We start from the raw sequence: 56,947 nt of genomic DNA on the forward strand, positions 1-56,947 counted from the left end.
GGCGTTCCTGCTGGGTGGGCGGAGCGCTTCGGCCATTGGCCGTCGGCGGCAGGCAACGCCGAGATGCCGCAGGCGCCGCTCTTGCGCGAACTCGCTCGCCTTCGCGGTGGCGGGGTGACTGCAACGCGCACCGTCTTGCCCGACGGCTCTTCGTCGCCTGGCGAGCTTGTGGCTGGACAGCGGTCGTCGTTGGCCGCGACAGATGGCGGCGCAGCAGTGCCCGATGCGGTCAGGGCGCCTATCCGTGTTCTGCGCTCCCGTCGTGCAGACCAGCCGTTACCTCTGGTGACGCCAGGGTCGACAGCAACGATGCCCGTTCAGGCGATGCCCGTGCAATCGTCCGCCGCGGATCAGGCGCCGTTGTTTGACGACCGTTTCGGCCGCTGGGGATCGACGGACGGTGCGAGCGCGCCACTCTGGCGTCATCAGCAACTCACGCCGATGCCTTGGTCTGCGGATCCGATCGGGCGGCCCACTGGAGCCGAGATGCAGGGAGATCCGTTCGCGCTTCCGGAGTTCGGAGACTCAGGGCCCGCTGATGAAGAGTGGCCCGGATCTTGGGGGGCCCGCTTGCCGTGGAATCTATCGCGCTGATAGTCGTCACCGGTGCCTGTTTGCGGTGGTGAGCCCATCGTCGGTCCGGGTCACCGTCAACGTCAGCATTCAAATCCTGTTTCAGTGAACGCCATTTGCCAACGATATGGTTCCGATCATGCCCAGAATGTCCGATGCCGACCTCAAGACGATGCTCGCCGCCGAGAAGGCCGATGCGCTCGCTGCCGTCTCGGCGGCGCGGCTCGCCGAGGAGCGCGCCGATGCCATGGACTACTATCTCGGCAACATGAAGAAGGACATGCCGGCGCAGGAGGGGCGCTCGCGCGCCGTCTCGACCGACGTCGCCGATACGGTCGAGGGCCTGATGCCGCATCTGATGGACATCTTCGCGGGCTCCGACGAGGTCGTGCGGTTCGAGCCGGTCGGTCCCGAGGACGAGGCCGCAGCGTCGCAGGAAACCGACTACGTCAACCACGTCTTCATGCAGCAGAACCCGGGCTTCATGATCCTCTACTCGTTCATCAAGGATGCGCTTCTCTCCAAGGTCGGCATCGTCAAGGTGTGGTGGGAAGAGCGCGAGGAGGAAAGCCGGGAGACCTACTATGATCTCACCGAAGACCAGTTCGCGCTGCTGGCGCAGTCCGTCATGGAGTCGGACGGCGCGATGCGGATCGTCGCGCATACGATGCGTGGCCCGGAGCAGAGCGTCAATCTGCGCGGAGCCGACAACGATGCGGCAGCCCGCCACAGTAGCTGACGCGGGTGAGGGCGACGATCGTCTCGAACGCGCCGGATCAAGTCGGACGGCGGCCTCGAGGGCCGCGCTGAGCCGACAGCGAGCATGCTCATCCGATGAGGGCAGCGATGCCCGCAAACCGGACTGCGCAAGGCTCACCGGACTTCGGGACGAACAACTGTTTTAGTATCGTCAGGAAGTCGCAGGGCTTATCGCATCGCATTTGTTCGAACGCATCAGCCCAGCATGGCTATAGCGACGATAATCGGCGCGGATCCGACAATCCATCCCCACAGCATCCACTCGTGCCGGATCGCGAGTCTCAGATGTTCTCGACCGGGCTCGGTCAGCTTCGCGGGATCCATTGCCGTGAAGTAAAAGCCGGCCCACGTCCAAAACCAAGAGCCCGGCTTTTGGTAGCGCATGTCCGAGGCGCTCGGGGCAATATGGTTGTGGATGACGCGGATATCATTCAGCCATAGTCCCCCCAGCGGCAGGCCTGCGATCGCCCAAACACAGAGGATGCCGATTGCCGTGTAGGACATGTCTGCGGAGCTGATGAGGTGCCGATCAAACCTGATCGAGTTGTTGTCATAGATGATAGGTAGTCTAATGTCGGTCAATGAGAAAGGCAATCTTCGGCCGGACGGCATCTCCTTGGAGCTGCCGTACGGGCTTGGAGCGACATACTATTGGAATCCGGGGGCGCCGTCCGCGCCGAGGATCACGGTGACAGGAGGAGTAGGCAAGGGAGGAGGCGGGGTGCACCTCATCCACCTGAGACGAGGCATGTCCTCCGAAGACACTCTCAGGTACGGAGCGTCGGTCAACGTGCCATCGTTCAATCTCAACGCAACCATTCCGGACGCATCCGGCGTTCCGCTGCCCTGGAAGGCGAAAGTATCGTCGATCGGAGTAGGAGCTGGACTTCCCGGTGTCAGCGCGAACTTTACGGCGACACCGGAGCAGATCGCCGCTTTCATCAGGAAATACGTGCTGACCCCGATCATGGGGTTGACAGATCAGTCCGCGGCGCCTGGCCACATGCCCCAGAGTCTGCCGATCCGAATTCAGCGCGGCGCTGAGCGGCCCGTGCCTTATGCGGGACATTCGGCCGGCAGCGAGCCATTCGCGTCCGGGATCTCTCCTTGGTTCTCCGACTATGCTGACGTCCATGCGCCTCCAGCTCGCGCCGTTTCGGGAGGCCCTCCCGACCGTGTGCTCTTCGATGGTGCGTCGGTCATTCCCTACATCAAAGACGGGCGCGCGAGTCTCGGAGCTCCCGCGAATCTGGCTGCTTCCGTTGTGAGTGGCGGCTCGGGAGCCCCCGGGCAAGTGGAATCTGCCGACGGTCTTCTCGGCATGATCCAGGACTACCTCCGGGACCGTCCCGGTTCGAATTGATAGCAGCCGTACGCTGCTCTGATCTGTTGATCCGTCACGCAACGAATCCACCGTCATGACCATGGTGCTTCCGCCAGCGCCGCTGTGCTGGGTCACGGATGCAAAGGGGGCGAGACGAGCGGGATCAAGACGAGCGCGGAACATCGACGATCCAAACGAAAAGACATCGCTCTCCCCACTGCGCTCGCGACAGGAGCGCGCGACCAGCTTCGGACAGCTTGGCCGGGTCGATGTAGATCGCCGGTTTGGTCAGACCAAATCGGCGAAAGTCCGCAGAACTCGCATCCAGCGCTGGATGCCTGAGCGCAAGACGGAGCTGCGAACGCGCTCTGTGGGCAATCCCGACAATACCAGCCAACCAGCCGAGCCCGAGTAAATCGGGAAAAGGGCTCATCACGGCTCGATCCCTCGCAAATGCCGCAACCGCGAGCTGCACGCAGTACCACACGTTCGATTCTTACAAGATATGGAGAACGATTTGTCGGTCAACAAGAATGGACATTTGCGCGCAGACGGAATTTCTGTGTCGCCTTTGCAACCGGTGCCGCCGATCACGCACGACGTCACCATCGTCACCACGCGACGATACGCCCAGGCGCGGGTGATGGGCGTGCCGCCCGAGGAGTTCGGGATCGAGCGCGGTGCGCGTTCGATCCGCGACTGCAACTACTGTTTCCACGACATCGTCACCAAGACCGAGGCGCAGCTCATTGCCGAAGGATTTGACGCGGCGCAGATCAGGTCGCTCGGCGACTCTACCGGGACCACGCGCGTGGAAACCCTGGCCCGCGATACGGTCGACGAGCATTCGCAGACGTCATCGAGCGTGTCCAATGCGGGCACCCGGCTGGTCCGGATCACGGAGCATTACCTCCGGATGGACTATGAAGGCGAGGGCAGGCCGTGCCTGTACCAGATCGTTACCGGCGGTGACGAGTGCGAGATCCTGCGCAAGGATGGCCAGGACTGCATCACGCCGTTCGATGCGATCCCGTTCGCCGCAACCACGCCGGTGCCGATGACGCACCGCTTCTTCGGCCGCTCGATCGCCGACCTGGTGATGCCGCTGCAGCGGGAGAAGACGGCGCTGAAGCGGGGAGCGCTGGACAATCTCTATCTGCACAACAATCCCCGCGTCGAAGTCGCCGAGCAGAACGCCGGCCCAAACACGCTCGACGATCTCCTGGTCTCGCGCCCCGGCGGCGTGGTGCGCACCAAAACCGCCGGTGGTCTCAACTGGCAGGTCGTGCCCGACATCACCAGCTCGATCTACCCGATGCTGCAATACATCGATGCCGAGCTCGAGAGCCGTTCGGGACTGTCGAAGCAGGCGCAGGGCATCGACGCCAACGCGCTGCAGAACCAGTCTGCGACGGCCGTCGCGCAGGTCTTCTCGGCGTCGCAGATGCGCATCAAGCTGATCGCGCGGATCATGGCCGAGGGGGTTCGCGACATGTTCGGCCTGCTGCATGCCACCATCCGCAAGCACGGCCAGCAGCGCCAGACCGTGCGGCTGCGCAATGCCTGGGTCCTGGTCGATCCGCGCAGTTGGAAGACGCGCGACGACATGACGATCGAGGTCGGGCTCGGCTCCGGCGGCAAGGCGCAGCAGTTCGCGCAGACGATGGCGATCGCCAACGTGCAGAAGGAGCTGGCGATGGCCGGCAAGATCAACCTGGTCGGCGATCGCGAGCTCTACAACACGGCCGCCGAGCTGACGCGGATCATGGGCCACAAGAATCCCGGCCGCTTCTTCAACGATCCGGCCGCGGTCGACCCGCGGACCGGCCGCCTGCTGCATCCGCCGCCGGCGCCGCCGCAGCCACCGCCCGATCCGAAGCTCATCGCGGCGCAGGCGCGGGTGCAGACCGAACAGGCGATCGCGGCGCAGAAGGCCCAGCTGGCGCAGCAGCAGGCGCACAATGACCTGGTCCATCAGCAGGTGAAGATGCAGGCGGAGATCGAGCTGGCCAAGATCAAGGCCGGCCTGGATGCCAAGATCGCGCTGCTCGATGCGCATCTCAAGCCGGTCGAGGCGGCGCAAAAGCGCGAGCAGGCGCACACGGCTCATGAGATGAAGATCGCTGAAGCGGCGGTCGGCCTCGCAGCGGCCGCTGCGCACATCGATGGCGGATCTGACACCAAGACGGAGCGGCGCGATGACTGACGAGAGCCTTCTGCAACAGACGGCGGCACGGGGCGTGCGCGCGAGGGCCCTGCTCGACGATGAGCTGCTCTCCGGCGCCTTCGCTACGCTCGAGGCGAGCTACAGCGCGGCCTGGCGTCAGACGCTGATCGACGATGTCGCCGGCCGCGAGAAACTGTTTCTCGCCATCAACATCGTCAGCAAGGTGCGCGACCATCTCGGTGCGATCGTCGCCAACGGCAAGCTGGCCGAGGCGGAGCTGAAGGAGTTGGCGCAGACCGCGGAGCGGAGAAAGCGATTTGGCGTGCTGTAAGCGGGCCGCACAGAAGACCACGAAAGCTGTTGACTTGTTCTTTATTTGTTCCTTATGCTCTTAAACGACAACGGCTGGCAGTGGTCAGAATGCGAAGGTGCATCGGTCCGGCGTGCCGACCGTCTCTAACGCTTGTACGCAAGGTCGATCAGCTTCGACCGGACGATCGTCTGCCTCGACGGTTCGTTGAGCTTTCGCCATTGCCGGTCCGTGGTCAGCCAAGTCGCCCAGAACCTGCCTTGCTTTGAGCGGCAATGGCGGCAAGCGCGAGATGGCCATGAGCGTCCCGGCCCTTGAGAAAAGCCGCCACACGATTGAGATAGGGGCTGCATTGGCCGTCTGCTTGGAGTCCGCAGCGTGATGCTTGATCATCAATCGCTGGATTGATCTTTCACAAAATGACTGTTGTCGGAGTCCTCAATTGAGCGACAAGACCTCATCACATTCTCGCCCCATCGTTCTCAATCCCAATTTGGCCGGCGAGGCTGTCTCATGAGCGGCCTCATAAAGCGGTGGTATGCCGTCTTCATCGTCGATGCCATCATCAAGTTTCTGCTGCTGTACGGTAGCGCCGTCCTTGTGTCACTCGGCATGATCATCACGGGAGGGATCGAGGCCGTCATCTACTTCGCTATCGTCGCCGCCGCGATGGCGGTTTTGACCGTGACGTTTCTGATCATGGGGGCGAGGCTCGCGGCCTTGCTTCCCTGGCAATTCATCACGCAGCATCCGGTATTTCAGGTCTTTGTCGAAATCGTCTGCGCCAGCGCCATTTTCGGCATGGTCATGACGTTGCTGTTCTCCCTTGGAAGTGGCCTAGGAGGCGGCATTCGCATGGGTCTATTGCTGGCATCGACCACGTTCGTCTCGACTTTGATCACCGTGTCGTTCCACGGCATCGCCAAGCTCCTGCTCCGGCGAGCGACAGCAATCACTCGTTGACACGTCGGGCAAATCACCACGATAAACGTATCATCACAAGATTCGAAGATGCCCGCGGCCGACCGCTTGGCGCGGGCGTTTTCTTGGGCGCATGTTTGACTTGCGTCAGGATGTCTTTCGATCCGAAGCATGTCGTCGATTCGGGATTGTTCGTCTTGAGATTTGTTCGTCTTGGGACAATGTGTCTCGAGGCGACCTTGCTTAATGCAGCTCCGCCGACCTCGGTTCACCCGGGCGCCACGGCATCGACGTTCCGCATGAGCCGAACCGAGACTGACCTCTCGCGCCATCGGGCCGGCGGGACCTGAACGACTTAGTCCATCTTCAGATATTCGCAGCCGCAGGGCGGCGCGTCGCGCTTGTGTCGTCCGCTTGCGGGCGACGCGGCGGACGAACGCTCTGCGCTGGGCAACGATCATCAAGGGATCACCGATGACCACACCTACGTCTACTTTCGTCACCTACCAGGCGGTCGGCAACCGCGAAGATCTCAGCGACATGATCTACCGGATCGACCCGGTCGATACGCCGTTCATGAGCGGCGTCGACAAGGAGAAGGCGACCGCGGTCAACCATGAATGGCAGACCCAGGCGCTGGCGCCGGCCGACGGCAGCAATGCCCAGCTCGAAGGCGACGACCCCAACACCAGCGTCACGACGCCGACGGTCCGCCTCGGCAACCAGTGCCAGATCCCCTACAAGGTCGCGCGGGTCTCCGGCACCCAGCAGGCGGTCGATCATGCCGGCCGCGACAACGAGCTCGCCTATCAGGAGATGCTGAAGGGCCTCGAGCTCAAGCGCGACCTGGAGCTGAGTCAATGGAAATTTCTACGAAGCGTCAGACGGCCCGCTGTACGTGGCGTGCGCGAATGATCGGTTGTATCAACGGCTGGCGGCGGAGGTCTTCGGCCGTCCCGACCTCCTGAGTGACCCACGATTCGCAACGCGCAAGGCGAGATGGATCAACCGCGCTCAGCTCCGCCGCATCATTGCCGACATCTTCGCCTCCGACAGCATGGACGCCTGGATCGCGCGGATGAACGCGGCCTCCGTTCCGGTCGGACGCGTCCGTACAGTCGAGCAGGCTTTCAATGCGCCGGAGGTCCGGACCCGACAGCGCGTCTGTCGTCTCCCGCACGCAACGGCGGGCACGATCCCGAATATCGAGCCGCCCATTGCCATGCAGTTGACGCCGACCGTCGAGCCCTCAGCCGCTCCGCGCCTTGGCGAGCATACGGCCGCCATTCTGCGGGATCGGCTCGGATACTCTGAGCAGGATATCGAACGCTCGCGCCGGGCTGGCGCATTTGGACAGGGTGAGCCGGCCTCGCGAGTGTGAGCCTCCGCCAGAACCGTCGGCGAGGATTCGCGAGACCGGTCGTAGTCCCTCGTCAGATCAGCTGGCCTTGGCCATCTCATCGTCTTCCGGCGAGTTCAGATACATGCCGGACATGGTATCGACCCAGCAGAGATGGTCGTGGACCTTCCTGACCCCGGCGACGTTCTCGGCCGCAACAATGGCCGCCTGGCGGGAACGCTCCTCGGTGATGACGCCGCTCAGATGGACGATGCCATCCTTGGCGATGACCGACAGCCCGAACGGACACCAGTCGTTCTTCTCGAGGGTGTCGATCACGCGATTGCGAATGTGATCATCGTCGGCGGTCGGATCCGGCACCTGCCGTCCGAGGGTGGCGACGGCCTGCAGCAGGTTGGCCCGTGACACGATGCCGACCACCTGGTCGCCTTTGACCACCGGCAGCCGCTTCACGTGGTTCTTTTCCATCAGCTCCACGATCTCCGCCAATGCGGCATCTTCCGTGATCGTGAGAGGAGACCGCGTCATCACTTCAGACACCTTGCGGCCGTGCTCATGGACGAAGTCGGCGGCCGATTTCCCGGGGCCGAGAATGAAACGCAGCCAGCGGCCGCGCTTGCGTCCAGTGCCGATTTCGGTGCGGCGGATGAAGTCGCCTTCCGAGACCACGCCGACCAGCTTGCCGGCGGCATCGACCACGGGCAGGCCGCTGACGTGCTTCTGCAGCATGATGTTGGCCGCATCCACAATCGAGGTGTCCGGCGTGACGGTAATGACGGGACGGGTCATGATCTGATGGGCGCGCATGGCGAACTCCAATGTCAAAGGCTGACTGACGGTAATATGTCGCGCAGGTTGCGACTTGACGCAGGTCAATCGGCGAGGTGACCGCGTCATTGATGCAGCGCAAGGTTTTCCGCCCGGGGATCGGCTAAGGAGGGCCTCTTCCAGCGAGAGGAGAGGTGCCATGTCTGAGCTCTCCGGGGCCAAAGTCATCGCCGACGAGACGGCCGAACTGTCCGAACGTGTCGCCCTGTCCAACAAGCATGCGCTTGAGTTGCTGATCGGTTCGCAGCAGATCATGCTGGAGGAGGTTCTCTTTGCCAGCAATGAGGCTCTGGATCGCGCGCGGACCGAGACCCATCTGCTCGCCGAATTCGTGTCGAAGCTCGCCGGCGTGCATTCCGTGAAAGGGATCCAGGCCATGGTCGAGGAGTGTGGCCGGCATCAAATCGAGTTCATGAGGCGTGATTGCGATCGGCTGTTCAAGCATGGGCAGCGCCTCATCGATGCCGGCGTGAATCTCGTGGGGCAAAGGTGGCAGAACTGAGGAATGCCGGAGCGTCGCATCCGGTTGAGCTGCAGCATGAGGCGACAAGCGGCTTCGAGCAGCCCAACTCTGGTCGTTCCGGGGAGCCGATCGTGGTGGGACCAGATCATCATTTGGTAGCACCTGCGACAAAGCAGCTCGCGGAGGACGGGCATCCGGGCGCTGGAGAGTTTCAGCGCGAGGACCACGAGCTGGACAGAGCGTTCAGCGCCATGCTGGCGCGCATGACGGGAGGTATCTCGCCTGCGGCTCTTTCGATGGCGTATCTGGATTGGGCCTGTCACCTCGCGGCTGCGCCTCAGCGCCAGATCGAGATTGCGCGGGATGCCTGGCATGGCATGCGGCAGGTCGTCGAACGATCCGTTCATTTCGCCGATCCTCATCGCGCTTCCTGGGATCTGATCAAGCCGCAGGCCAACGATCACCGGTTTTCAAAGCCGCAATGGACGACGCAGCCCTTCAACCTGTTCGCCCAGGCGTTCCTGCTAGGGGAAGAGTGGTGGCACAAGGCGACGACGGGCGTTCGGGGTGTCGACCCAGCCAATGAGGCCGTGGTCGACTTCTCGCTTCGGCAGCTACTCGATATCTACGCACCGTCGAATTTCGCGGCAACCAACCCGGAAGTCCTGGAGAAGACGTTTCAGACCGGCGGCGAGAACCTCGTGTTCGGCTGGCAAAACTGGCTCACCGATCTCATGCAGGTGTTGCAGCCGACGAGTCCGACGAACAAATCGGAGTTCGTCGTCGGCGAGACGGTCGCGACCGCGCCGGGAAAAGTCGTCTATCGCAATCGGCTGATCGAGCTCATCCAGTACGCGCCGACGACCGAGACGGTTCGGCCGGAGCCGGTCCTGATCGTGCCGGCCTGGATCATGAAGTACTACATCCTGGACCTGTCGCCGCACAATTCGCTGGTCCGCTTCCTGACGGGCATGGGTTTCACCGTGTTCATGATCTCCTGGCGCAATCCCGAAGCGCAGGACCGGGACATTGCTTTCGACGACTACCGGTCGCTTGGTGTGATGGCTGCACTGGACGTGATCGGAACGATTGTTCCGGATCAGCCGATTCACGCCGCGGGCTATTGCCTCGGGGGAACGCTGCTCTCGATCACCGCTGCAGCCATGGCGCGCGATGGCGACGAGCGGCTCAAGACGATCACGCTGTTTGCGGCGCAGACCGATTTTACCGAGGCCGGGGAGCTCACGCTCTTCATCAACGAAAGCCAGGTTGCCTTCCTCGAAGACATGATGTGGGAGCGCGGCTATCTCGACACCACGCAGATGGCCGGCGCGTTTCAACTGCTTCGCTCCAACGATCTGATCTGGTCGAGGGTCTCTCGTGACTATCTGCTGGGGGAACGGGCGGCTCCCAGTGACCTGATGGCGTGGAATGCCGATGCGACTCGACTGCCGTACCGCATGCACTCCGAGTATCTGCGCAAGCTGTTTCTGAACAACGATCTCGCCGAGGGCCGTTACCGCGTCAACGGCAAGCCGATCGCGTTGTCGGATATTCACACGCCGATGTTCGTCGTCGGGACGCTCCGCGATCATGTGGCGCCGTGGAAGTCGACCTACAAGATTCACTATGAGGTCGATGCCGACGTGACCTTCGTGCTCGCCAGCGGCGGCCACAATGCCGGAATTGTCGCACCGCCGGGCGAACAGGGGCACTCGCATCAGGTCCGTACCAAGGCTGCCGACGCTCCATACCTCGGACCCGACGAGTGGCAGAGCATCTCGCCGCGTATCGAAGGGTCATGGTGGCCGGCCTGGGTCGACTGGCTTGGCCAGCGATCCGGCGCGGCGGGTGGGCCGCCTCGCCTCGGGACTGATGGGACGAACGATCTCGGACCCGCGCCGGGCGAGTACGTTCATACGTGAACTGAGCGCGGAGCTAAATCTGACAGAATTCGAGCGCAACTCGCGTCAGGTCTTGCCCGACAGGCGTGACAAGGCCAGAGCCAGGGTTGCCTCGGGTGTTCCAGACGCGTCGACCTGCCACCAGTCGAGCGCGCCGATATCATAGCTCTCCTGGTCCTTGGCGACAGCGACGGTGGCATCGGACGCATCGCCGACGCGACTTTGAATCCGGTCTTGCCGCACCTGCAAGTCGGCGATGAGAAACAGTCCGGCAAAGCGCAGGTTCAGCCGTTTCGCCAGCGCATGGATCTCATTCCGTTCGTCCGCGCGGGCGAAGACCGCGTCGACTACGACCGTAAAGCCGTGAGACAGCACGCGATGGGCGTGCGTTGCGAGTGCCTGGTAGACTGTCGCGCTGGACTGAGGCGTATAGGCGGCTGCCGGCAAGCGCTCGGTGTCCTTGATCCCAAACAGACGTTTGCGCAGCACGTCGCTGCGCAGCACGATCGCTCCAGGCGGAGGGGCCAAATGGGGAGCAAGCGCGCGGGACAGCGCGGACTTTCCAGTGCCTGAAAGGCCGCCGACGGCAATCATCATGGGAGCAACGGGGCGGATCAGCTCTTGTGCCAGTTGAAAGTAGCTCTTGGCGACCTCGAAGTTTGCCGAACGACCGGGGCTTGCGTGTTCGGATGCGTCGCGATCCAGCTTTGCCAGGAACACTTGCGCCCGGATCGCGGCCCTCATTGCCATGAACATCGGCAGGGCGGCCAGGCCATCGGTCTGGTCGGGCGAGGCGATCGCGAGATAGCGGTTCAACACATGGTTGGCCGCCGCCGTCTCCTCAACATGCAGAAGATCCATCAGGGGAAAGGCCAGGTCGTAGAGGACGTCAATCGTGGCGATCCGGTCGTCGAATTCGATGGCATCGAACAGGACGGGTTTGTCATCGATCAGGACGATATTGGCGAGGTGGAGATCGCCATGACAGCGCTTGACGTGTCCCGCGCGCGTGCGCTGCTCGAGCAAAGGCCGGAGACGTGCGAACGCGGCATGGCAAGCCGATCGAAGCTCGTCAATTCCGGCCGGATCGAAGCGCCCGCCGGCACGAAAGCTGGCCGCGAACGCGTCGATCCAATTCGGGAGGGACTCGATCCATTCGTTGGAGGAGGGGCAGACGGCGGCCTGATGAGATGCTGCGATGGCTTCTGCCAGCCGCTCGCCGAGATCGGGCGGCAGGTGATGGCGGCACCCGAGATGGTCGAGTGTCTGATCGTCATCGAAGCGACGCATCTCGACGGCATATTCGACCGGTGTGCCGGATCCGTCGATGGCGAACGATCCCTCCGGGGTCAACGTGATTGCGACGACGCCCCGATAGATGTCCGGCGCAAAGGGACGATTGACCTCCATTTCCTTGAGGCAGGCAGCCTTGCGTTGCGCGAGGGTGGAATAGTCAAGGAATGGCAGCCGTATGGCTCGCTTGACCTTGAGCGCTCGGTCCCCGGCCAGAAAGACGGAAGCCGCGTGTGTATCGATCCGGCGAACTTCCGGAAAGCGCCGGGTATCGCCCAAGAACGAGAAGACGGGGTCCTGGTCAGACGATGAGTTCATGACGCTGTTGCCGTCGTGCTGCGCTTCAGAAATCGGGGACCAGGACCGCGGCGCCGACGATGTGACCTTGCTTCAAGCGAGCCAGAACGGCGTTGGCATCAGAGAGCGGATAGGCGGTGGCATGAGTTCGAATTCGTGCATCCTTGGCGACGCGCAGGAAGTCAAGACCATCCTGTCGCGTGAGGTTGGCAACGGATATCACCTGACGTTCGCCCCACAGCAGGGAATAAGGGAAGCTTGGAATGTCGCTCATGTGGATGCCCGCGCAGACGACCCGGCCGCCCTTTCGGACCGCCCGGAGCGCGGCGGGAACAAGCTCGCCGGCAGGCGCGTAGATGATGGCCGCATCGAGTGCAACATCAGGACTCTGACCCGATCCTCCAGCCCAGACGGCACCAAGCTCGTAGGCGAGATCCTGCGCTGACTGATCATGCTCTCGGGTGAAAGCATAGACCTTGCGACCCTGCCAGCGTGCGACCTGGCCGACGATATGTCCGGCTGCGCCGAATCCGTAGAGTCCGAGCGTCTCCGCCTCGCCCGCCATGACCAGGGATCGCCAGCCGATCAGGCCGGCGCACAACAGCGGGGCGGCGGCGACCTCGTCATCGAAGCCTTCGAGCGCAAATGCGAAGTCTGCGTCTGCAACAGCGTGGGTCGCGTACCCGCCATTGCGCGTGTAACCGGTAAAGGCAGGCGCATCGCAGAGATTTTCCATTCCATGCTTGCAGAACGTGCAGCGACCGCAGGTGTGGCCGAGCCAGGGAATCCCGACACGTTGGCCCAGCTGGTGCGTGGTGACGCCAGGGCCAAGGCGGTCGATGTGGCCGACGATCTCGTGCCCGGGAATGATCGGATAAGAGATGTTCGGAAGTTCTCCGTCGTAGACATGCAGGTCGGTGCGGCAAACGCCGCAAGCGCTGACCTTGATGCGAATCTCGCCGTGCCCGGGCTCGGGGTCTGCCAGAACCTCGTGCCGGAGGGCTGTTCCAGGCGCTTGCAACAGCATCGCGTGCATCGACAGCCTCCCGGCTCATGTTGCGCGGAGGACATAGGGCATTCACGTCTTCCGCCGCTTGACCTCGGTCAAGGTCCCCATCGCGGCCAGGAGCTTATCACGCGTGCTGCAAGCTGCGGCAGCAGGATGCATCGTGACCCGGGTGCTGGGGTGATAAGTCGCGCTAGACCCACGTTGGATTGAAACTAAGATGCCGACGCGGCAAGCCGCCTGACCTTGGATCATCAAAATGTCGACCTACCGATTGCGGAACCTGCTGCTGCCCCGCTCCATCGCTTTGCTCGGAGGAAGTCCACGGCCGAATTCCGTAGGGAAAGCGATTCTCGACAACATCATCAAGGCCCGGTTCGAGGGCCAGATCGGTCTGGTCAATTCACGCTATCCGGCGATCTCGGACATTCCTGCCGTCAAAGCTCTCGACGATCTGTCGTTCGTTCCTGAACTCGTGGTGATCACGACGCCGCCTCCGTCGATTCCCGCTCTCGTTGATCGTGCAGGCGCCTTGGGGGCCGCCGGAGCCCTGATCATCACGGCGGGGCTGGGTCACGGGACAGGGTCGCTCGCCGACCAGGCAGAAAAAGCCGCACAACGGCATGGCATGCGGCTCATCGGCCCGAATTGCCTGGGCATCATGATGCCGACCATCAAGCTGAATGCGTCGTTCTCGGCGCATATGCCATGTGCGGGCAATCTTGCACTGATTTCGCAGTCCGGCGCGATTGCCGCCGGAATGGTCGACTGGGCAGCCCAGCGGGGTGTCGGATTTTCCGGCATCGTGTCGATCGGAGATCAACTGGATGTCGATCTCGCGGATCTGCTCGATCACTTTGCGCTCGATGGTGGAACCCGGGCCATCCTGCTCTACATCGAGGCGATAAAGGACGCCCGGAAATTCATGTCTGCCGCGAGAGCGGCGGCCAGGGTCAAGCCGGTCGTCGTCGTCAAGTCGGGCCGAGGCGCCCTCGCTGCGAAGGCCGCGGCAACGCATACAGGTGCTCTCGCGGGCGCAGACGCGGTCTACGAGGCCGCCTTCCGCCGGGCCGGAGTGTTGCGCGTTTCGGATCTGCGCGAGCTGTTCGATTGCGCGGAGACACTGGGACGGGTGGAGTCGCCGACGGGCAAGCGACTTGCCATTCTGACAAATGGCGGCGGCATCGGCGTGCTCGCAGTCGATCGGCTGGTCGAGCTCGGCGGCATCCCGTCAGCGCTGTCGCCGGCGGTCCATGACAAGCTGAATGCTGTCCTGCCCGCGACCTGGTCCGGATCCAATCCGGTGGACATCGTCGGGGATGCGGACGCCCAGCGGTATACGCGGGCGCTGGAGGCGCTGCTCGCCGACCAGGCCAATGATGCAATCCTCGTGATGAACGTCCAGACTGCAATCGCTTCGGCGAGCGAGATCGCAACGGCCGTGACGGAATTCGTCAGCAACTATCGAAAGCAGCACAGACGCTGGGCCAAGCCGGTGTTGGCCGCATGGGTCGGTGCGGAACAGACGGTCATCGAGACCTTGAGCGGTGGCGGCATTCCGAACTATCCGACCGAGGATGACGCCGTCCGAGGCTTCATGCACCTGGTGCGCCACCGGGAGGTGGTCGACTCTCTCGCGGCAGTCCCGCCGGCGATGCCGAGTTCGTTTGCCCCCGATGTCGAGACTGCCCGCCAAATTGTTGCGGCAGCGCTTGCCGACGACCGAACCTGGCTCGATCCCGTCGAGATCAGCCGTCTGCTGGAAGCATATGACATCGCGATGGTCCCGACATTCGCCGCGTCATCGGTCGATGAGGCGGTTGCCTATGCCAATCGGCTGTTTGCTCAAGGTGCGACAGTCGTGCTCAAGGTGCTCTCGCGCGACATCGTTCACAAATCCGACGTCGGCGGCGTGGTGCTCAACCTGACCACGGCCGAGGCGGTGCGGAACGCCGCGAACGAGATCATCGCGCGCGCCAAGGCGGTGCGTCCTGACGCCCGGATCTCCGGCGTGATCGTACAGGCGATGGTCCTTCGGGCCAAGGCGCGGGAGCTGATCATGGGTCTTGCCGATGATCCAACATTCGGCACCGTGATCGTCTTCGGCCGTGGCGGCACCGCGGTCGAGATCATCAACGACAAGGCGTTGGGCCTGCCACCGCTCGACCTTCATCTGGCGCGCAATCTCATCAATCGGACGCGGGTCTCGCGGCTGCTGCAGGCGTATCGGGACGTTCCCGCGGTGAAGCCAGATGCTGTCGCGTTGGTCCTGGTCAAGCTCGCGCAACTTGCAGCCGACATTCCCGAAATCCGGGAACTCGACATCAATCCGTTGCTCGCCGATGAGAGTGGTGTCCTGGCGGTCGACGCGCGCGTCGCGGTCGGGAAAGTGCCGCCGAGGTTCAAGGGCTCGGGTCACGCGAACTTTGCCGTGCGCCCCTATCCAACCCAATGGGAGCGGCATCTCCAGGTCAAGGATGGCTGGCGGATCTTTGCCCGTCCGATCCGCCCCGAAGACGAGCCCGTCATCCACGAGTTCCTCAAGCATGTGACGGCCGAGGACCTTCGCTTGCGCTTCTTCGCGCCGATGAAGGAGTTCACGCACGAGTTCATCGCTCGTCTGACGCAGCTCGACTACGCTCGTGCTATGGCATTTGTTGCTCTGGATGAATCAACCAATGAGTTGGTCGGCGTCGTGAGGATTCATTCCGATTCCGTCTATGAGAGCGGCGAGTACGCCATTCTGCTGCGGTCAGATCTGAAGGGGCGAGGCCTCGGCTGGGCGCTGATGCAGCTGATCATCGAATATGCCAAGGCGGAAGGCCTCAAAATGATCTCCGGAGATGTCCTGCAGGAGAACATCGTCATGCTGGAGATGTGCCGCAATCTCGGGTTCGAAGTGAAGACCGACCCGACCGAACGCGACCTGTGTAACGTCAAGCTGCGGCTGTAGGTGGGTGAGATGAGCGGCTGATCCTTCAACCGGAATGCGAGGCTTCGGCAGGCCCCGAAGCCTCACTCTCCGAATGCCCCTGCGTGCGGAGCGTCTTGATGATCATCGTTGCAATCGGAACGATGAGCAACGGAATCAGATTGTTGAGTGGATGGTTGATCAGGTTCGAGACTTGCGACTGAAACGATCGCGCTTCGAGCTGCAATGCGTCCATCGATGATGAATGGATCTCGTTCGCCAACTCGAGCTCGCGGCCGGAGGGCGCGCGGGACGCTATGATCAGAAGCAGCGCCGCGATCACGATGTTGCAACCGCCGAGTGCTGCGGCGGCGACCACGGCAGATGTGATCTGGACGAGCCCAAGATAGGCTGCCAGCTCGAACATCAAGAGACCGAAGACTGCGATCAGAGCGGCGAATGCGCGCAAGCCAAGCCCGACGAGCAGGTGGCGAAGCCTGATGTCGGCGATGACCCGGTCCGTGCGCCAGAGCAGGCGAAGATGTTTGACGACGTTCTCAGTGTCCATCTAGTGTCTCCTCAACAGGAGGCCGAGCGCCATCCCGAGCGCGAAAACTGAAGCCACCGTCGCAATCGGGCGGGTCTTGATCAGGTGCTCAGCTCTAGAGGCGGCATCCCTCGTGTCCAGACCATTGATCGCTGCTGCAAACGCGCCCGCTATCGACTGTGCATTCGTTCTGCCGCCAGATGCGTTCGCCTTCTCCACCAAATTGCTGAGTTCACGCGTCAAGTGCTGCAGCTCGTTCCGGAGTGCCGTCCCGTCGGTGACCATGGTTTGTCCTCCGCCGAATTCAATGTAGAACCTGGGGGTGCCAGAGGCTTGATCTCGCTCAACCCTGAGCGTCTCGCTGCTTGACGCAGATCAAGCGAGACGGTTCTGCGAGTTCTAGGAACGAGCGTGCGTCGGCTCGCCGACTGAGGGAGACGTTCAATTGCGTGCGCATCCGAGACTGACCGCTGCTTCGTCGCAGGAGGTGCTCGAACTCCGTCCCAGCGGATCGTGGGTGTCCCTCAATGTCACAGAACTCGAAAGCCTGACGGACTCAGTAGATAGCGGTATCGATGGAGCCAAGGCCGTCAAGCTCGATCTCGCGGCTGTCAGCGAGATCGATACCGTCGGCGCTTGGCTGCTCGAGAAACTCAGCCGCCGCGCCACCATTGGCGGAAAACAGGTCGAAGTCACCGGCGTTGCCGACAACTATGCCGGCCTCGTCGAAGAGGTGCGGCAGGTCAACCGGCGCGTGATCGAGCCGGTACCGAAGCAGAATCCGATTGTTGCCAAGCTGACCGATCTCGGCCGCTCCTCTCTGGGCGCATCCAAGGACGTGACGGTGTTCCTGGACATGCTGGCCGCGCTGTCCTTTGCCTTGCTTCGCACCTTGCGCCGGCCACGATCGCTGCGCGTCACCTCTCTCGTCTATCAGATGTATCGGATCGGCTGGCAGGCGATCCCCATTGTCATATTGATCACCTTCTTGATCGGCGCGATCATCGCTCAGCAGGGCATCTTCCACTTTCGACGCTTCGGTGCGGAATCCTATGTCGTCGACATGGTCGGCATCTTGGTCTTGCGGGAGCTCGGCGTTCTCATTGTCGCGATCATGGTCGCCGGCCGATCAGGAAGTGCGTACACGGCCGAACTCGGATCGATGAAGATGCGCGAGGAGATCGACGCCCTGGTCACGATGGGGCTCGATCCCGTCGAGGTGCTGATTCTGCCTCGCATCGTCGCATTGATCCTGACCTTGCCGATCTTGTCCTTCATCGGTTCGATGGCGGGTCTGTACGGCGGGGGCCTCGTGGCTCAGCTCTACGGTGGCATGGCGCCCGAGATATTCATCGCCAGGCTGCATGATGCGATCTCGGTCACGCATTTCGAGGTCGGGATCCTGAAGGCGCCGTTCATGGCCTTGGTGATTGGCATCATCGCATGCAGCGAAGGCCTTCGGGTCAAAGGCAGCGCCGAATCGCTGGGGCAGCAGACGACTACGTCCGTGGTGAAATCGATCTTTCTCGTCATCGTGCTGGATGGATTGTTCGCCGTCTTCTTTGCATCGATCGGGATGTAGCCGATGGATGATCTCGACGTGTCCAGCGCGATCCGCGTCACCGATCTCGTGGTTGGATTTGGCCGGCAGGTCGTTCTCAACGAACTGTCTTTGGACGTCCGCCGCGGCGAGATTCTTGGACTGGTGGGCGCCTCCGGCGGCGGAAAATCCGTCCTGATGAGGACGATCATCGGGCTCATTCCCCGCCGTAGCGGGACCATTGAGGTGATGGGTGTCCAGCTCGGCGGTGCAGAAGAGCGCACGACGCAGGGCGTCGCGACCCGCTGGGGAATCCTGTTCCAGCAGGGTGCTCTTTTCTCCTCGCTCACGGTCAAGCAGAACGTGCAGTTTCCGCTGCGGGAGAACCTGCAGATGTCGCAGGGCCTGATGGACGAGATCGCAATCGCAAAGCTAGAGATGGTCGGTCTTCGGGCCGAGGATGGCGATAAGTTTCCTTCCGAGCTTTCGGGCGGCATGACCAAGCGTGCCGCGCTGGCACGAGCGCTCGCGTTGGATCCCGCCATCGTTTTTCTCGATGAGCCGACCTCCGGTCTCGATCCGATCTCCGCCGGCGATTTCGACGCCCTGATCAAGACGCTTCAGCAGACGCTTGGCCTGACGGTGTTCATGGTCACTCATGACCTCGCCAGCCTCAACACCGTTTGCGATCGTGTCGCTGCGCTCGCGGACGGAAAGATCGTCGCCATCGGCCCGATGAGCGATCTTCTGAGATCCGAACATCCCTGGGTCAAAGCCTACTTCCATGGCAAGCGATCCCAGATGCTGCAACCGAAAGTGAGTTGAGAGATGGAAACCCGTGCGCCATTCGCCGTCATTGGAGGCTTCGTGCTGGCGGCCATCGTCGCGATCTTTGGTTTCGTATACTGGCTCAACAACACCGGTGGGCTCGGGCCGCGCACAATTTATCGCGTTCAGTTCGAAGGATCGGTGCCGGGCCTGCTGGTTGGTGCCGCAGTTCTGTTCAACGGAATCCGCGTTGGGGAGGTGACGGAGCTCGGACTGGCGCCTGACAACCCTCGTCGCGTGAATGCGACGATCTCGGTGGCGTCAGCGACCCCGGTGCGGGTGGATACGAAGGTGGGCCTTGAATTTCAGGGACTCACGGGCGTGCCTGTGATCGCCCTGGAAGGCGGGGCGTCTGGCGCCGCGGCGGCGGTGTCAACGTTGATCGCAGAGCAGGGGGCCGGTCAGAGCATGACGCAGGCTGCCCGCGACGCCTTGCGCCGTGTCGATGCCGTGCTGGCGGAGAATGCCGGACCGCTGAAGGACACAATCGCCAATCTCAAGACATTCTCTGACGGGCTCGCCAGAAACACCGGGAAGCTCGATGGCATCGTCTCCGGGCTCGAGAAAATGACCGGCGGCGGCACGCCGGTGCAGAAGATCACCTACGATCTGACAGCGCCGCGAGACGTCGGTCCCGTCGGCAGGACGATCAAGGGGCAGCTCGCGATCCCTGAGCCGACCGCGGTTGCGATGTTGCAGACGCAGCGCATGCTGTTCTCACCCATCCGGGAGGTCCCCGGCTTTGCCGAATTCCTCTGGGCCGACAGCATCCCAAAGCTCGTCCAGGCCCGGCTGATCGACACGTTTGAGAACTATGACGTGGCCCACGCGCCACTGCGCGCCTCGGACCTCGGCCAGCCGGACGTTCAGCTGGTGATCGATATCCGGCGCTTCCGCATCGATACCGAGGGCGGTGCCAAGGCGGACATCGGGCTGTCGGCGCGTCTGGTCGAAAAAAGCGGGAAGGTCGTCGCTTCGCGCTTGTTCGATGAGACGCAGCCGATTGCGCAGATCAATCCCACCGAGGCTGTCGCCGCCTTCGACGCAGCATTCGGCAGAGCCGCCAAGTCCATCCTTTCATGGACAGTTCAGGCGCTCTGATCCTGGGAGGTCCGAACGCTCATTCGAGGCTCTTGAGATACGACAAGAAATCGTTGATTTGCGGCGGTGTCAGTTCGAATTGCGGCATCGCCGGGTGGCCAGTGACGATGCCCTCCGCCAGCGCTTCCCCCAAGGTTTCCACGGGGTAACGGAGGTGCAATGTCCGGAATGGCGGAGCCGGCTTGAAGGGGCTGTCGCCGGTGCGGCCGATGGCATGGCACCGGGCGCAATGAACCTTCGCGAACGCCCGCCCGCGCTGCTCCGGCGTCGACGCTGCGTATGACGGCGATGCGAGCGACATCGCCACGAGAAGATGACACCAAACGAGGCGTTGCATTCAAAATGTCCGCTTAAGGAAGCCGTTATCGGTCACGATAGGGCCCGCATTGTCGGTTCGTTTGATTTGAATCAATCGGAACTTGGCGCATCCGCTAGAATGCAGCCATTCCTCTCGCGCCTGGCCCTGCGGAGCCCCTGTATGAAGACGTCTCTCGTTGCAGTCGATTTCCATGGCCAAGCCTGCGCGGATTGTGCCGTGCGCGGTTTCAGCGTCTGTGCGTCGCTCGACCAGTTCGAAATGCGTGAGTTCGAACAGCTCAGCCGCAGAGCGCACTTCTCGACCTGCGAGACGATCTTTTCACAGGAAGACATGTCGTCCTGTTTCTACAATGTGTTGGACGGGGTGATGAGGCTGTACAAGCTTCTGCCCGACGGCCGCAGACAGATCGTGGGCTTCGCGCTTCCTGGCGATTTCGTCGGCATGACGACCGAGCAAAGGCATGGATTTTCCGCCGATGCGATTGGTCCCGTCACCGTGTGCCAATTCGCCAGGGGGCCGTTCGGCCGATTTGCCGAAGACAAGCCGAACCTCCTGCGCCGGATGAACGAACTGGCCGTGCATGAGCTCAATCAAGCGCGCGACCACATGGTTCTTCTCGGGCGCCGGTCGGCCGAGGAAAAGGTCGCTACGTTCCTGGTCGGCTGGCGGGACCGGCTGGTCGAGCTGCGCGGCCCCTCCAACATCGTGCCGTTGCCGATGTCTCGTCAGGATATCGCGGATTATCTCGGCCTCACAATCGAGACAGTCAGTCGAACCTTTACCAAGCTGGAGCGGGAGGGGATCATCGCCATCCTTCCCGGCGGCGTATCGCTGCGCGATTCCGCACGCGCCGAGGCGCTGGCTGCCGCCTGACCATCCCCGCGGGATGTGGGGCGCGCCTCGGCATTGATCTGGATCAAAGACGGACGCGCGGGTGCTCGGGAAGAATGTCTCCAACTCAAAAATGGGGAGAGAGACATGCCGTTCGACGCCGTGATGGTCAGTGTTGCTGTGGTGGGTGTTTTCGTTGCCTTCGCTGCCGTTCTGCTGTGGGCTGATTCTCAGACAAAGCACCGTGCCTGAAGCCGCAGCTTCCCGAGCAGGCCTATAGATCCTCTCGGCCAAGCGGGCATAGCCGCGCTGCAATAAGGCGTTCAGACCCCCCGCCGGACCACGCGCCGTCGGGGGACGTCTCGTTTTGACTTCTGCCGAGACGCCCGGCGTTGCATTTTCCTGGACAATCTGCCGATCTACCGTATTCGGAAGGTGAGCGGAGATCGAGGGGCCGGCTATCGAAAGCCGATGGGATCGTCCTTGCCGGTGGACGTCGGCGCGACCGTCGTCCTCCGACATCGAGGGCGCACCACCAGCTTGCGACGCCACCCCTTGGCCGCCGGGGGATGCGGACGCCTGGGAGACGCGGTGTGACTGAGGAGAAGAGGGGCAGCGTTCGTTCGTCCAGCAGCGGCAAGCTGTCCGTATTGCGGCAGCATCCGATGTTCCGCGAACTCGAGGCCGATGCCCTCGATCAGCTCTGCCGCTACGCCAAGCCGACCTCCTTGAAGCGTGGCGCCACCATCTTCTCGAAGGGCGATCCCGGTTCGAGCCTCTATGCCGTGATCAGCGGGACCGTGAAAATCAGTGTTTCGTCGCCGGACGGCCGCAACGCAATCCTGAACCTGATCAGCGCAGGCGAGCTCTTCGGGGAGGTCGCCGTGCTCGACGGAAGGGAACGGACGGCGGACGCCACCGCCAATACGAACTGCGAGATCCTGGTGATCGATCGTCGCGAGTTTCTGCCGTTCGTGAAGAGCCAGCCCGTCCTGGCGATGAAGTTCATCGAGCTGCTTTGCGATCGGCTGCGCTGGACCAGCGATCAGGTCGAGCAGGTGATCCTCCAAGACCTTCCACGTCGTCTGGCCAGCGCTCTGCTCGGCCTGACGGAGAAGCGCAAGCTGGACCCCGCCAGCCGCACCATCGCCATCACGCAGCAGGAGATCAGCGAGATGGTCGGCATGACCCGCGAGAGCATCAACAAGCAGCTGCGTGCCTGGGCCGCGCGAGATTGGGTGCGGCTCGAGCATGGGGCGATCGTCCTGCTCAATCCAGAGCCGCTCCGCGGCTTGGCGGAAGCCGCCCAGCAAGAGGACGAGTAGGGCTGCTTCTGAACCGCGCCAAGTGTGTCGCTGTCTGGTGACGGAGCAGGGCAGGGCGCCCGCCGGCCCGATTCGGCCTACGCGATGTCCTGGATGCGTTTGATCATCTCTTGGTACTTCGGACCATACTTGTCCCAGACCGGCTTGACGGCCTTCTGGAACGGCGCTTTGTCGGCGATCTCAATGATCTCGGATCCTGCAGCCTTCGCCTTTTCCATCGCTTCCCGTTCATAGGCCTTCCAGAGGTCGCGCTCCTCGACCTGGGCTTCGCGCGCGAACTTCTTGATCAGCGCTTGATCATCGGTCGACAAGGTCGCCCAGGCTCGCTTCGAAAAGACGAGCAGCTCCGGGATCACGAGATGCTGCGTCAGGGAGTAGTATCGCGCCGCCGTGTATTGATTGCTGAAGACGTAGCTCGGTAAGTTGTTCTCCGCTCCGTCGATCACCCCCGTCTGCAGCGCGCTGAAGACCTGTTCATAACTCATCGCGACGCCGTTGCCGCCAAGCGCATTCATCATATCGATGAAGATCGGATTGCTGATCACGCGGATCTTGAGACCCTTGACGTCCTCGACCCTTCTGATCGCCTTTTTGGTGTTGTAGATGCTGCGTGCACCCGAATTCATCCAGCAAAGCGCGACCAAATTGGCATTGGGATCGGCGCTGACACGATCGAGAAGGTCCTGACCGATAGGACCGTCCATCATCTTTTCAGAATGCGCGATGCTCCTGAACAGGAACGGCATGTTGACGACGTTGACGTCGTCGACGATTGGTCCGAGCGAGCCGGCGCTGACACGCAGCATTTGAATAGCCCCGGTTCGGGTCTGTTCGATCGTGTCCTTCTCGCCGCCGAGCTGGGCGGACGGATACATCTGCATCGAAAGCCGCCCATTGGTCGAGGCTGTGAGCTTCCTGCCAAGATTCTCCGTCGCGACCACAGTGGGATAGCCCGGCGGCTGAACATCGGCCGCCTTGAACGCGGCCGTTGCTTGCGCGAGCGCGTTCGAGACGGTCGGCAGGGTCGCAAGGCCGGCAAAGCCCATGCTCAATTTGACGAAGTCGCGTCTCTTCATGGCGCCGCTCCCACGGACAATGGCATGTGCGGCGACCGCGGCCAAGGCGCGGCTGCCTGTTAGCTTGGTTGAGCGAAGTATTCCGGGTTCAGCGTCTGAGTTTCAGAGATGTCGCCGAGGAGCCGTTCGAGATGACTTGCCATCGCCGCCCGGGCACCCTCCGGGTCGCGCCGCTCGATCGCTTGCAAGATCTGCTCGTGCTCGGCAACCACTTCAGCCATCCGTCCGATCTGCGGGAGGGTTAGCCGCCGATAACGGTCGACGTGCACCTTGACCTGCTGGATCAGCTTCCAGATCCCGGGATAACCGGCAACCTCGGCAATTCCAGCGTGGAACGATTCGTCGGCCTGATGGAAGGCCTCGCGGTCTTTGGCAGCGCAGGAATCGCGCTGGCGCTCGAGGGTCGTATGGAGGTCGAGAAGCTTGGTCGACGTGGCATGCTCGGCCGCCATGCGGGCCGTGGTCTCTTCGAGCGATTTTCGGATGATGATCGTCTCGGGGAGCGCAGCGACCGGAATGCGCGAGACGAAAATACCGGACTGAGGGAAGATTTCGACCAGTCCTTCATCCGCGAGTTTCAGGATGGCCTCGCGGACCGGGGTTCGGCTGACGCCATAGGCGGACGCGATCCGGGCTTCTGAGACAGGCTCGCCGGGCAGGCGCACAAGCGACACGAGTTCGACCTTGAGATCGGCATAGATGCGCGATGCCACTGTCGCGCCGCGAGGCCGGCTGCTGCGGCGCACACGTACCGACACAGGGCGTGGCACAGGGGCCAATTTCCTTGGGCCTCGACTGGGCATCTGGCGTTTCCTAAGATTGATATATTAGTATATGAAGCCGGTTTGACAACCCAAAAGGCCCGTTGCTCGACGGGTCCTTGTGCTGCGTTGCAGAGGCCGGGGAGCCCGGGGTCTCGATCGTGCGGAAGACTTCGCCTTCTCTCGCGGTGACTGCGACCGAGGACATCGGTGGCGCAGCGAGTTCGCCTGCTCCCGCGCTATCCCTCGGCGCACGAATCTTGTTCATGCGAATGCCTCGCGAATGCTCTCGGCGAGAGACATGTTTGGTGTTACCAATCCCGCATGAACCAGCAGACCCGCCTCAATATCCGCCACTCCACCTGTCCGCACGATTGTCCCTCGGCCTGCGCGCTCGACGTCGAGGTGATCGACGAGAAGACGATCGGCCGCGTTCGCGGCTCGAAGCGACAGACCTATACGGCCGGCGTGGTGTGCGCGAAAGTCGCAAGATACGCCGAGCGCATTCATCATCCTGACCGCCTGATGCATCCGATGCGTCGCGTCGGCCCGAAAGGTTCGGGGCAATTTGCGCGCATCACCTGGGATGAGGCGCTCGACGAGATCGCCATGCGGTTTTCGGAGGCCGAGCGGGATTTTGGTGCTCAGTCGGTCTGGCCGTACTACTACGCCGGCACGATGGGCCTCGTCATGCGCGACGGCCTCAACCGTCTCACCCACGTCAAGAAGTACTCGCGGTTCTACTCGACCATCTGCGCCAATGTCGCCCGCGTCGGCTTCGCGATCGGGACCGGCAAGATTGCCGGTGTCGATCCGCGCGAGATGGCTTTGTCGGACCTGGTGGTGATCTGGGGCACCAATCCGGTGAACACCCAGGTCAACGTCATGACCCATGCCGCGCGCGCGCGGAAGGAGCGGGGCGCCAAGATCGCCGCGGTCGACATCTACGACAACGAAACGATGAAGCAGGCTGACATCAAGATCATCCTGCGTCCCGGCACCGACGGCGCATTTGCCTGCGGCGTGATGCATGTGTTGTTTCGCGACGGGCATGCCGACCGCGCCTACATGGCGAAGTACACGGATTGTCCGGATGAGCTCGAGGCGCATCTGAAGACACGAACGCCGGAATGGGCTTCGCAGGTCTCCGGCGTTCCCGTAGCCGAGATCGAGGCCTTTGCGAAGCTGGTGGGAGAGACCAAGCGAACCTTTTTCCGCCTTGGCTATGGCTTCACGCGCAGTCGAAACGGCGCGACGCAGATGCATGCAGCGTCCTGCATTCCCGCCGTGACCGGCGCCTGGCAGTATGAAGGCGGTGGCGCCTTCTTCAACAATGCCGCGCTGTGGCATTTCGACGAGTCGATCATCGAGGGACATGACGCGATCGATCATTCGACCCGCTATCTCGACCAGTCGCAGATCGGGCGCATCTTGACCGGTGATCGCGAGGCGCTGTGCGGCGGCCCCCCGGTCAAGGCGATGCTGATCCAGAACACCAATCCGATGACCGTTGCGCCTGAACAGGAACGGGTCCGGGAGGGCTTCGCGCGCGAGGACCTGTTCGTCGCGGTGCATGAGCAGTTCATGACAGAGACGGCGCTGATGGCGGATATCGTGCTGCCGGCGACGATGTTCATGGAGCACGACGACCTGTATTACGGCGGTGGTCACCAGCATATTTCCGTTGGCCCGAAGCTGATCGATCCCCCGGGCGAATGCCGTTCCAACCACGAGGTGCTGCAGGGCCTCTCGCGCCGGCTTGGTGCGGTTCACCCGGGTTTCGAGATGACGCCGCGCGAACTCATCGATGCGACGCTGAAGAAGAGCGGTCACGGCGATATTGCCGCGCTCGAAGCCGATGTCTGGCGCGATCTGCAGCCCGATTTCCGCACCTCGCATTATCTCGATGGCTTCGCGCATCAGGACGGCAAGTTCCACTTCAAGGCGGATTGGGCGCACCCGCCGTTCGGCCGGGTCATGGGCAACCCTGAGCGCATGCCTTCGCTGCCGGATCATTGGGCCGTGACGGAGGAGGTTGATCAGGAGCATCCGTTCCGCCTCGCCACCAGCCCGGCGCGATCGTTCCTCAATACGTCGTTCAACGAGACCCCTTCCTCCCAGGCGAGGGAAGGGGCGCCGTCGCTGATGATCCATCCTCTCGATGCCGCGCCACTCGGCATCGTCGATGGCGACCTGGTGACGCTCGGCAGTCCGCGCGGGCAGACGTCGCTGACGGCGCGGCTGTTCGATGGCGTCCGCCGCGGGGTGCTGATCGCCGAATCGATCCATCCCAACCGCGCTCATGCCGGCGGCCGCGGCATTAATACGCTCACGGGCGCCGATACCGTCGCACCGATCGGCGGCGCGGCCTTCCACGACAACAAGGTTTGGCTGCGGAAGTCGGTCGCGTAACAGTCAGAAAACACCAATAACTTCAAATTCTTGATGTCCCGGTACGCGCTGCTTTCGCGCGCCGGGAAGATTTCGTTTACCCACCGGCAGGCTCCCTTGCGGATTTTTCTTGAGCGCCGCTCAAATCCGAGGTATTCGTTTTGAGCGATGCTCAAAAAGGGAAGTTTTCAAATGTCGGTCCTCAGCCTCTCCAGTCCGCGATTTTTGTCGACCTCGTCGGAAGTCTTGATGAACGGTTTGGCGCGCGCAGCGTCTCACCTGATGGTGGCGCGCATTGAGCGTATCGCCAACGCCTGTGATGTCGCCGGCCTGCTGGCGGCAAGACGCACACGGTGGAAAGCCGGCAACCAGCTTTATCGCGCCGCCGGCCGCGAAGGGCGCTGGCTCCGCCGCAGCAGCCTGTTCGGTTGCTTTCACTACCTCCGCGAACTGAGTTGACGGCTCAAATCCCCGGCTCCTGCGCAACGAAGCGGTCACCATGTCCTCACGTCTCACCTCATGCGTGCAGCTGTCCTCGCTCCGGATAAGCTTTTTGCACATGTCCTTCGCAATATCGTTCGTGCTGGTCGGGGCTGGCAGCGTTTCGTTGCCGCTCGACTGGCCGCCACGCGGCGGCTTCGCGGCGGGGCTCGTGGCGCTGGTGTGGTCCTCCTTCACGCTGGCCGACACGATGGCTTTGTTGTCGCGGCGTCCGCGGCGGAGCGGCCGATACGGCAGACCGGGACGGAGCGGCGCGTAACGCCGCGCCCGTGTCGGACGAGTGTCCATTTCAGCAGCAAGTTTTCAACCTCGCGCTATCGGCGGCACATGCGCCGCAACACAGCAGGAAACGACCATGATCAAGCAGTTGATGTCGTCGCGCCGCTTTGCCCCGCTGTTCTGGGCGCAATTCGCGTCGGCGCTGAACGACAACGTCCTGAAGAACGCGCTGGTCATCATGTTGCTCTACGGCGCCGTTGCGTCGCATGGCGATGCGCTCGTGACGGTCGCCGGTGCAGTTTTCATCTTCCCGTTCTTCATCCTGTCCGGGCTCGGCGGCGAATTGGCCGATCGTTATGTGAAGGGCGTCGTCGCGCGCCGGCTGAAGTTTGCGGAGATCTTCGCCGCCGGTTTTGCAGCGCTGGGCTTCTTCCTGCATTCGGTGCCGCTGCTGTTCGTCGCGCTCGGCATGTTCGGCGTGATCGCGGCGCTGTTCGGCCCGGTGAAATACGCGATGCTGCCGGACCAGCTGACCGTCGGCGAACTCGCGACGGGCAACGCCCTGGTGGAAGGCGCCACCTTCATGGCCATCCTCATCGGCACGATCGCCGGCGGCCAGCTGGTCTCCGGCTCATCGCATATGGGATGGGTCGCGCTCGCAGTGATCGGGCTTGCCGTGATCTCCTGGGCCTCGGCCTCGCGCATTCCGCACACCGCGCCGTCAGCGCCAGATCTGCGCATCACGGCCAATCCCTGGACCTCGACCTCGCATCTTCTCAAGTCGCTGTATGCCGCCCCGCGGCTGTGGGACGGCATGGTGATCGTGTCTTGGTTCTGGCTGGTCGGTGCCGTCGTGCTGTCGCTGCTGCCGGCCCTGGTCAAGGATGTCGTCGGCGGGACCGAGGGCGTCGTCACGCTGTGCCTCGCCATCTTCGCGATCGGCATCGCCATCGGCTCGCTGTTCGCCGCCAGCCTCAGCCACGTTCGCCCCAACCTGGCTCTGGTGCCGATCGGCGCGATCGTCATGGGCGTGCTTGGTCTCGATCTGTCCTGGGCGATTGCGACCACTGATACCGCGAAGGATGTCGCGCCGCTCGGCTTCATCGGCTCTTGGGCGGGAGCGCGCATGCTGATCGACTTTGCCTTGTTCGCCTTCGGCGGCGGCCTGTTCGTGGTGCCGGCATTCGCAGCCGTCCAGGCCTGGACTGAGCCCAACGAACGCGCCCGTGTCATCGCTGCGGGCAATGTGCTGCAGGCCGCGTTCATGGTGGTCGGCTCGCTCGGCGTGGCCGGTCTTCAGGCCGCAGGCGTCTCGATCGCCTGGATCTTCTTCGGCCTCGCGCTGGCAAGCTTCGGCGCTGTCTGGTTCGTACTGACCAAGTGGGGCCGCGAAGGCGTGCGCGATTTCGGTGCGATGCTGTTCCGTGCGCTGTTCCGAACGGAGGTGCGCGGCCTGGAAAACCTGCCGCCGGTGGGCACCCGGATGCTGATCGCGCCGAACCATGTCAGCCTGATCGACGGTCCGTTGCTCCACGCCGTGCTGCCGATCGATGCGACCTTCGCCGTTGACACCGGCATCTCGAAGGCCTGGTGGGCGAAGATCTTCCTGAAGATGGTGAGCCACATCACGATCGATCCGACGAAGCCGCTCGGCGCGCGTGATCTGATCAAGCTGGTGGCGAGCCAGGAGCCGGTGGTGATCTTCCCCGAGGGCCGCATCACGGTCTCGGGCTCGCTGATGAAGGTCTATGACGGCACCGCGATGATCGCCGACAAGGCCGACGCCGTCGTCGTGCCCGTGCGCATCGAGGGCGCGCAGCGCTCGCATCTCAGCTACCTCAAGGACGGCCAGATCAAGCGCTCGTGGTTCCCGAAGGTGACGGTGACGATCCTGCCGCCGGTGAAGCTGAACGTCGACGCATCGCTGAAGGGCAAGACCCGCCGCAACGCCGCCGGCGCCGCGCTGCAGGACGTCATGATCGAGGCGATGGTCAAGAACGCGATGCTCGACCGCACGCTGTTCGAGGCGCTGGCCCATGCCCATCGCGACCACGACACCGGCAAGGTGATGATCGAGGATCCGCTCGGCACCAAGCTGACCTATCGCAAGCTGCTGCTGGGCGCGCAGGTGCTCAGCCGCAAGCTCGAACATGGCACCATGGTCGGCGAGAACATTGGTGTGTTGTTGCCGAACTCCGCCGGCGTCGCCGTCGTGTTCATGGCGCTGCAGTCGATCGGCCGGGTGCCGGCGATGCTGAACTTCTCGGCCGGCCCTGTGAACGTGCTTGCGGCAATGAAGGCCGCGCAGGTCACGACCGTGCTGACCTCGCGCGCCTTCATTGAAAAGGGCAAGCTCGACAAGCTGATCACCGCGATCGAGGGGCAAGCACGGCTCGTCTACCTCGAGGATGTGAAGACATCCGTCAGCGCCGTCGACAAGCTCAAGGGCATCCTCGACGGCACCAAGCCGCGCGTCGCCCGCAATGCCGATCATCCGGCCGTGATCCTCTTTACCTCGGGTTCGGAGGGCACGCCCAAGGGCGTGGTGCTGTCCCACCGCAACATCCTGGCCAATGCGGCCCAGGCGCTGGCGCGGGTCGATGCCAACGCTAACGATCTTGTGTTCAACGTCCTGCCGGTGTTCCACTCCTTCGGCCTCACCGGGGGCATGATGATGCCCATGTTGGCGGGCATCCCGATCTACATGTACCCGTCGCCATTGCATTACCGGATCGTGCCGGAATTGATCTACCAGACCGGCGCGACCATTCTGTTCGGTACCGATACGTTCCTCACCGGCTACGCACGGTCCGCCCATGCCTATGATTTCCGCACCCTGCGGCTCGTCATCGCCGGCGCCGAGCCGGTCAAGGACCGTACGCGGCAGATCTACATGGAGCGCTATGGCATCCGTGTTCTCGAAGGCTATGGCGTCACCGAGACGGCGCCGGTGCTGGCGATGAACACGCCGATGGCCAACCGCGTCGGAACCGTCGGCCGCCTGTCGCCGCTGATGGAGTACCGGCTCGACAAGGTGCCGGGCATCGAAGAGGGCGGCCGGCTGTCGGTCCGCGGTCCCAACGTCATGCTCGGCTACGTCCGTGCCGAAAATCCCGGCGTGCTCGAAGCGCTGCCCGAGGGCTGGCACGACACCGGCGATATCGTCACCATCGACGAGCAGGGCTTCATCACGATCAAGGGCCGCGCCAAGCGTTTCGCCAAGATCGCCGGCGAGATGGTCTCGCTCACGGTGGTCGAGCAGATCGCCGCGAATTTGTGGCCGCAGGCCGCCTCCGTCGCGGTGTCGATCCCCGACGAGCGCAAGGGCGAGCGCATCGTACTGATCACGACGCAAAAGGACGCCGAGCGCGCGGCGATGCAGCGCCAGGCCAAGGCGCAGGGCGCGCCCGAGCTTGCAGTTCCGGCGGTCGTCATGGTGGTCGACAAGATTCCGCTGCTCGGCTCGGGCAAGACCGACTATGTCGGCGCCAAGGCGCTGGCCGAAGAGACTGCCAAGGCCGCGGCTCCGGAACGCGAGCCCGAGGAACGAGAAGTGGCGTGATGGCATCGCCGCGCCGATTTCGCCAGGAGCATGGCCTCCGCGACGCGGGGGTCGTCCTGCTGCATGGCATCGCCGGCCGCTCATTGATGCTGCGCCCGCTAGAAAAGCGACTGCAGCGCGCGGGCTTCGCCACGCTGAACCTCGACTATGAGAGTCGCAAGAAGCCGCTGGAGGAACTGGCTGAGGACATCCATCCCGCCATCAGCGACTTTGCCCACAGCCTCGACGGACCGATCCATTTCGTGACCCATTCGATGGGCGGGCTGCTGGCGCGCGTCACCATCGCCCATCACCGTCCACGGCGGCTCGGCCGCGTCGTCATGCTGGGCACGCCCAATGGCGGCAGCGAACTCGCCGACCGGCTGCAGAATGTCGGGCTCTACCGCGCCTATTTCGGTCCTGCAGGCCTGCAGTTGGTGACGACAAAAAGCGCAGCGCTCGCATCGCTGCCGCCGGCGGACTACGAGATCGGCGTGATCGCCGGAAGCCGCTTCCTCGATCCGATCTCCGGACTGTTTCTGCTGCCATGGCCCAATGACGGCCGCGTCTCGGTCGAGAGCTGCAAGCTCGCCGAGATGACCGACTACACGGTGATCAAGGCGTCGCATATGGGCCTGCTGGTGCACCCCACCTCGGTCCGGCAGACGATCGCGTTCCTGCGCGACGGCCAGTTCGAACCGGTGCGCCCGCTGCTGCGCGACGCCATCGCCGAGATCGGCCGCCGCGCGGCCTCCTGACGCAAGTTTTCCTTGCTCCCCGCCGCTATCCCGCGACAATCTCGCATTCGACAGCAAGCGACAGGCAAGGCGATGACCGATAACAGCGTGATTCTCGACAAGCGCGGGCAGGCCCTCTGGATCACCATCAACCGTCCGGAGAAACGCAATGCCCTCAACGGTGACGTCATCGCCGGGATCTCGCGCGGCTATCGCCAGGCGCATGAGGACCCTGAGATACGCGTCATCGTGCTGACGGGGGCAGGGGACAAGGCCTTCTGTGCCGGCGCCGACCTGCAGAACTCGGGCGCGGCCTTCGCGATGGATTTCTCGCGCCCCAATGTCGACTATGCCGATCTGCTCAGGCTGTCGCAGAACGCCACGAAGCCGGCGATCGCGCGCGTCGGCGGCGTCTGCATGGCGGGCGGCATGGGCCTTCTGTGCATGACCGACATGGCGGTCGCTGCCGATCACGTCATCTTTGGCCTGCCGGAAGTGAAGGTGGGCGTATTCCCGATGCAGGTGCTGAGCCTGCTGCAGAGCATGGCGCCGCCGCGGCTCGTCAACGAATGGGCGCTGACGGGTGAGCCGTTCGACGCCAAGGCCGCTCAGTCCGCAGGTCTGCTCAATCACGTCGTCCCGGCCGCCGAGCTCGACGCCAAGGTCGATTGGCTGATCGGCCGCATCGTCGACAAATCGCCGACGGCGATCCGCCGCGGCAAATATGCGATGCGCGCGATCGCCTCGATGTCGTTTGACGAGTCCATCGCCTATCTCGAAAGCCAGATCGCGCTGCTCGCGATGACCGAGGACGCCAAGGAAGGGCTGAAGGCGTTTGCCGAGAAGCGCAAACCGGTCTGGCCGGGTAAGTAGTCTCGCCACTATCAATTCGGCGTCATTCCGGGGCGCGCGCAGCGCGAGCCCGGAATCCATACGCCCGATCGTGGTTATGGATTCCGGGCCCGCGCCTTTCAGGCGCGTCCCGGAATGACGCCGGTTGAGATGCCCGAGCGTTCCCAACATCTTTGCTGTCGTCAAACTGAACACATACATCCGCGATCTCGCGGCGCGTCGCGCCCGAGTTGTTGATCTGACATCCGCCCTCTGAAGAAGAGGGCGCAGGGAAGGCCGGGAGCTCGCCGCCCCCATGGCCCGCCTGCAGGAAGAAAAGCAGGCGGCAGTCACCACAGGTTTGGCCGCAACTTCCGGCCTTCCCTGCGCGATGGGCTTACGGCTTATACGTGATCTCCCTGGTGCGCCGGGCTTTCTGGCCACCATCCTCGCGCGAAGCCAAGCTTCGTCGTGAGTTGACATCAGCGTCGGGATGTCAGGACCACACGATTTCGCCGTCCGCCACGTCACCAGTCGTCTTGCGCAAACGCGCCTGATGCCGCGACGGCCATCGCATCAACGGTCCAACGCTCGTGACGATCGCGAGGCGCCCCTCTCGTGGGCCGTGACAGCGGAAAATGTGCGCCTGATTTGCCCGACGACGCAACGGCCCGGAGGGTGCGACATAGTAACCCGACGGGCAAAGTCTCACTGCGTGAGCATTTCCTGCTGCGGATTGCGTGGGGCGGGACTACCATGACGCCATGACCTCACATCTTGCATTCGACGGCGATGGCCTAGCCATTCGCCCTATGCGTGCCGACGAGATTGCTCTCGCGGTCGACTGGGCTGCGGCCGAAGGCTGGAATCCGGGTCTCTCCGACGCGGCCTGCTTCGCGGCGGTCGATCCGCAGGGCTTCCTCGTCGCCGAGCTCAGGGGCGAGCCGGTGGCGACCGTGTCCTGCGTGAACTATGACGATCGCTTTGCCTTTCTCGGCTTCTACATCGTCCGTTCGGACATGCGCGGGCGGGGATACGGTCTGCGGCTGTGGCAGGCGGCGATGGCGCATGCGGGAGCGCGGGTCGTTGGCCTCGACGGCGTGGTCGCTCAGCAGGACAATTATCGCAAGTCAGGCTTCGGCTACGCCTATGCCAACATCCGCTATGGCGGGCGGCCCTCCGCCAGACCGGCCACGGTCGAGCCAGATCTCGTCGCGCTGCCGGACGTGCCGATGTCGCAGATCGAAGCCTCGGACGCGACCGTGTTTCCGGCGCAGCGACGTGCGTTCCTGCAGACCTGGATCGGCACGTCCCAGCACGTCGGTCGGGCGTTGGTCAGGGGCGGTGAGCTGGTGGCCTGGGGCGTGATCCGCCCCTGTCGCACCGGCTACAAGATTGGTCCGCTGGTTGCGGATCGCCGTAGCGATGCCGAGACTGTTGTTGCGGCGCTGCTGGGCGCGACGGGTGATGGCGAGGTGTTCCTCGACGTGCCCGCAATCAATGCGGAGGCAGTGGCTCTCGCCGAAGGCCTCGGGCTCAAGCCGGTGTTCGAGACGGCGCGCATGTACACCGGGCCGGTCCGGCCGCTGCGGATCGAGCGGGTGTTCGGCGTGACGACGTTCGAGCTCGGCTAGCTCATTTGCCGAGTGGACGCGCGAAGCTCAGCTCGTGACCGTCGGGATCGGTGAGGTGGAAATAACGTTCGCCCCATTCGGCATCGCGCGGCGTGGTGGAGGGGTCGAAACCGGCCGCCAGCGCCTTTCCATAGACGGCGTCGACGTCGCCGACATGGAAGATGATGCGGCCCCACCAGCTCCACTGCTTGTCCTCCGGCATCGTGACCAGGTTGAGATAACCCGCGCCGACGCGGAAGGTCGTGAACGGCGACTCCGCGCCGCCATAGGGGATGTCGTCGAAGCCGAGCGCGCGATAGAAGGCGACCGCGCGGGCCATGTCGTGGGTGGCGATGGTGATCGCGCTGATGCTCTCGATGGTCATGGAGACTCTCCGGACCGGACTTGAAGCCGCGGAACAGAGAAACGCATCTGACTGGGGTCGCGCAAGGGCAGCATTGCGGCACGTGGCCTAACGCCACCGCCGCCGGGTCATGGTCGCTCCCAGCGCGAAGAAGATCGCGGCTCCGATCGCGACGGTCGCGGCCCGGGCGACGTCGCCGGGAACGAGGATGGCCTGCTGGGCCGCGCCTTGGCTGAACGACCCGCGGGTGCGGTGCAGACGCGTGACCGGGTGGTCGAGATTGTCGGTGCGGTCGGGCACCAGCGGCACATCGGTCTGCTGCCCGGCAATCGCCTTGGCGGCAAGATAGCGGTGGAGCAAAGCAGGCGCGACGGCATTGCCGAGGATCGTGAGCAGCGTGGGCCAGCCGATCCAATATTCGCGAAAGCCGCCATCGCCGACGCGATAGACGGCGTCCGCGATCACCTCGGGTTCGACCGGCCGTCCCATCGGCCGCGGCGTGTGCGCGAGATGCGCGCGGGCCCAGTCGAATTGCGGCGTGTTGACCGCCGGAAGATCGACGATGCTGAGCGAGATGCGGGAGCGCTCGTGCATCAGTTCGGCGCGCAGCGAATCGGTGAAGCCGCGGATCGCGTGTTTGGCGCCGCAATAGGCCGCCTGCAAAGGAATGCCGCGATAGGCGAGCGCAGAGCCGATCTGGATGATCCGGCCCTCGCCGCGCCGGCGCATCGAGCGCAGCGCCGCCATCGTCCCATGCACGAACCCGAGATAGGTCACCTCCGTGACGCGCCGAAATTCCTCAGGAGTGATGTCGGCGACGGTCGAGAACACCGTCTCCATCGCATCGTTGATCCAGATATCGACCGGTCCCAGCCGCTCCTCGAGCCGTTCGGCGGCATCGAGCAGGGCCTGCGCGTCTGCGACATCGACCGCTTCATATTCGGCATGAACGAAGCGCGCCTGCAATTCGCGCTGAACGCCGCGCAAGGCATCCTCGTCGCGCGCGATCAGGCCGACGCGGTCGCCCGCTTCGCCGAAGCGCTTGGCGATGGCGCGGCCGACCCCGGCGGAAGCGCCGGTGATGATGACGGTGCGGGCTCTGATCCGAGGCATGTCCGGTTCTCCGTGCACCCCGTCGTACAAACGTTCTGCGGCCGGCAATGTTTCGGCCGCGAATGTCCGCTCCCGATGAACTCTTGTTAAGCTCAGCGATGCAGGCCGTCGCGCGTGTCCTCGGGAACCGGGACGACGTCGAAATCGTCTGCCGGTGCGGCGAGTGCCCGCTTCGACTCCTGATACGCATTGCCGCGCCTTGCCCGGTGATCACGATCTGCGCCGCTGCAGCGATCGAATCCGATGATGCTGATGTTGTGCGAGGCGCGCTTGGCCTCGTCGCCCTGCACGGAGGATGGCCGAGATCGCCAAAAAGGCGGGCCTCAACCAGGAGAGCATCTACAAAGCGCTCGTTGAGACGGGCAATCCGGAGTTTGGCACTGTCATGCCCATCGTCGATGCCTTGGGCCTGCCCCTATCGGCACGCAAAGCACCGAGCGACCCCGCGCCGAAACCGGACCGCACGGCATTATCGGGAGGGCTCGCGCGCCGGTGATCGCCGACGCGCGGTAACGCAACGACCAGCTCAGCCGGCATTCGCCTTGAGGCCGGCGGCCTCGATGCCGGCGATGGCGCAGATCTCGTCATTGTCGGAGGTGTCGCCGGAGACGCCGACCGCGCCGAGCAAAGTGGTACCGTCCATGATCAGCACGCCGCCGGGCACCGGCACCATGCGGCCCTGCGCCAGCGTGTTGACGGCATCGATGAAATAGGGCTGCTCCTGGGCGCGCTGGAACAGCGCGCGTGAGCCGAGGCCGAGCGCGAGCGCGCCATAGGCCTTGCCATGCGCGACCTCGGCCCGCATCAGGCTGGTGCCGTCCTGAGCGACGGCGGCCTTCAGGCAGCCGCGCGCGTCGAGCACCATCACGGCGAGCGGCTTCAGTTTCTTCTCGACGCCCTTGGCGAGCGTGGCATCGAGGATCTTGCGGGCGGTGTCGAGCGAGAGGTCGGCCATGTCGAAGTCCTTTATCGGTTCAACGAATAATGAGGTGGCTCTTGCCGTCATTGCGAGCGTAGCGAAGCAATCCAGGGGCCACGCATGAAACCCTGGATTGCTTCGTCGCTTCGCTCTTCGCAATGACGAACATCGAGATCGCGCTCCGCGGCTGCCAACGCTTGAACTACGCGCGCAGCTGCGCCCGATCCAGGCTCATCGCCAGGAGCTGCGCGGCGTGGACGGCGCCGCGGGCGGCGCCGTCGTGGATCTGGTGGCGGCAGGAGGTGCCGTCGGCGACGATGAAGGTCGTGCTGTCAGCCTTGCGCACCGCCGGCAGCAGCGAGGCCTCCGCCATCTGCAGCGAGACCTCGTAGGTCTCGGCGCCATAGCCGAACGCGCCGGCCATGCCGCAGCAGGAGGACTCGATGGTCTCCACCGCGAGCTCGGGGATGAGCCGCAGCACCTGCTCGACCGGCTTGAACGCAGCAAAAGACTTTTGGTGGCAATGGCCGTGCAACAAGGCCTTGCCGGGCAGGGGACCAAGCGGCAGGGCGAGCCGGCCGCTCTCGGCCTCGCGCGCCAAGAATTCCTCGAGCAGCAGGGCGTGGGCGCTGATCGTCTTGGCCGTGGCGTCGTTGCGCAGCGACAGCAGTTCGTCCCGCAAGGTCAGCAGGCAGCTCGGCTCTAGCCCGATGATTGGCACGCCACGAGACGCAAACGGCGCGTAAGTGTCGACGAGCCGCTGCAGCTCGGACTTTGCTTCTTCAACGAGTCCCGCGGAGAGGAACGTCCGGCCGCAACACAGCGCACGACCGCCATCGGCCGGCTTTGGCACGTAGACGCGATAGCCGCCGGCGATCAGCACGCGCAGCGCGGCGTCGAGGTTCTCGCGCTCATAGACGCGGTTGAAGGTGTCGCCGAACAGCACGACCTCGTGGCCGTTCTCGGGACCGAATGCCTCGGCGTCGACGCGGAACGTGTCGCTGCGGAACGCCGGCAGCTGGCGCCTCGCACTGATGCCGGCGACGCGCTCCATCAGCGCGCGCAGCGGCGCGAATTGATTGCGCAGGTTCACCAGCGGCGCGAAGCGGGCGGCGAGATCGGCGTAGCGCGGCAGGTAGGCCACGAGCCGGTCGCGTAGCGTGAGGCCATGCGTGCTTGCGCGCGCCGCCAGCACCTCGATCTTCATCTTGGCCATGTCGACGCCGGTCGGACATTCGCGGCGGCAGGCTTTGCAGGAGACGCAGAGCTTCAAGGTCTCCATCATCTCGTCGGAGGACAGCGCGCCGGAGCCGAGCTGGCCGGAGATCGCAAGCCGCAAGGTATTGGCGCGGCCGCGCGTGACATCCTTCTCGTCGCGGGTGGCGCGATAGGACGGGCACATCACGCCGCCGTCGAGCTTGCGGCAGGCGCCATTGTTGTTGCACATCTCGACCGCGCCCTGGAAGCCGCCGGCGGCGCCGGGATAGGCCGACCAGTCGAGCACGGTCTTGATGTCATTGACGCGATAGTCCGGCGGATAGCGGAACAGCGTGCGGTCGTCCATCCTGGGCGGATCGACGATGCGGCCGGGGTTGAGCACGTTGCCGGGGTCGAAGCGCTGCTTGATCTCCTTGAAGTCGGCGACGATGCGAGGGCCGAACATCTGCTCGTGGAATTCCGAGCGCACGATGCCGTCGCCATGCTCGCCGGAATGCGAGCCCTTGTATTCGCGCACCATCGCGAACGCTTCCTCGGCGATGGCCCGCATCGCCTTGACGTCCTTCTCCAGCTTCAGGTTCAGCACGGGGCGAACGTGAAGGCAGCCCTCGGAGGCATGCGCATACATCGTGCCGCGGGTGCCGTGCCTGGCGAAGACGTCGTTGAGGCGCGCGGTGTAGTCGGCGAGATGCGGCAAGGGCACCGCGCAATCCTCGACGAACGACACCGGCTTGCCGGCTTCCTTCATCGACATCATCACGTTGAGGCCGGCGGCGCGGAAATCGGCGACGGCGGTCTGCAGCGCGGGCTCGGTGATCTCGACCACGCCCCCCCATTTGCGAGGCTCGTTGCTCCAGGCAAAGCCGAGGTCGCCCATCAGCTCGCCAAGCTGCTTCAGCTTGGCGAGGTTTTCGTCTGTCGTCTCCTCGGCGAACTCCACGACCAGGATGGCGTCCGGATCGCCGCGGACGGCCGCCGCGATCACCGGCTGGAACATCGCGATATCACGGCCTAGCCCGATCATGGTGCGGTCGACCAGCTCGACCGCGATCGGCTTCAGCTTGACCAGATGCTGGGCCGCATCCATCGCCTCGTAGAAGCTGCCGAAATGGCAGACGCCGAGCACCTTGGTGCGGATCAGCGGCCACAGCTTCAGCTCGATGCGGGTGGAGAAGGCGAGGGTGCCTTCCGATCCGACCAGCAGGTGGGCGAGGTTGTTTGCGGCATTGCGCGGCGTCAGGGCATCGAGATTGTAGCCGCCGACGCGGCGCTGCACCTTCGGAAACTTGTCGGCGATCTCCGCCGCCTCGCGCTCGCCCAATGCCAGCATGTCGCGGAACAGTGCGCGGGTCTTGTCCGGCGCATTGACGTCGTTGAGATCGCGCGGCACCTCGCCGAAAAGCGCGAGCGTGCCGTCCGCGAGCGCGGCATCGATGGCGATCGTGTTGTCGCGCATCGTGCCATAGCGCAGCGAGCGGCCGCCGCAGGAATTGTTGCCGGCCATGCCGCCGATCGTGGCGCGCGAGGCGGTGGACACATCCACCGGAAACCACAACCCGTGCTTCTTGAGCTGGCGGTTGAGGTCGTCGAGCACGATCCCCGGCTCGACCACGCAGGTGCGTCCCTCGACGTCGAGCGAGACGATGCGGTTCAGGTGTTTGGAGAAGTCGACGACGATGCCTTCGTTGACGGTCTGGCCGCATTGCGAGGTGCCGCCGCCGCGCGGGGTGACGATGCGGCCGTCGTCGCGGGCGATGGCGAGCGCGCGCAGCGCCTCGTCCATGGTCCGCGGCACGACCACGCCGGCCGGGATGACCTGGTAGAAAGAGGCGTCGGTGGCGTAACGGCCGCGGTTGAAACGGTCGAAGAAAACGTCGCCCGTGATCTCGGCACGGAGCTTCTGTTCGAGCCTGGACGGACCGGCTTTGGCGTTCGGCATGGTGATCCCTGATCAGCCCTGGTCGCGTCGCAGTTCACCGGGCCTTGCCCCGGTGTCAATCATTTATGGAACAGCGTCAACCGAATTGCATGCAATTTTAGAGGAGCGACCTCGACCTTAGTCTAGCCTGTCGGCTTGCCGCCAGACGCGGTCGCTATGCCGTTCTGATCCTCGGCGAAATAGGTGATCGCAGCGGCGCCCTTGTTACGCAGGTGCTGGAACAGGATGTCCGACAGCTCGCTGCCGGCGCGCCGGCGCAGCGCGTCGAGGATGAGTTCATGCTCCCGCATGGCCTCGCTCCAGCGCTCACGCTTGCGGGCGAAGTTGGCGGAGAAGCGGACCCGGCGAATACGCCCTGCGAGACTTTCATATGTCGCATGAAGCGTGGCGTTGGCGGCGGCATCGACGATCGCGCGGTGGATGAGCTGGTTCATGCGGAAATAGCCCTGCATGTCCTGGCGCATGTAAAAACCGTACATATCATGATGATATTGTTCGATTTTTATGATCTCTTCATCCGAGATCTTCTCGCAGGCGAGGCGGCCGGCGAGGCCTTCGAGGCCGCCCATCAGGTCAAACAGCTCCTGGATGTCGGACGCGCTCAAGGGGCGGACGCGGGCCCCCCGATTCGGCAGCAGCTCAACCAGGCCTTCAGCCGCCAGGACCTTGAGAGCTTCGCGCAATGGCGTGCGCGAGACCCCCAGCATTTCGCAAAGCTGCCGCTCGGACAGCCGGCCGCCATCGGCGACATGACCCTCGACAATATAGTCGCGCAGCCGCGCCAGGATCTCCTCGTGAAGCGAGGTCTCGTCGCGCGCGGGGGAGGGGCGGCTGGTCGGCTCGCCCACATCGACAGTTTCGATATCTGGAATCGTGGAACTCATGCTGGCCCATTGTAGCGGTAGTTACAGATGGGGTCGATTGCAGAAATGCATGCGTTGATCTCTTGTTCTTGAGAAAATTGCATGCAATTGTGGGTGCCTTGATGCCGCTGCTTCCCTGGAGTTCTGCCGTGACCCGTCACCAAGGTCGTCATTTCCTGCATATTCCGGGCCCGAGCCCCGTGCCCGAGCGCGTGCTGCGGGCGATGGACATGCCGGTGATCGACCATCGCAGCGCCGAGTTCGCGGAGTTGGGCAAGGCCGTACTCAGCGGCTCGCAGAAGATCTTCAAGACGACCAGCCCGGTGATCATCTATCCATCCTCCGGGACCGGTGCCTGGGAGGCCGCGATCGTCAACACGCTGTCGCCCGGCGACAAGGTGCTGATGGTCGAGACCGGCCATTTCGCCACGCTGTGGCGGCAGATGGCGGCGCGCTGGGGCATTGAGGTCGATTTCATTCCCGGCGATTGGCGCCGCGGCGTCGATGCCGCCGTGATCGAGGAGAAGCTGGCGGCCGACACCGCGCATCAGCTCAAGGCCGTGATGGTCGTGCACAACGAGACCTCGACCGGCGCGACCAGCCGGATCGCCGAAGTGCGCGCGGCGATGGATCGCGCCAAGCATCCGGCGCTGCTGATGGTCGACACCATCTCAGGTCTCGCCTCGGCCGACTTCCGCTTCGACGAGTGGAAGGTCGACGTCGCCGTCTCCTGCTCGCAGAAGGGGTTCATGCTGCCGCCGGGTCTCGGCTTCAACGCCGTCTCTGACAAGGCGCGCGCGGTTGCCAAGAGCAACAAGATGCCGCGCTCGTTCTGGGACTGGGAGGATATGCTGAAGCTGAATGCGAACGGCTTCTTCCCCTACACGCCGGCGACGAACCTGCTCTACGGCCTGCGCGAGGCAATTGCGATGCTGCTCGAGGAAGGCCTCGATCAGGTGTTCGCGCGCCACCTCAAGCTTGCGGCTGCGACCCGCGCGGCGGTGGAGCATTGGGGGCTGGAGGTGCTGTGCCAGGAGCCCAGGGATCATTCGCCGGTCTTGACCGCCGTGCTGATGCCGCCCGGCCATAATGCCGATGAGTTCCGCCAGGTCGTGCTGGACAATTTCAACATGTCGCTCGGCTCGGGCCTGTCCAAGGTCGCCGGCAAGGTCTTCCGGATCGGCCATCTCGGCGAGTGCAACGAGCTGACCCTGATGGCGGCGCTGAGCGGTGTCGAGATGGGGCTCCGGGTCGCCGGCGTGCCGCATCGTGGCGGCGGCGTCGATGCCGCCATGGCGCTGCTGGAGCAGCCGATGCCCGGCAATGCGCCGCGGCATCTCGCAGTTGTGAAGTAAGGCGAAATCGCGGGCGGCGGCCGGTCTTTCCGGCTGGTGTCGCACTGCACAGAAGAAAGGGAGTCGTGTGCATCTGAGGGATGTCAGCCCGAAGCGATCGGTGCTCGCGTCTTCTTTGTTGACGCCAGCGGTCTGGCGGGAGAAAAGCGCGACGAGCGCGTGGCATGCCACGTCCGCGCACCAACCAAATGACCGGGGATGGACGCCAATGACTGTGCACACAGGACGGCATTTTCTTCAGATTCCGGGGCCGACCAACGTGCCCGACCGCGTGCTGCGCGCGATGGACATGCCGACGATGGATCATCGCGGCCCCGAGTTTGCTGAGCTCGGCTTTGCGGTGCTCGCAGCATCGCAGCGGATCTTCCGCACCAAGCAGCCGGTGATCATCTATCCGTCGTCCGGCACCGGCGCGTGGGAAGCCGCGATCGTCAACACGCTCGCGCCCGGCGACAAGGTGCTGATGGCCGAGACCGGCCAGTTCGCGGTGCTGTGGCGGGGCATCGCCGACAAGTTCAAGCTCGACGTCGATTTCATCCCCGGCGATTGGCGTCATGGTGCCGATATCGCGGCGATCGAGCAGCGCCTGGTCGATGACAAGGCGCACAAGATCAAGGCCGTCTGCGTCGTGCACAACGAGACCTCGACCGGCTGCCTGACGCCGCCGCTTGAGGTGCGCAAGGCGCTCGATCGCGCCGGCCATCCGGCGCTGTTGATGGTCGACACCATCTCGGGCCTCGGTTCGATGGAGTATGAGCACGACGCCTGGGGCATCGACGTCTCCGTCGCCGGCTCGCAGAAGGGGCTGATGCTCCCGCCGGGCCTCGGCTTCAATGCCGTCTCTGAGAAGGCGCTTGCGGTGGCCAAGGCCAATCCCGGCATGCGCTCCTATTGGGACTGGCAGGAGATCATCAATTTCAACAAGCTCGGCACCTTCCCCTATACGCCGGCCTGCAATCTCCTGATGGGCCTCAACGAGGCGCTGAAGATGCTGGAGGAGGAGGGCCACGAGAACGTGTTCGCGCGTCACCGCCGCCACAGCCTCGCGACGCGCGCCGCCGTGAAGGCCTGGGGCCTCGACACGCAATGCGCCGACCCGCAGGCGCATTCGCCGGCGTTGACCGGCGTGGTCATGCCCGAGGGCCATGACGCCGATGCGTTCCGCAAGACCGTGCTGGAAAACTTCGACATGTCGCTCGGCACCGGCCTGAACAAGATCAAGGGCAAGGTATTCCGCATCGGCCATATCGGTCACTTCAACGACCTGATGCTGATGGGGACGCTGTCCGGCGTCGAGATGGGTCTTGCGCTCGCCAATGTGCCGCATCGCGCCGGTGGCGTGCTCGCGGCGATGGATGTCCTCAAGGCGCGCGAGGCAGCGCCGATTCCGAAGGTGGCCTGATGAACGCGCCTGCGAGCGGCTCCGACGATCTCATCTATGCCGTCGACGACGGCATCGCCAAGATCACCTTCAACCGGCCGCAGGCGCGCAACGCGATGACCTTCGCGATGTATGACCAGATGGCCTCGATCTGCGAGGCCATCAACGCCGACCGGTCGATCAAGGCGCTGATCCTGACCGGCGCCGGCGACAAGGCGTTCGCCTCCGGCACCGACATTTCCCAATTCCGCGCCTTCAAGACGGCGCAGGACGCGCTCGACTACGAGGCGCGCATTGATCGCGTGCTCGGCACGCTGGAGCTGTGCCGCGTGCCCGTCATTGCCGCGATCGCTGGCGCCTGCACCGGTGGCGGCGCCGGCATCGCGGCCTGCTGCGACATCCGCATCGGCACAGAGACCACACGCATCGGTTTTCCGATCGCCCGTACACTCGGAAATTGCCTGTCGATGTCAAACATCTCGCGCGTGGTGTCCCTGATCGGCCCGGCGCGCACCAAGGATCTGATCTTCAAGGCGCGGCTGGTGGAAGCGCCGGAGGCGCTGGCGCTCGGGCTGCTCAACGAGATCGTGCCGGATGTCGACACGCTGCAGGCGCGCGTATTGGAGACCGCGAAGCTCGTGGCCTCGCATGCGCCGATCACGCTCGAAGTGACCAAGGAGGCGGTGCGCCGCATCCGCCGGACGCTGTCGCGCGACGAGGGCGAGGACCTGATTCTACGGGCCTATATGAGCGAGGATTTCCGCGAGGGCATGGATGCGTTCCTGAACAAGCGGACGCCAAACTGGAAGGGCAAGTAGTCTGACGCGGGGCTTGCGACCTTATGACGACATCATGAGGCCGCATCTCGCTTGTGTTCTTGAAGTGATCACAATAAGCCGACAGTATCCTGGTAGGATACAAGCTGGCACTTCGAACGGGGATGAAAACACGTGCGTAACCTGATCAAGATCGCAGCCACCACCGTGGCTCTTTTCGCCAGTGCGCCGGCCTTTGCCGGCTGGGAACCGACCAAGCCGGTCGAGATCGTCGTAGCCGCCGGCGCCGGTGGCGCGTCCGACCAGATGGCTCGCATGATGCAGGCCGCAATCCAGAAGAACAATCTGCTGAAGCAGCCGGTCGTCGTGTCGCTGAAGGGTGGCGCGTCCGGCGCGGAGGCGCTGATGTACATGAAGTCCAGCGACGGCGATCCGAACAAGGTGCTGATCGCCTATTCGCTGATCTACATGCTGCCGCTGTCGGCCAAGCTGCCGTTCGATTGGCGCGAGCTGTCGCCGGTCGCCGTGATCGCGCTCGACCAATTCGTGCTGTGGGACAACGTCAATGGCCCGAAGACGGTGAAGGAGTTCATCGACGCCGCCAAGGCATCGAGCTCGCCGTTCAAGCTCGGCGGCACCGGCTCGAAGCGTGAGGATCACGTGCTGACCGTATTCCTCGAGAAGAAGACCGGCGCCAAGTTTTCCTATCTCCCGTACAAGTCCGGCGGCGAAGCCGCGACCCAGCTGGTCGGCGGCCACACCGAGGCCAACGTCAACAACCCTTCCGAGAATCTTGAAGTCTGGCGTGCCGGCCAGGTCCGTCCGCTCTGCGTGTTCGACAAGGAGCGCATCTCCTACACCACCAAGGTCACGGAGACGCAGTCCTGGAACGACATCCCGACCTGCAAGGAGCAGGGTCTCGACGTGCAGTATCTGATGCTGCGCGGCATGTTCCTGCCGGGCAAGGTGACCCAGGAGCAGCAGGAGTTCTACGTCGACCTGTTCAGCAAGCTGGTGCAGACGCCGGAATACAAGGACTACATGGAAAAGCAGGCACTCAAGCCGATCTTTCTCACCGGCAAGGACATGCTGCAGTTCCTGGAAGAGGACGGCTCGCTCAACAAGCAGCTGATGACTGAAGCCGGCTTCGTCGCGAAGTAGGACGGGGCGAGGGGAGCAGGATCCATGTCCAACGCTGAGCTCGAGATCGCGGTCGACGATCCCACTGCGCCGGAGGAGAACTCTCCGTCCGTGACATCCAACCGGACGGTCGACGTCGCGGTGTCGCTGCTGCTGCTCGGGCTCGCTGTCCTGCTGGCCTGGGACAATTGGCGGACCGGCGCGTCCTGGGACTCGACCGGTCCCGAGCCCGGCTACTTCCCGTTCTATCTCTCGGTCATTCTCGGCGGTGCCAGCCTCTACGGCATCGGCGCCGCGTTCCTGTCGCGCAAAGAGGCGGTCGAGACCTTCGTCACGCGGGCGCAGCTGCGCCGCGTGATGGCGGTGTTCGTCCCCACGCTGTTGTTCTGCATCGCCATGCAGTTCCTCGGCATCTATGTCGCGAGCTTCCTCCTGATCGCCGGCTTCATGCGTATCGTCGGCAAGATCGCGATCTGGAAGTCGCTGCTCACGGCGTTCCTGTTCAGCGCCGTGATGTTCGTGACCTTCGATGTCGTGTTCGACGTGATCATGCCCAAGGGACCGCTCGAAGCGGCGTTCGGGCACTAACAATCCTCCCACCGTCATTGCGAGCGAAGCGAAGCAATCCAGACTCGAGCCTGACAACTCCTGGATCGCCTCGTCGCTTCACTCCTCGCGATGACGGAGTAAGTGGAACTGACCAATGGAAGCCAAGTAATGGAAGCTCTGGGTCTGCTGCTGCACGGGTTCGCGGTCCTCCTGACCTGGAAGACGCTGCTCTTGATGATGGTCGGGCTGGTGCTCGGCGTGTTCGTCGGCGTCTTGCCGGGGCTCGGCGGCCCCAACGGCGTCGCCATCCTGTTGCCGCTGACCTTCTCGATGGATCCAACCTCGGCCATCGTGATGCTGTCCTGCATCTACTGGGGCGCTCTGTTCGGCGGCGCCATCACCTCCATCCTGTTCAACATTCCCGGCGAGGCCTGGTCGGTGGCGACCACATTCGACGGCTATCCGATGGCGCAGCAGGGCAAGGCGGCGGAGGCGCTGACCGCGGCCTTCACCTCGTCCTTCATCGGCTCGCTGGTCGCGGTGCTGCTGATCACCTTCCTGGCGCCGTGGATCTCGTCCTTCGCGCTGAAGTTCGGGCCGCCGGAGTTCTTCGCCGTCTATCTGCTGACCTTCTGCTCCTTCGTCGGCCTCGGCCGCGAGGACAAGCACAAGACGGTCATCGCGATGGCGCTCGGCCTGCTGCTCGCCGGCGTCGGCATGGATACGGTGTCGGGCCAGCTGCGCATGACCTTCGGCTCGACTGATCTCTTGCGCGGGATCAACTTCCTGGTTGCGGTGATCGGTCTGTTCGGCATCAGCGAGATCCTGCTGACGATGGAGGAGCGCCTGGCGCTGCGCGGCCATGCCGCCTCAATCTCGCTGCGCACCGTGCTCGCGGTGTGGAAGGACCTGCCGAAATACTGGATGACGCTGTTCCGCTCCTCGGTGATTGGCTGCTGGCTCGGCATCACGCCGGGCGGCGCGATCGCGGCCTCCTTCATGGGCTACAACCTCGCCAAGCGCTTCTCCAAGGACCAGGACAGCTTTGGCAAGGGCCGCATCGAGGGCGTGTTCGCGCCTGAGACAGCGGCGCACGCCTCGGGCACCGCCGCGCTGCTGCCGATGCTCGCGCTCGGTATTCCCGGCTCGGGCACCGCGGCGATCCTGCTAGGCGGCCTGATGGTGTGGGGTCTCAATCCCGGCCCGCTGCTGTTCGTGGAGCACAAGGACTTCGTCTGGGGCCTGATCGCCTCGATGTATCTCGGCAACGTCGTCGGCCTGGTGCTGGTGCTGTCCACCGTGCCGATCTTCGCCTCGATCCTGCGCGTGCCGTTCGCGGCGGTGGCGCCGATGATCGTGGTGTCCTGCGCGATCGGCGCTTATGCGATTCAGAACGCGATGTTCGACGTCTGGCTGATGCTCGGCTTCGGCGTCGTCGGCTACGTCTTCAAGAAGATCAAGATTCCGCTGGCGCCGTTCACGCTGGCGCTGGTGCTCGGCAGCCGCGCCGAGGACGCCTTCCGGCAGTCGATGATCATCTCCGGCGGCAACATGAAGGTGTTCTGGGCGAACGGCCTGGTCGGCACCATCACGACGCTGGCGATCGTGCTGCTGTTCTGGCCGCTGATCGATCGGCTGGTGGCGAGCGTCAGCAAGTCGACTCCGCCGGCAGCGAAGGCTGAGGCGTAGGCGCGGTCTTCCACCCACGGTCATTCCGGGGCAAGGCCGCAGGCCTTGAACCCGGAATCTGGAGATGGGTTGGCGTTCTTTTCGACAGCTCGGATTCCGGGTTCAATCGCCAACGCGTAGCCGCTGTCGATTGCCCCGGAATGACGTTGGAGACGCGATGGGCCACGCGCCTATCAACTCGGCGGTGTCAATCGCCACACCGGCTCTCACCACGCGTAACGCACTGTCCCTTTGCCGGCATACGACCGCGTCACGTTCGACACTTCGCTCTCGAACGTCGCCATCGCGCTCCAGCCGTTCAGCCAGTTCATCTCGATTGAGGTCGTGGTCAATGCAGAGTCGCGCGCCTGCGCTGCGCCGTTGACGACGAAGCTCGCGCCGGGCAGCGTCTGGAACGTCGCGGCGACGGAGCGATCGGGATTGAAGTCGTGAGCCCATGCGAGGCGGCCGCGCAGGGTGAGATTGCCGTCTGCCAATGCATAGGATTTGTCGGAGCGCAGGCCGAGCTCGGTGCGCGTGTCGGTGACGGTCTTCCCTGCGTAGGTCAGGGCGAAGGTCGCGGCGCTGGCGGTGGCCTGTTCGATATAAGTGGGCAGGCGCAAGCTGGTCACCTGCGCTGCCGCGTAGGGCGTGACGCCGATGCCGCCGAGCGGCGCGACGAAGCGCGTGCCGCCCTCGATGCGGCCGGTCCACGCATTGGCCTGATAGCTCGCGCGCAGCCGGTCCGTGCCAGAAATTGCGACGGTGCGGTCGGTGGTGACGTCCTGCCAGCCATAGGCCAGCGCCGCCCGCAGATAGCTAGGGCCGACATGGTGATGCAGATAGGCGCCGGCCTGGAACAGGTCGGAGCGGCCGGAGCCGAGGCCGTTGACGCTGAAGCTGGTGCCGCCGCCTGCGAGCGCGAAGCCCGCGGTGGTGCGCGGCGCGATCCGATAGTCGGCGCCGACGGCGGTGCCGGCGATGCGGCTGGTGGTGTCATTGGAGCCGATGCTCGCATTGCCGTTGGTCGATTGCGAGCCGCCGAAGCCGGCCGCCCACACATTCCAGCGCTGCGCAAAATCCGCAGGCCGCTCGTCGGACAGCATCGCAAAGGCATCGGTGCGCTTGCGCGTTGCGTCAGCGTAGCCGGTCGCACCACCGCCGCCCTGGCGTTGCGCGAACGGGTCGGTGAGCAGTCCGGTGAACTGACTCATGGCGTTGAAGGTGGTCTGCTGCACGCCGGTGGCGCTCTCGCCAGAGGCTTGCGTCAGACCAGCCTGGTTCAATCGGCCGAACACGACCGGAATGTCGCCGGTGCGATCGAAGTAGGCCGACAACGTGTCGCCCACCGCCTTCTGATTGCCGTTGAGGCCACCGGGCAGGGCGAAGGCGAGGACCAGGTCGAGATAGGCGTTGTTGGCGTCGTAGCTCAGGCTGGTCTTGAAGCCGGAAGGCAGGTTGGTCTTCACGACCGATCCGAAGCTGCCGGAGATGCCGCCGCTGGTCGTCAGGATCGTGTAGCGCTTGTCGACATAGCCGCCGGTGCCGAACACGGCGTTGACGGTCGCACCGCCGAGGGAGGCAGATCCACTCACGCTGGCGAACGAAGCCGTCGTCGGATCGAACTGCACCAGATAGACCGCGCCCGACTGGAAGGCGAGATTGCCGATGATGGTCATCGACGAGCCGGCGGTGCCGTTACCCGGGGCCAGCGTGCCGCCATTGTTGATGTTCACCGTCATCGGCGGATCGACGAGACCCGCGCCCATCAGCGTGCCGCCGGCATTGACCGTCACACCCGAGGTATTGGTGATGGCGCCAGCGACGTCGAGCACGCCGCCGTTGACGATGGTGGCGCCGGTATAGTTGTTCGTGCCGGTGAGCGCCATCCGGCCGGTGCCGGTCTTGGTGAAGCCGCCGCTGCCGGAGATCGCGCCGGAGAAGCTGGTATTGCCGTTGTTGCCGCCCGCCGTCAGCATTGCCGCGCCGAGCAGGACATTGCCGCTGCCCGCGAGCGAGCCGATGGCCTGATCGAAGCCGTTGAGATCGAGCGTCGCGCCTGATGCGATCATGAACGCGCTGGCCGAGGCGAGCACGCCCGAGGCGCCGGCCTGCAGGGTACCAGCACTGATCGTCGTCGCGCCGGTGTAGGTGGTCGCTCCGTCGAACCGCATCGTGCCGGTGCCGACCTTGGTGAAGCCGCCGCTGCCGGAGATCGTGCCGAGGAAGTTCGTGCTGGTATTGTCGCCGCCCGATGTCAGCGTGCCCGCGCCGAGCAGCACGGCGCCCCCGCCGGTGAGCGAGGCGATGGTCTGGTTGAAGCCGTTGAGATCGAGCGTGGTGCCGCTATCGACCTCGAAAGAGCTCAAAGGTGCGAAGGCGCCGGCCGCGCCCGCCCGCAGCGTGCCGCCATCGACGATGGTCAGGCCGCTGTATGTGTTGGTGCCGCTGAGGGTGAGCACGCCGGGACCGCTCTTGACGAAGGTGCCGTTGCCCGAGATCGTGCCCGAGAACACTGCGGCTCCGCCATTGTCGCCGATCGCCAGCGAGCCGTTGCTGCCGAGCAGCACGTTGCCGCTGCCGCTGAGCCCGCCGATGGTCTGGCCGGTGCCATCGAGGTCGAGCGTCGCACCTGTCGCGATCATGTAGCTGCTGGCGACCGAGAGAACGCCGGACGCGCCGGTCCGCAGCGTGCCGCCGCTGACGAGAGTGTCACCGGCGTAGCTGGTGATCCCGCTCAGCGTCAGGACTCCGGTGCCGAACTTGGTCAGGCCGCCGCTGCCGGAGATCGTGCCGCTGAGCGTGGCGTTGTAGCCGTTGGTGTCGAAGCTGCCGCCGCCGGCATTGAGCGTGATGTTGCGGCTGGAGCTGAAGCCCGCCAGAACTTGCAGCGCGCCGCCGCCGAAGGAGAGCCCGCCGGAGGCCGCGCCGAGATTGGCATCGGAGGAAACCGCAAGCGTGCCCTGGTTGATCGCCCAGGGTGTGACGGCGGCCGTGGTGCCGGTCAACGTCCACGTGCTGGTGCCGGTCTTCACGAAGCTCGAGAAGCCCTGATACTGCGCCGAGCCGCCGATGCTGGAGACGTCGAATGTGCCGTTCGCCGCGCCCCCCAGCCGGAACGTGTCGCTGCCGGTGCCGACCACATTGCCGTTGATGATCGAGCTCGCCCAGATCTCCAGCACGTTGCTGCCGCCGGTGAAGGTGATGGCGTTGGCGTCGAACAAGGGATCGGCGCTCAAATTGGATCCCGCCGAGATCGCGCCGCTGTTGATGACGGTGAGATTGGCCCCGCGCACGCCGTTGCCCGCTGACCCGAAGACGCCATTAGACGAACTGCCGCCGATGCCGCGGATGCCTGTCGCGCCGCCCGTGATGCTGCCGGAATTGATCAGCGTGCCGCCGGTCGCGAAGACGACGCCCGCGCCACCATTGCCTCCGTCCCCGCCCGCGTTGGGCTGGCTGCTGTTGAGAGCATTGCCGCCGTCGCCGCCATTGCCGCCGGTGATGCTGCCGGAATTGGTGAGAACGCCCGTGCCGGTCAGATAGACGCCATAGCCGCCATCGCCGCCGGCGCCGCCGTGCCCATTGTTGTTGGCCGTGCCGCCCGGGCCGCCGAAGCCACCGGCGATCGCGCCGGTGTTGGTGTAGTTGAGGCCAGTGCCGTCGATGACGAGCCCATAGCCGGCTGCGCCGCCGCCACCACCGCCCCAGCTCAGGCTGGCGGAGCCGCCGCGTCCGCCATAGCCGCCGGTAATGGTCGCAGTATTGCTGCCGTCCGTCGTGACCACCGCACCATGAGCGCCGCCACCGCCGCCGCCGCCGCTCGACGTGCCGCCGCCGCCCTGGCCGCTATTCCCCTGTTCGCCCGGCGCTACGCCGCCCAGGCCGCCGCTGAACGCGCCGGAGTAATCGCCACCACCGTCACCGCCGATCGCGCCTGCGCCGCCGCCGCCGCCCCCTTGCGTGAGGTTGCTGCCCGCAACACCATTCGCTCCGGTGCCGGTTGCCGAACTGGCGCTGCCGTTGCCGATGCCGTTGACGTTGCCGCCGGAGCCGCCGCTGGTCGCCTGGGCGAGCGCTGGGCTTGCCAGTGCGAGCGATAGCAGCGCCGTGGTCGCCGTGAGCCAATGCAGGCGGGTCCGTCGGAGAGAACCGGCCGCACGATCGGTGTTCGATGTTTCTGGAATCAGCACGCCAGCCCTTTGCGCAGCTCGAAGTCAGGGCCGGTGCCGATCGACGGACAGAGGCCGTCATCCAAAGCACGCAAAAATGCGGAGACGGGAACTGTGACTTTTTGGGTGAATTGCAGCGCCGCGCGGTTCGCAGCCGAACTGTGGCACCACCGACACGGTCGCGACAGGCCGGATTGACTGCGGCGGACCGTTGTTCGATTCGCCCCGGCGCTTCTCCAGAGGTTGTGTCTTTGCGATGACAGCTTTTTAGGCAGAGCGGTGGTAGGCTTCATTCATGGGCAGATTTCGTCCTGCTCAGCGTGGTGACGCCTCACGGATGGTCATCGCGCCCTGATGTTTCCTCCCGAGACGATCCCTTGCCCGGCGCTTGCGTCGGGCTTTTTTTGTGCTGTCCTCGTCAGGACGGCCTGCTCATCAGCGGGACGAGACAAGCAAAAGCCTCCGTCCGGTTCATCGAACGAAGGCTTGGTGATACTACATCGACAGGACGCGCGCGTGCTGGCGCCAGCTCCGTCTCAGTTGACGGTCTCCTCGACAGGCAGGTGGTACCAATCCGAGTCGTTGTCGAGCACCGTCTCATCGAACAGGACAGCGCTGTCCTTGGTCAGAGCGGCCGCGTTGACGTCGCGGACCATGTCCATCGCCGTCAGAAACTCGTTCAACTCGGATGCGCTCATGACCCGCTACTCCTTACGCCCGCGGGCCACCTCAGGTCCGCGTCAACTGATGAGAAGAGATTAACGCGGTCTTGCCTCGGCCTCAATCCCGCCCAGGTCGAAGTTCCAACGTGGTGACATCTGGGCCACAGCGACGGGATGCCGCGGCTTCGTCATATTGCACCTGCTCACACGACACGATGCAGGCGGAGATCGGCGATCTCGCCGTCGGTGAAGCCGAACTCGGAGAGGATCTCCTCGGTCTGCTCGCCGAACTCCGGCGGCCGCGCCGCCATGCGGCTCGGTGTGCGGGACAAGGTGAAGGGCTGCGCCACCAGCGTGATGTCGCGGCCGTCGTCGCTCGGCACCCGCTGCGCCATGCCGAGATGCTTGACCTGCGGATCCTCGAACATCTGATCGATTGCGTAGATCGGCCCACAGGGCACGCCGGCGGCGTTGAGCTCGGCGACCCATTGCTCGCTGGTTTTTGAAAGCGTGCGCGCGTTGATCTCGGCATTGAGCGCGTCGCGGTTCTTCGAGCGCGCCGGCGCCGTGGCGTAGTCCGGATTGTCGATCCATTCGGGCGCGCCGAGCGTCTGGCAGAGCCGCTCCCAGATCCGCCCGCCGGTCGCGGCAATGTTGATGTAGCCGTCGGAGGTCTTGAAGACGCCGGTCGGGATGCTGGTCGGATGATTGTTGCCGGCCTGCGGCGCGACGTCCTTTTCCATCAGCCAGCGCGCGGCCTGGAAGTCGAGCATGAAGATCTGCGCCTGCAACAGCGAGGTCTGCACCCACTGGCCCTCGCCGGAGACCTCGCGCTCGAGCAGCGCGGTGAGGATGCCCATCGCGCAGGACAAGCCCGCCGAGAGATCAGCGATCGGAATGCCGGCGCGCATCGGGCCCTCGCCGGGCGCGCCGGTGATCGACATCAGCCCGCCCATGCCCTGTGCGATCTGGTCGAAGCCGGGCCGCTTGGAATAGGGGCCGTCCTGGCCGAAGCCGGAGATGCTGCCATAGACGATGCGCGGATTGACCTTGCGCACGGCCTCGTAGTCGATGCCGAGCTTGGTCTTCACGTCGGGACGATAGTTCTCGATGACGACGTCGGCCTGCTTGGCGAGCCGCATGAACACGTCGACGCCCTTCGGGTCCTTCAGGTTGAGCGTCATCGCCCGCTTGTTGCGATGCAGGTTCTGGAAGTCGGAACCGCGGCGCGGGCCGCCGAGCGCCTCGCCGCCGTCCTCCATGACAGCGTCGATCTTGATGACGTTGGCGCCCCAGTCCGCAAACTGCCGCGCGCAGGTCGGGCCGGCGCGCACCCGTGTCAGATCGAGCACGGTGAAGCGGGACAGGGCTTTGGACGCGCGCGGGAAGGCCATGCGGACGAACTCCAGGGAACGTGACATGGCTGTATAGGAGAGCGCGCGGGAGGCGACAATTGCGCATGGGACGTGCGCAGGGCGCGGCTCATGCCGTCGCCGCAGGGCTTCGCCTCGGTTGCAGGAACCAGGCTCAGCGTTCGTCGGCGATCACCTTGCCGTCGTTCGGCAGCGTGCCCGGCGCGACCAGCTCGACTTGGCCGCCGAGCTTGGCGACGCTGCGCAGGCTGGTGGCGAGTGCCTCTTGCAGCCCGTCTGCCGGCGAGGCGCATTCGGCCTTCAACGTCATCGCATCGGTCTCGCCGGCGCGGGTGACGACCAGACGAAGGCGGCCGAGCTCGGGATGGCGCTTGCCGATCTCGGCGACCTGCTCGGGCCGCACGAACATGCCCTTGACCTTGGTGGTCTGGTCGGCGCGGCCCATCCAGCCCTTGATGCGCATGTTGGTGCGGCCGCAGGCGCTGATGCCGGGCAGGGCGGCGGTGAGGTCGCCGAGCGCGAGGCGAATCCAGGGATGGTCAGGATCGAGCGAGGTCACGACGATCTCGCCGACGTCGCCGGGCGCCACGGGATCGCCGGTGCCGGGGCGGACGATCTCGAAGATCAGGTCCTCGTTCACGACCATGCCCTCGCGCGCTGATGTCTCATAGGCGATGATGCCGAGATCGGCGGTGCCGAACGCCTGGTAGGCATCGATGCCGCGCGCCTTGATCTCGGCCTGCAATGACGGCGGGAACGCCGCGCCCGACACCAGTGCGCGCTTGAGCGAGGAGACGTCGCGGCCGGCGCTGGCGGCGGCGTCGAGCAGGATCTTCAGGAAGTCGGGCGTGCCGCTGTAGCCGACCGGCCGATACGCCTCGATCAGTTCGAACTGCGCCTCGGTATTGCCCGGACCGGCCGGGATGACCGCGCAGCCCAGCGCACGCGCCGAAGCGTCGAAGATGAAGCCGCCGGGCGTGAGGTGATAGCTGAAGGTGTTGAGCACGACGTCACTGCTGCGAAAGCCGGCCGCGAACAGCGCGCGCGCGCCGCGCCAGGGATCAGCGTGCGCCGCCTCCGGCTCGAAGATCGGCCCGGGCGAGGTGAACAGGCGCGAGAATGCCCCGGGCGGTCGCGCGACGAAGCCGCCGAACGGCGGCGCCGCCTTGTGCAGGGCAGGGAGCTCGGACTTGCGCAGCACCGGCAGTTGCGCGAGGGCAGTACGGCTGGTGATGTCCTGCGGATCGATGCCCTGCAGCAGCGCGGCATAGGCCGGCGCCTTGATCGCCGCACGCAACACGTCGGACAGGCGGCCGAACAGATCCTGCTCGCGCTCAGTGGGATCACGGGTCTCGAGGGCGTCGTAATGGGTGGTCATTGCTCGTGTCCTGGCACGTCATTCCGGGACGGTCCGCTGCGGAAAATGGCGAAGCCATTTTGCGCAGAGGACCGGACCCGGAATCTCGAGATTCCGGGTTCGCGCGTGCCGCGCGCCCCGGAATGACGGCGTGTGACGGCTACAGCCACCGCTTCCGCCGCTTGAAGCTCTTCAGGTTCTTGAAGCTCTTGCGCTGGTCGCCGGCGCCGCCGAGGTAGAATTCCTTGACGTCCTCGTTGTCGCGCAACGCGTCCGCGGTGCCGTCGAGCACGACCTTGCCCTGCTCCATGATGTAGCCGTGGCTCGCGACCGACAGCGCCGCCCGCGCATTCTGCTCGACCAGGAGAATGGTGACGCCGAGATCCCGGTTGATCTCCTTGATGATCGCGAACACTTCCTTGACCAGCAGCGGCGACAGGCCCATCGACGGCTCGTCCATCAGGATCATCTTCGGCCGCGCCATCAGCGCGCGCCCGATCGCCAGCATCTGCTGCTCGCCGCCGGAGAGATAGCCGGCCAGGCCGGTGCGCTCCTTCAGCCGCGGGAAGTAGTTGTACACCATCTCGATGTCTTTTGAGACTTCGCGATCGCTGCGGGTGAATGCGCCGAGCTTGAGGTTTTCCAGCGAGGTCATGTCGGCGACGATGCGCCGGCCTTCCATGACCTGGAAGATGCCGCGGCGGACGATTTTCTCGGGATCGATGCCGTCGATGCGCGCGCCGTCGAACATGATCTCGCCGCGCGTCACCTCGCCGTCCTCGGTCTTGAGCAGACCCGAGATCGCCTTCAAGGTCGTCGATTTGCCGGCGCCATTGGCGCCGAGCAGCGCCACGATCGCGCCCTTCGGGACATCGAGGCTCAGCCCGCGCAGCACCAGGATGACGTCGTCATAGACGACCTCGATGTTGCGCACGGAGAGCAGCGGGGCTGCTCCAGCTGTTGCGCTCGTCCGCGGACTATCCAATGTATCGGTCATGGCGACACTCTATCCGTCGTCATGCCCGGGCTTGACCCGGGCATCCACGCCCATCGGCGTGTGAAGCTGGACGTGGATGGCCGGGACAAGCCCGGCCATGACGTCCCGTGTGTGGGACTACCAACCCGCCCATTCGGCCTTGCGCGGCAGCTCGATGGTCTTGACCTTCTCGAGCTTGATGACGCCCTTGGCCATGAGGTCGTTGAGGTCGCCATCGGTCGGCCCGGTGACGCGGGCACGATAGAGGTCGACCTTCATGGTGCCGCGATGGTCCTTCTCGGTCCAGGTCGAGGGGCTGCAGACGCCTTCCATGCCGGCCGGCACCCAGTCCTTCTTCTGGTGGAAGCCCTTGGCGACGTTCTCGCCGGTGGCGCCGCCGTTCTTCGCCGCCCAGTCGAGCGCTTCCTTCATGTAGAGCGCCGAGCAGACCGCGGCGACGTAGTGCACCGGGCGATAGATCTTGCCGGTGGGATCCGACATCTTCGAGATCTCCTGCACCGTCTTCATGCCCGGCGCATCGCCGCCCCAGGCGACCGAGGTGCGCAGCGGGAAGATCACGCCGTCAGCAGCATCGCCCGCGGTCTTGGCGGCGTTCTCGTCCATGCCCCAGACGTTGGAAAGGAACTGGATGTCGACGCCGGCATTCTTGCAGGCCTTCATCACCGAGATGTTGGAGGCCGCGGTGTTGCCCAGATAGGCGTAGTTGGCGCCGGAGCTCTTCAGGCTCAGGCACTGTGCGCTGTAGTCGCCCGGCGCCAGCGCGAACACCAGCGGCGGCAGCACCTCGAAGCCGAGCTCGGTGGCGAGCGCTTCGCCCGCGGCCT

The 56,947-nt window shown here is 64.3% G+C and carries 52 protein-coding genes (2 of these 52 only partly in view); 30 read left to right on the forward strand and 22 right to left on the reverse strand.

Annotation, left to right across the window (positions count from 1 at the left end; translation table 11 throughout):
* On the forward strand, positions 1-594 hold the 3' end of the coding sequence (locus ACQR0Z_RS09260) for a hypothetical protein (RefSeq protein WP_434918393.1). The gene continues 705 nt to the left of window position 1, outside the view; the window shows 594 of its 1,299 coding nt (coding positions 706-1,299); the start codon falls outside the window, past its left edge; it ends in the stop codon at positions 592-594.
* A 118-nt stretch (positions 595-712) separates the two neighbouring features.
* A complete protein-coding gene (locus ACQR0Z_RS09265; protein WP_434918394.1) occupies positions 713-1,312 on the forward strand; it encodes a portal protein in 600 nt (199 codons plus the stop codon).
* A 215-nt stretch (positions 1,313-1,527) separates the two neighbouring features.
* Here the strand turns inward: ACQR0Z_RS09265 and ACQR0Z_RS09270 are convergent, their stop codons facing one another.
* The gene (locus ACQR0Z_RS09270; RefSeq protein WP_434859357.1) at positions 1,528-1,836 is read right to left on the reverse strand and encodes a hypothetical protein; all 309 of its coding nucleotides are present in this window, start codon (positions 1,834-1,836) and stop codon (positions 1,528-1,530) included.
* A 244-nt stretch (positions 1,837-2,080) separates the two neighbouring features.
* Here ACQR0Z_RS09270 and ACQR0Z_RS09275 point away from each other — a divergent pair, with 244 nt between their 5' ends.
* Entirely contained in the window at positions 2,081-2,695 is a 615-nt protein-coding gene (locus ACQR0Z_RS09275) for a hypothetical protein (RefSeq protein WP_434918395.1), read from the forward strand.
* Positions 2,696-2,819: 124 nt separating this feature from the next.
* Here the strand turns inward: ACQR0Z_RS09275 and ACQR0Z_RS09280 are convergent, their stop codons facing one another.
* Positions 2,820-3,089, reverse strand: a complete 270-nt coding sequence (locus tag ACQR0Z_RS09280) for a hypothetical protein (RefSeq protein WP_434918396.1) — start codon at positions 3,087-3,089, stop codon at positions 2,820-2,822.
* 72 nt (positions 3,090-3,161) lie between these two features.
* Between ACQR0Z_RS09280 and ACQR0Z_RS09285 the strand changes: the two genes are divergently transcribed.
* From ACQR0Z_RS09285 to ACQR0Z_RS09305, 5 genes are all read left to right on the forward strand, one after another.
* Positions 3,162-4,862: a portal protein gene (locus tag ACQR0Z_RS09285; protein WP_434918397.1), complete on the forward strand. Its 1,701-nt coding sequence runs from the start codon at positions 3,162-3,164 to the stop codon at positions 4,860-4,862.
* Positions 4,855-5,154, forward strand: a complete 300-nt coding sequence (locus tag ACQR0Z_RS09290; RefSeq protein ID WP_434859360.1) for a hypothetical protein — start codon at positions 4,855-4,857, stop codon at positions 5,152-5,154. Before ACQR0Z_RS09285 ends, ACQR0Z_RS09290 begins: the two co-directional genes overlap by 8 nt.
* A 492-nt stretch (positions 5,155-5,646) precedes the next feature.
* Positions 5,647-6,096: a hypothetical protein gene (locus ACQR0Z_RS09295; protein WP_434918398.1), complete on the forward strand. Its 450-nt coding sequence runs from the start codon at positions 5,647-5,649 to the stop codon at positions 6,094-6,096.
* 432 nt (positions 6,097-6,528) lie between these two features.
* Complete coding sequence (locus ACQR0Z_RS09300; RefSeq protein ID WP_434918399.1) at positions 6,529-6,969, forward strand: SU10 major capsid protein; 441 nt, start codon at positions 6,529-6,531, stop codon at positions 6,967-6,969.
* Positions 6,970-6,973: 4 nt separating this feature from the next.
* A complete protein-coding gene (locus tag ACQR0Z_RS09305) occupies positions 6,974-7,435 on the forward strand; it encodes a CoA transferase (RefSeq protein ID WP_434918400.1) in 462 nt (153 codons plus the stop codon).
* Positions 7,436-7,492: 57 nt separating this feature from the next.
* Here ACQR0Z_RS09305 and ACQR0Z_RS09310 read toward each other — a convergent pair whose 3' ends face one another.
* Positions 7,493-8,221, reverse strand: coding sequence for a CBS domain-containing protein (locus ACQR0Z_RS09310; RefSeq protein ID WP_434918401.1), 729 nt, complete (start codon positions 8,219-8,221; stop codon positions 7,493-7,495).
* 160 nt (positions 8,222-8,381) lie between these two features.
* Between ACQR0Z_RS09310 and ACQR0Z_RS09315 the strand changes: the two genes are divergently transcribed.
* Both ACQR0Z_RS09315 and ACQR0Z_RS09320 read left to right on the forward strand, forming a co-directional pair.
* The gene (locus tag ACQR0Z_RS09315) at positions 8,382-8,744 is read left to right on the forward strand and encodes a hypothetical protein (protein WP_434876406.1); all 363 of its coding nucleotides are present in this window, start codon (positions 8,382-8,384) and stop codon (positions 8,742-8,744) included.
* A 212-nt stretch (positions 8,745-8,956) separates the two neighbouring features.
* Positions 8,957-10,630 carry a PHA/PHB synthase family protein gene (locus ACQR0Z_RS09320; protein ID WP_434918724.1) on the forward strand — a complete coding sequence of 558 codons (1,674 nt, stop codon included), beginning with the start codon at positions 8,957-8,959 and terminating at the stop codon, positions 10,628-10,630.
* Between the two features lie 45 nt (positions 10,631-10,675).
* Here the strand turns inward: ACQR0Z_RS09320 and ACQR0Z_RS09325 are convergent, their stop codons facing one another.
* Together ACQR0Z_RS09325 and ACQR0Z_RS09330 are read right to left on the reverse strand one after the other, a co-directional pair.
* The gene (locus ACQR0Z_RS09325) at positions 10,676-12,220 is read right to left on the reverse strand and encodes an AAA family ATPase (RefSeq protein WP_434918402.1); all 1,545 of its coding nucleotides are present in this window, start codon (positions 12,218-12,220) and stop codon (positions 10,676-10,678) included.
* A gap of 25 nt (positions 12,221-12,245) precedes the next feature.
* A complete protein-coding gene (locus ACQR0Z_RS09330; protein ID WP_434918403.1) occupies positions 12,246-13,235 on the reverse strand; it encodes a zinc-dependent alcohol dehydrogenase family protein in 990 nt (329 codons plus the stop codon).
* 229 nt (positions 13,236-13,464) lie between these two features.
* Here ACQR0Z_RS09330 and ACQR0Z_RS09335 point away from each other — a divergent pair, with 229 nt between their 5' ends.
* A complete protein-coding gene (locus ACQR0Z_RS09335) occupies positions 13,465-16,158 on the forward strand; it encodes a bifunctional acetate--CoA ligase family protein/GNAT family N-acetyltransferase (protein ID WP_434918404.1) in 2,694 nt (897 codons plus the stop codon).
* A 25-nt stretch (positions 16,159-16,183) separates the two neighbouring features.
* On the opposite strand, the gene ACQR0Z_RS09340 is transcribed toward ACQR0Z_RS09335, so the two are convergent.
* Complete coding sequence (locus tag ACQR0Z_RS09340) at positions 16,184-16,684, reverse strand: phage holin family protein (RefSeq protein ID WP_434918405.1); 501 nt, start codon at positions 16,682-16,684, stop codon at positions 16,184-16,186.
* Positions 16,685-16,948, reverse strand: a complete 264-nt coding sequence (locus ACQR0Z_RS09345; RefSeq protein ID WP_434918406.1) for a hypothetical protein — start codon at positions 16,946-16,948, stop codon at positions 16,685-16,687. It lies immediately after the preceding gene.
* A gap of 160 nt (positions 16,949-17,108) precedes the next feature.
* Here ACQR0Z_RS09345 and ACQR0Z_RS09350 point away from each other — a divergent pair, with 160 nt between their 5' ends.
* The 3 genes from ACQR0Z_RS09350 to ACQR0Z_RS09360 are packed head-to-tail and all read left to right on the forward strand — an operon-like array spanning position 17,109 to position 20,132.
* Complete coding sequence (locus tag ACQR0Z_RS09350) at positions 17,109-18,245, forward strand: MlaE family lipid ABC transporter permease subunit (RefSeq protein WP_434918407.1); 1,137 nt, start codon at positions 17,109-17,111, stop codon at positions 18,243-18,245.
* A 3-nt stretch (positions 18,246-18,248) separates the two neighbouring features.
* A complete protein-coding gene (locus ACQR0Z_RS09355) occupies positions 18,249-19,028 on the forward strand; it encodes an ABC transporter ATP-binding protein (RefSeq protein ID WP_434918408.1) in 780 nt (259 codons plus the stop codon).
* A 3-nt stretch (positions 19,029-19,031) separates the two neighbouring features.
* On the forward strand, positions 19,032-20,132 hold the full coding sequence (locus ACQR0Z_RS09360) for an ABC-type transport auxiliary lipoprotein family protein (RefSeq protein WP_434918409.1): 1,101 nt from the start codon (positions 19,032-19,034) through the stop codon (positions 20,130-20,132).
* A 19-nt stretch (positions 20,133-20,151) separates the two neighbouring features.
* Here ACQR0Z_RS09360 and ACQR0Z_RS09365 read toward each other — a convergent pair whose 3' ends face one another.
* Positions 20,152-20,469 (reverse strand): c-type cytochrome, encoded by a 318-nt coding sequence (locus tag ACQR0Z_RS09365; RefSeq protein WP_434918410.1) that lies wholly within the window; start codon positions 20,467-20,469, stop codon positions 20,152-20,154.
* A 141-nt stretch (positions 20,470-20,610) separates the two neighbouring features.
* Between ACQR0Z_RS09365 and ACQR0Z_RS09370 the strand changes: the two genes are divergently transcribed.
* Together ACQR0Z_RS09370 and ACQR0Z_RS09375 are read left to right on the forward strand one after the other, a co-directional pair.
* A complete protein-coding gene (locus ACQR0Z_RS09370) occupies positions 20,611-21,324 on the forward strand; it encodes a helix-turn-helix domain-containing protein (RefSeq protein WP_434859395.1) in 714 nt (237 codons plus the stop codon).
* Between the two features lie 551 nt (positions 21,325-21,875).
* Positions 21,876-22,607, forward strand: a complete 732-nt coding sequence (locus ACQR0Z_RS09375; RefSeq protein WP_434859396.1) for a Crp/Fnr family transcriptional regulator — start codon at positions 21,876-21,878, stop codon at positions 22,605-22,607.
* A 77-nt stretch (positions 22,608-22,684) separates the two neighbouring features.
* Here the strand turns inward: ACQR0Z_RS09375 and ACQR0Z_RS09380 are convergent, their stop codons facing one another.
* The gene (locus ACQR0Z_RS09380; RefSeq protein ID WP_434918411.1) at positions 22,685-23,728 is read right to left on the reverse strand and encodes a TRAP transporter substrate-binding protein; all 1,044 of its coding nucleotides are present in this window, start codon (positions 23,726-23,728) and stop codon (positions 22,685-22,687) included.
* 14 nt (positions 23,729-23,742) lie between these two features.
* Complete coding sequence (locus ACQR0Z_RS09385) at positions 23,743-24,429, reverse strand: GntR family transcriptional regulator (RefSeq protein ID WP_434859398.1); 687 nt, start codon at positions 24,427-24,429, stop codon at positions 23,743-23,745.
* Between the two features lie 339 nt (positions 24,430-24,768).
* On the opposite strand from ACQR0Z_RS09385, the gene ACQR0Z_RS09390 reads away from it, so the two are divergent.
* The 7 genes from ACQR0Z_RS09390 to ACQR0Z_RS09420 all read left to right on the forward strand — a co-directional run bounded on the left by ACQR0Z_RS09390 (position 24,769) and on the right by ACQR0Z_RS09420 (position 34,298).
* Positions 24,769-26,856: a molybdopterin oxidoreductase family protein gene (locus tag ACQR0Z_RS09390; protein ID WP_434918412.1), complete on the forward strand. Its 2,088-nt coding sequence runs from the start codon at positions 24,769-24,771 to the stop codon at positions 26,854-26,856.
* 171 nt (positions 26,857-27,027) lie between these two features.
* Entirely contained in the window at positions 27,028-27,294 is a 267-nt protein-coding gene (locus tag ACQR0Z_RS09395) for a hypothetical protein (RefSeq protein ID WP_434876394.1), read from the forward strand.
* 100 nt (positions 27,295-27,394) lie between these two features.
* Positions 27,395-27,595 (forward strand): hypothetical protein, encoded by a 201-nt coding sequence (locus ACQR0Z_RS09400; protein WP_434918413.1) that lies wholly within the window; start codon positions 27,395-27,397, stop codon positions 27,593-27,595.
* A gap of 96 nt (positions 27,596-27,691) precedes the next feature.
* A complete protein-coding gene (locus ACQR0Z_RS09405) occupies positions 27,692-31,117 on the forward strand; it encodes an acyl-[ACP]--phospholipid O-acyltransferase (RefSeq protein WP_434918414.1) in 3,426 nt (1,141 codons plus the stop codon).
* Positions 31,117-31,854: an esterase/lipase family protein gene (locus ACQR0Z_RS09410; protein ID WP_434918725.1), complete on the forward strand. Its 738-nt coding sequence runs from the start codon at positions 31,117-31,119 to the stop codon at positions 31,852-31,854. The genes ACQR0Z_RS09405 and ACQR0Z_RS09410 overlap by 1 nt, the downstream gene beginning before the upstream one ends.
* A 72-nt stretch (positions 31,855-31,926) precedes the next feature.
* The gene (locus ACQR0Z_RS09415) at positions 31,927-32,706 is read left to right on the forward strand and encodes an enoyl-CoA hydratase/isomerase family protein (RefSeq protein WP_434859404.1); all 780 of its coding nucleotides are present in this window, start codon (positions 31,927-31,929) and stop codon (positions 32,704-32,706) included.
* A 722-nt stretch (positions 32,707-33,428) separates the two neighbouring features.
* Positions 33,429-34,298, forward strand: coding sequence for a GNAT family N-acetyltransferase (locus ACQR0Z_RS09420; RefSeq protein WP_434918415.1), 870 nt, complete (start codon positions 33,429-33,431; stop codon positions 34,296-34,298).
* Between the two features lies 1 nt (position 34,299).
* On the opposite strand, the gene ACQR0Z_RS09425 is transcribed toward ACQR0Z_RS09420, so the two are convergent.
* The 3 genes from ACQR0Z_RS09425 to ACQR0Z_RS09435 form a co-directional block, all read right to left on the reverse strand.
* Entirely contained in the window at positions 34,300-34,662 is a 363-nt protein-coding gene (locus ACQR0Z_RS09425) for a VOC family protein (protein ID WP_434918416.1), read from the reverse strand.
* Between the two features lie 87 nt (positions 34,663-34,749).
* Positions 34,750-35,754 carry an SDR family oxidoreductase gene (locus ACQR0Z_RS09430; RefSeq protein ID WP_434918417.1) on the reverse strand — a complete coding sequence of 335 codons (1,005 nt, stop codon included), beginning with the start codon at positions 35,752-35,754 and terminating at the stop codon, positions 34,750-34,752.
* A gap of 92 nt (positions 35,755-35,846) precedes the next feature.
* Complete coding sequence (locus tag ACQR0Z_RS09435) at positions 35,847-36,044, reverse strand: hypothetical protein (protein ID WP_434918418.1); 198 nt, start codon at positions 36,042-36,044, stop codon at positions 35,847-35,849.
* A 5-nt stretch (positions 36,045-36,049) separates the two neighbouring features.
* Here ACQR0Z_RS09435 and ACQR0Z_RS09440 point away from each other — a divergent pair, with 5 nt between their 5' ends.
* Positions 36,050-36,250: a DNA-binding protein gene (locus tag ACQR0Z_RS09440; protein ID WP_434918419.1), complete on the forward strand. Its 201-nt coding sequence runs from the start codon at positions 36,050-36,052 to the stop codon at positions 36,248-36,250.
* Between the two features lie 30 nt (positions 36,251-36,280).
* Here ACQR0Z_RS09440 and ACQR0Z_RS09445 read toward each other — a convergent pair whose 3' ends face one another.
* The 3 genes from ACQR0Z_RS09445 to ACQR0Z_RS09455 all read right to left on the reverse strand — a co-directional run bounded on the left by ACQR0Z_RS09445 (position 36,281) and on the right by ACQR0Z_RS09455 (position 40,714).
* On the reverse strand, positions 36,281-36,709 hold the full coding sequence (locus ACQR0Z_RS09445; RefSeq protein WP_434918420.1) for a GlcG/HbpS family heme-binding protein: 429 nt from the start codon (positions 36,707-36,709) through the stop codon (positions 36,281-36,283).
* A gap of 166 nt (positions 36,710-36,875) precedes the next feature.
* Entirely contained in the window at positions 36,876-39,830 is a 2,955-nt protein-coding gene (locus tag ACQR0Z_RS09450) for an FAD-binding and (Fe-S)-binding domain-containing protein (protein ID WP_434918421.1), read from the reverse strand.
* A gap of 122 nt (positions 39,831-39,952) precedes the next feature.
* Positions 39,953-40,714: a GntR family transcriptional regulator gene (locus ACQR0Z_RS09455; protein WP_434918422.1), complete on the reverse strand. Its 762-nt coding sequence runs from the start codon at positions 40,712-40,714 to the stop codon at positions 39,953-39,955.
* A 128-nt stretch (positions 40,715-40,842) separates the two neighbouring features.
* On the opposite strand from ACQR0Z_RS09455, the gene ACQR0Z_RS09460 reads away from it, so the two are divergent.
* The 6 genes from ACQR0Z_RS09460 (at position 40,843) to ACQR0Z_RS09485 (ending at position 47,583) form a co-directional block, all read left to right on the forward strand.
* The gene (locus tag ACQR0Z_RS09460) at positions 40,843-42,048 is read left to right on the forward strand and encodes a pyridoxal-phosphate-dependent aminotransferase family protein (protein ID WP_434918423.1); all 1,206 of its coding nucleotides are present in this window, start codon (positions 40,843-40,845) and stop codon (positions 42,046-42,048) included.
* Between the two features lie 208 nt (positions 42,049-42,256).
* Complete coding sequence (locus ACQR0Z_RS09465; RefSeq protein ID WP_434859414.1) at positions 42,257-43,450, forward strand: pyridoxal-phosphate-dependent aminotransferase family protein; 1,194 nt, start codon at positions 42,257-42,259, stop codon at positions 43,448-43,450.
* Positions 43,450-44,247, forward strand: coding sequence for an enoyl-CoA hydratase/isomerase family protein (locus ACQR0Z_RS09470; protein WP_434918424.1), 798 nt, complete (start codon positions 43,450-43,452; stop codon positions 44,245-44,247). The genes ACQR0Z_RS09465 and ACQR0Z_RS09470 overlap by 1 nt, the downstream gene beginning before the upstream one ends.
* Before the next feature lie 132 nt (positions 44,248-44,379).
* On the forward strand, positions 44,380-45,366 hold the full coding sequence (locus ACQR0Z_RS09475) for a Bug family tripartite tricarboxylate transporter substrate binding protein (protein WP_434876384.1): 987 nt from the start codon (positions 44,380-44,382) through the stop codon (positions 45,364-45,366).
* A 24-nt stretch (positions 45,367-45,390) separates the two neighbouring features.
* Positions 45,391-45,933: a tripartite tricarboxylate transporter TctB family protein gene (locus tag ACQR0Z_RS09480; RefSeq protein ID WP_434876383.1), complete on the forward strand. Its 543-nt coding sequence runs from the start codon at positions 45,391-45,393 to the stop codon at positions 45,931-45,933.
* 129 nt (positions 45,934-46,062) lie between these two features.
* A complete protein-coding gene (locus ACQR0Z_RS09485; RefSeq protein WP_315721212.1) occupies positions 46,063-47,583 on the forward strand; it encodes a tripartite tricarboxylate transporter permease in 1,521 nt (506 codons plus the stop codon).
* 206 nt (positions 47,584-47,789) lie between these two features.
* Here ACQR0Z_RS09485 and ACQR0Z_RS09490 read toward each other — a convergent pair whose 3' ends face one another.
* The 6 genes from ACQR0Z_RS09490 to ACQR0Z_RS09515 form a co-directional block, all read right to left on the reverse strand.
* The gene (locus tag ACQR0Z_RS09490) at positions 47,790-51,755 is read right to left on the reverse strand and encodes an autotransporter domain-containing protein (protein WP_434918425.1); all 3,966 of its coding nucleotides are present in this window, start codon (positions 51,753-51,755) and stop codon (positions 47,790-47,792) included.
* 515 nt (positions 51,756-52,270) lie between these two features.
* A complete protein-coding gene (locus tag ACQR0Z_RS09495; protein ID WP_434859420.1) occupies positions 52,271-52,432 on the reverse strand; it encodes a hypothetical protein in 162 nt (53 codons plus the stop codon).
* A 167-nt stretch (positions 52,433-52,599) separates the two neighbouring features.
* Positions 52,600-53,790: a CaiB/BaiF CoA transferase family protein gene (locus tag ACQR0Z_RS09500; RefSeq protein WP_434918426.1), complete on the reverse strand. Its 1,191-nt coding sequence runs from the start codon at positions 53,788-53,790 to the stop codon at positions 52,600-52,602.
* Between the two features lie 133 nt (positions 53,791-53,923).
* Positions 53,924-55,147, reverse strand: a complete 1,224-nt coding sequence (locus ACQR0Z_RS09505; protein WP_434876379.1) for a phenylacetate--CoA ligase family protein — start codon at positions 55,145-55,147, stop codon at positions 53,924-53,926.
* A 139-nt stretch (positions 55,148-55,286) separates the two neighbouring features.
* A complete protein-coding gene (locus ACQR0Z_RS09510) occupies positions 55,287-56,123 on the reverse strand; it encodes an ABC transporter ATP-binding protein (protein ID WP_434876378.1) in 837 nt (278 codons plus the stop codon).
* Between the two features lie 117 nt (positions 56,124-56,240).
* Positions 56,241-56,947, reverse strand: partial view of an ABC transporter substrate-binding protein gene (locus tag ACQR0Z_RS09515; protein ID WP_434859424.1) — the 3' portion only. 580 nt of this gene lie beyond the right edge of the window; only the last 707 of its 1,287 coding nucleotides appear in the window; its start codon lies off the right edge, out of view — the gene reads right to left on this strand; the stop codon is at positions 56,241-56,243.

It is taken from the genome of Bradyrhizobium sp. HKCCYLS3077 (assembly GCF_051167555.1).
GTDB lineage: Bacteria > Pseudomonadota > Alphaproteobacteria > Rhizobiales > Xanthobacteraceae > Bradyrhizobium.

Coding starts and splice junctions, on each gene's coding strand:
- ACQR0Z_RS09265 (WP_434918394.1), top strand. CDS start 713: ATGCCCAGAATGTCCGATGCCGACCTCAAGACGATGCTCGCCGCCGAG.
- ACQR0Z_RS09400 (WP_434918413.1), top strand. CDS start 27,395: ATGTCCTTCGCAATATCGTTCGTGCTGGTCGGGGCTGGCAGCGTTTCG.
- ACQR0Z_RS09345 (WP_434918406.1), bottom strand. CDS start 16,948: ATGGTCACCGACGGGACGGCACTCCGGAACGAGCTGCAGCACTTGACG.
- ACQR0Z_RS09355 (WP_434918408.1), top strand. CDS start 18,249: ATGGATGATCTCGACGTGTCCAGCGCGATCCGCGTCACCGATCTCGTG.
- ACQR0Z_RS09425 (WP_434918416.1), bottom strand. CDS start 34,662: ATGACCATCGAGAGCATCAGCGCGATCACCATCGCCACCCACGACATG.
- ACQR0Z_RS09470 (WP_434918424.1), top strand. CDS start 43,450: ATGAACGCGCCTGCGAGCGGCTCCGACGATCTCATCTATGCCGTCGAC.
- ACQR0Z_RS09340 (WP_434918405.1), bottom strand. CDS start 16,684: ATGGACACTGAGAACGTCGTCAAACATCTTCGCCTGCTCTGGCGCACG.
- ACQR0Z_RS09300 (WP_434918399.1), top strand. CDS start 6,529: ATGACCACACCTACGTCTACTTTCGTCACCTACCAGGCGGTCGGCAAC.
- ACQR0Z_RS09415 (WP_434859404.1), top strand. CDS start 31,927: ATGACCGATAACAGCGTGATTCTCGACAAGCGCGGGCAGGCCCTCTGG.
- ACQR0Z_RS09310 (WP_434918401.1), bottom strand. CDS start 8,221: ATGCGCGCCCATCAGATCATGACCCGTCCCGTCATTACCGTCACGCCG.
- ACQR0Z_RS09510 (WP_434876378.1), bottom strand. CDS start 56,123: ATGACCGATACATTGGATAGTCCGCGGACGAGCGCAACAGCTGGAGCA.
- ACQR0Z_RS09330 (WP_434918403.1), bottom strand. CDS start 13,235: ATGCACGCGATGCTGTTGCAAGCGCCTGGAACAGCCCTCCGGCACGAG.
- ACQR0Z_RS09505 (WP_434876379.1), bottom strand. CDS start 55,147: ATGACCACCCATTACGACGCCCTCGAGACCCGTGATCCCACTGAGCGC.
- ACQR0Z_RS09465 (WP_434859414.1), top strand. CDS start 42,257: ATGACTGTGCACACAGGACGGCATTTTCTTCAGATTCCGGGGCCGACC.
- ACQR0Z_RS09495 (WP_434859420.1), bottom strand. CDS start 52,432: ATGAGCGCATCCGAGTTGAACGAGTTTCTGACGGCGATGGACATGGTC.
- ACQR0Z_RS09295 (WP_434918398.1), top strand. CDS start 5,647: ATGAGCGGCCTCATAAAGCGGTGGTATGCCGTCTTCATCGTCGATGCC.
- ACQR0Z_RS09420 (WP_434918415.1), top strand. CDS start 33,429: ATGACCTCACATCTTGCATTCGACGGCGATGGCCTAGCCATTCGCCCT.
- ACQR0Z_RS09335 (WP_434918404.1), top strand. CDS start 13,465: ATGTCGACCTACCGATTGCGGAACCTGCTGCTGCCCCGCTCCATCGCT.
- ACQR0Z_RS09405 (WP_434918414.1), top strand. CDS start 27,692: ATGATCAAGCAGTTGATGTCGTCGCGCCGCTTTGCCCCGCTGTTCTGG.
- ACQR0Z_RS09365 (WP_434918410.1), bottom strand. CDS start 20,469: ATGCAACGCCTCGTTTGGTGTCATCTTCTCGTGGCGATGTCGCTCGCA.
- ACQR0Z_RS09500 (WP_434918426.1), bottom strand. CDS start 53,790: ATGGCCTTCCCGCGCGCGTCCAAAGCCCTGTCCCGCTTCACCGTGCTC.
- ACQR0Z_RS09450 (WP_434918421.1), bottom strand. CDS start 39,830: ATGCCGAACGCCAAAGCCGGTCCGTCCAGGCTCGAACAGAAGCTCCGT.
- ACQR0Z_RS09270 (WP_434859357.1), bottom strand. CDS start 1,836: ATGTCCTACACGGCAATCGGCATCCTCTGTGTTTGGGCGATCGCAGGC.
- ACQR0Z_RS09485 (WP_315721212.1), top strand. CDS start 46,063: ATGGAAGCTCTGGGTCTGCTGCTGCACGGGTTCGCGGTCCTCCTGACC.
- ACQR0Z_RS09320 (WP_434918724.1), top strand. CDS start 8,957: ATGCTGGCGCGCATGACGGGAGGTATCTCGCCTGCGGCTCTTTCGATG.
- ACQR0Z_RS09445 (WP_434918420.1), bottom strand. CDS start 36,709: ATGGCCGACCTCTCGCTCGACACCGCCCGCAAGATCCTCGATGCCACG.
- ACQR0Z_RS09390 (WP_434918412.1), top strand. CDS start 24,769: ATGAACCAGCAGACCCGCCTCAATATCCGCCACTCCACCTGTCCGCAC.
- ACQR0Z_RS09455 (WP_434918422.1), bottom strand. CDS start 40,714: ATGAGTTCCACGATTCCAGATATCGAAACTGTCGATGTGGGCGAGCCG.
- ACQR0Z_RS09360 (WP_434918409.1), top strand. CDS start 19,032: ATGGAAACCCGTGCGCCATTCGCCGTCATTGGAGGCTTCGTGCTGGCG.
- ACQR0Z_RS09290 (WP_434859360.1), top strand. CDS start 4,855: ATGACTGACGAGAGCCTTCTGCAACAGACGGCGGCACGGGGCGTGCGC.
- ACQR0Z_RS09275 (WP_434918395.1), top strand. CDS start 2,081: ATGTCCTCCGAAGACACTCTCAGGTACGGAGCGTCGGTCAACGTGCCA.
- ACQR0Z_RS09285 (WP_434918397.1), top strand. CDS start 3,162: ATGGAGAACGATTTGTCGGTCAACAAGAATGGACATTTGCGCGCAGAC.
- ACQR0Z_RS09410 (WP_434918725.1), top strand. CDS start 31,117: ATGGCATCGCCGCGCCGATTTCGCCAGGAGCATGGCCTCCGCGACGCG.
- ACQR0Z_RS09440 (WP_434918419.1), top strand. CDS start 36,050: ATGGCCGAGATCGCCAAAAAGGCGGGCCTCAACCAGGAGAGCATCTAC.
- ACQR0Z_RS09395 (WP_434876394.1), top strand. CDS start 27,028: ATGTCGGTCCTCAGCCTCTCCAGTCCGCGATTTTTGTCGACCTCGTCG.
- ACQR0Z_RS09280 (WP_434918396.1), bottom strand. CDS start 3,089: ATGAGCCCTTTTCCCGATTTACTCGGGCTCGGCTGGTTGGCTGGTATT.
- ACQR0Z_RS09480 (WP_434876383.1), top strand. CDS start 45,391: ATGTCCAACGCTGAGCTCGAGATCGCGGTCGACGATCCCACTGCGCCG.
- ACQR0Z_RS09370 (WP_434859395.1), top strand. CDS start 20,611: ATGAAGACGTCTCTCGTTGCAGTCGATTTCCATGGCCAAGCCTGCGCG.
- ACQR0Z_RS09315 (WP_434876406.1), top strand. CDS start 8,382: ATGTCTGAGCTCTCCGGGGCCAAAGTCATCGCCGACGAGACGGCCGAA.
- ACQR0Z_RS09325 (WP_434918402.1), bottom strand. CDS start 12,220: ATGAACTCATCGTCTGACCAGGACCCCGTCTTCTCGTTCTTGGGCGAT.
- ACQR0Z_RS09430 (WP_434918417.1), bottom strand. CDS start 35,754: ATGCCTCGGATCAGAGCCCGCACCGTCATCATCACCGGCGCTTCCGCC.